General features: G+C 39.4%; 42 protein-coding genes and 1 pseudogene. 23 read left to right on the top strand and 20 right to left on the bottom strand.

Going from position 1 to position 51278, the window contains the following annotated elements; all coding sequences use genetic code 11:
* Positions 1–1289, bottom strand: a 1289-nt coding sequence (locus HP439_RS02580) for a thiamine pyrophosphate-dependent enzyme (RefSeq protein ID WP_246229187.1), incomplete at its 3' end; no start/stop codon positions are given.
* A 172-nt stretch (positions 1290–1461) separates the two neighbouring features.
* Positions 1462–2688, bottom strand: a complete 1227-nt coding sequence (locus HP439_RS02575) for a deoxyribodipyrimidine photo-lyase (RefSeq protein ID WP_172388785.1) — start codon at positions 2686–2688, stop codon at positions 1462–1464.
* A 233-nt stretch (positions 2689–2921) separates the two neighbouring features.
* Here HP439_RS02575 and HP439_RS02570 point away from each other — a divergent pair, with 233 nt between their 5' ends.
* The 3 genes from HP439_RS02570 to asnB all read left to right on the top strand — a co-directional run bounded on the left by HP439_RS02570 (position 2922) and on the right by asnB (position 7774).
* Positions 2922–3797 (top strand): Rossmann-fold NAD(P)-binding domain-containing protein, encoded by an 876-nt coding sequence (locus HP439_RS02570; RefSeq protein WP_172388784.1) that lies wholly within the window; start codon positions 2922–2924, stop codon positions 3795–3797.
* A gap of 99 nt (positions 3798–3896) precedes the next feature.
* Entirely contained in the window at positions 3897–5735 is a 1839-nt protein-coding gene (locus HP439_RS02565) for a UbiD family decarboxylase (protein WP_172388783.1), read from the top strand.
* A 350-nt stretch (positions 5736–6085) separates the two neighbouring features.
* Positions 6086–7774, top strand: coding sequence for an asparagine synthase B (gene asnB / locus HP439_RS02560; protein ID WP_172388782.1), 1689 nt, complete (start codon positions 6086–6088; stop codon positions 7772–7774).
* A 72-nt stretch (positions 7775–7846) separates the two neighbouring features.
* Here the strand turns inward: asnB and HP439_RS02555 are convergent, their stop codons facing one another.
* The gene (locus HP439_RS02555) at positions 7847–8581 is read right to left on the bottom strand and encodes a 3-keto-disaccharide hydrolase (RefSeq protein ID WP_172388781.1); all 735 of its coding nucleotides are present in this window, start codon (positions 8579–8581) and stop codon (positions 7847–7849) included.
* Positions 8582–8656: 75 nt separating this feature from the next.
* Here HP439_RS02555 and HP439_RS02550 point away from each other — a divergent pair, with 75 nt between their 5' ends.
* From HP439_RS02550 to HP439_RS02540, 3 genes are all read left to right on the top strand, one after another.
* Positions 8657–9022 (top strand): dihydroneopterin aldolase, encoded by a 366-nt coding sequence (locus HP439_RS02550; protein ID WP_172388780.1) that lies wholly within the window; start codon positions 8657–8659, stop codon positions 9020–9022.
* Between the two features lie 198 nt (positions 9023–9220).
* Positions 9221–9664: an Hsp20/alpha crystallin family protein gene (locus HP439_RS02545; RefSeq protein WP_172388779.1), complete on the top strand. Its 444-nt coding sequence runs from the start codon at positions 9221–9223 to the stop codon at positions 9662–9664.
* A 292-nt stretch (positions 9665–9956) separates the two neighbouring features.
* Positions 9957–11207, top strand: a complete 1251-nt coding sequence (locus HP439_RS02540) for an MFS transporter (RefSeq protein ID WP_172388778.1) — start codon at positions 9957–9959, stop codon at positions 11205–11207.
* A gap of 23 nt (positions 11208–11230) precedes the next feature.
* On the opposite strand, the gene HP439_RS02535 is transcribed toward HP439_RS02540, so the two are convergent.
* The 5 genes from HP439_RS02535 to HP439_RS02515 all read right to left on the bottom strand — a co-directional run bounded on the left by HP439_RS02535 (position 11231) and on the right by HP439_RS02515 (position 18093).
* On the bottom strand, positions 11231–11734 hold the full coding sequence (locus tag HP439_RS02535; protein WP_172388777.1) for a DUF1905 domain-containing protein: 504 nt from the start codon (positions 11732–11734) through the stop codon (positions 11231–11233).
* A gap of 92 nt (positions 11735–11826) precedes the next feature.
* Positions 11827–15369 (bottom strand): chromosome segregation protein SMC, encoded by a 3543-nt coding sequence (smc, locus tag HP439_RS02530; RefSeq protein ID WP_172388776.1) that lies wholly within the window; start codon positions 15367–15369, stop codon positions 11827–11829.
* Positions 15370–15649: 280 nt separating this feature from the next.
* Entirely contained in the window at positions 15650–16348 is a 699-nt protein-coding gene (locus HP439_RS02525) for a DUF4397 domain-containing protein (RefSeq protein WP_172388775.1), read from the bottom strand.
* 151 nt (positions 16349–16499) lie between these two features.
* Positions 16500–17612 (bottom strand): EamA family transporter, encoded by a 1113-nt coding sequence (locus HP439_RS02520; protein WP_172388774.1) that lies wholly within the window; start codon positions 17610–17612, stop codon positions 16500–16502.
* Positions 17613–17616: 4 nt separating this feature from the next.
* The gene (locus HP439_RS02515; RefSeq protein WP_172388773.1) at positions 17617–18093 is read right to left on the bottom strand and encodes an Lrp/AsnC family transcriptional regulator; all 477 of its coding nucleotides are present in this window, start codon (positions 18091–18093) and stop codon (positions 17617–17619) included.
* Positions 18094–18326: 233 nt separating this feature from the next.
* On the opposite strand from HP439_RS02515, the gene HP439_RS02510 reads away from it, so the two are divergent.
* From HP439_RS02510 to HP439_RS02485, 6 genes are all read left to right on the top strand, one after another.
* Positions 18327–21245 (top strand): FAD-binding and (Fe-S)-binding domain-containing protein, encoded by a 2919-nt coding sequence (locus HP439_RS02510; protein WP_343043502.1) that lies wholly within the window; start codon positions 18327–18329, stop codon positions 21243–21245.
* A gap of 53 nt (positions 21246–21298) precedes the next feature.
* Positions 21299–21931 (top strand): hypothetical protein, encoded by a 633-nt coding sequence (locus HP439_RS02505; RefSeq protein WP_172388772.1) that lies wholly within the window; start codon positions 21299–21301, stop codon positions 21929–21931.
* 122 nt (positions 21932–22053) lie between these two features.
* Entirely contained in the window at positions 22054–22941 is an 888-nt protein-coding gene (locus HP439_RS02500) for a hypothetical protein (protein ID WP_172388771.1), read from the top strand.
* A 15-nt stretch (positions 22942–22956) separates the two neighbouring features.
* A complete protein-coding gene (locus HP439_RS02495) occupies positions 22957–23769 on the top strand; it encodes an alpha/beta hydrolase (RefSeq protein WP_172388770.1) in 813 nt (270 codons plus the stop codon).
* Between the two features lie 6 nt (positions 23770–23775).
* The gene (locus tag HP439_RS02490) at positions 23776–26088 is read left to right on the top strand and encodes a TonB-dependent receptor (RefSeq protein WP_172388769.1); all 2313 of its coding nucleotides are present in this window, start codon (positions 23776–23778) and stop codon (positions 26086–26088) included.
* Between the two features lies 1 nt (position 26089).
* Positions 26090–26941: a DUF4249 domain-containing protein gene (locus HP439_RS02485; RefSeq protein ID WP_172388768.1), complete on the top strand. Its 852-nt coding sequence runs from the start codon at positions 26090–26092 to the stop codon at positions 26939–26941.
* On the opposite strand, the gene HP439_RS02480 is transcribed toward HP439_RS02485, so the two are convergent.
* Positions 26922–27530, bottom strand: a complete 609-nt coding sequence (locus HP439_RS02480) for a polysaccharide deacetylase family protein (RefSeq protein ID WP_172388767.1) — start codon at positions 27528–27530, stop codon at positions 26922–26924. The two genes, HP439_RS02485 and HP439_RS02480, sit on opposite strands and share 20 nt — an antisense overlap.
* Before the next feature lie 58 nt (positions 27531–27588).
* On the opposite strand from HP439_RS02480, the gene HP439_RS02475 reads away from it, so the two are divergent.
* Genes HP439_RS02475 through HP439_RS02465 form a run of 3 tightly spaced genes read left to right on the top strand, consistent with a single transcriptional unit; the run spans position 27589 to position 30806 of the window.
* Positions 27589–28941: a TolC family protein gene (locus tag HP439_RS02475; protein ID WP_172388766.1), complete on the top strand. Its 1353-nt coding sequence runs from the start codon at positions 27589–27591 to the stop codon at positions 28939–28941.
* A 12-nt stretch (positions 28942–28953) separates the two neighbouring features.
* Positions 28954–30270, top strand: coding sequence for an efflux RND transporter periplasmic adaptor subunit (locus tag HP439_RS02470; protein ID WP_172388765.1), 1317 nt, complete (start codon positions 28954–28956; stop codon positions 30268–30270).
* Positions 30271–30278: 8 nt separating this feature from the next.
* Positions 30279–30806, top strand: coding sequence for an adenine phosphoribosyltransferase (locus HP439_RS02465; protein ID WP_172388764.1), 528 nt, complete (start codon positions 30279–30281; stop codon positions 30804–30806).
* Positions 30807–30824: 18 nt separating this feature from the next.
* On the opposite strand, the gene HP439_RS02460 is transcribed toward HP439_RS02465, so the two are convergent.
* Positions 30825–31418: a hypothetical protein gene (locus tag HP439_RS02460; protein ID WP_172388763.1), complete on the bottom strand. Its 594-nt coding sequence runs from the start codon at positions 31416–31418 to the stop codon at positions 30825–30827.
* Entirely contained in the window at positions 31405–32940 is a 1536-nt protein-coding gene (gene gpmI / locus HP439_RS02455) for a 2,3-bisphosphoglycerate-independent phosphoglycerate mutase (protein ID WP_172388762.1), read from the bottom strand. The genes HP439_RS02460 and gpmI overlap by 14 nt, the downstream gene beginning before the upstream one ends.
* 164 nt (positions 32941–33104) lie before the next feature.
* Between gpmI and HP439_RS02450 the strand changes: the two genes are divergently transcribed.
* From HP439_RS02450 to HP439_RS02435, 4 genes are all read left to right on the top strand, one after another.
* Positions 33105–33494 (top strand): DUF4783 domain-containing protein, encoded by a 390-nt coding sequence (locus tag HP439_RS02450; protein WP_172388761.1) that lies wholly within the window; start codon positions 33105–33107, stop codon positions 33492–33494.
* Positions 33495–33579: 85 nt separating this feature from the next.
* Complete coding sequence (nadC, locus tag HP439_RS02445) at positions 33580–34434, top strand: carboxylating nicotinate-nucleotide diphosphorylase (protein WP_172388760.1); 855 nt, start codon at positions 33580–33582, stop codon at positions 34432–34434.
* Positions 34435–34461: 27 nt separating this feature from the next.
* Positions 34462–35103 (top strand): glycerol-3-phosphate 1-O-acyltransferase PlsY, encoded by a 642-nt coding sequence (plsY, locus tag HP439_RS02440; protein ID WP_172388759.1) that lies wholly within the window; start codon positions 34462–34464, stop codon positions 35101–35103.
* A 49-nt stretch (positions 35104–35152) separates the two neighbouring features.
* Positions 35153–35956: a M48 family metallopeptidase gene (locus tag HP439_RS02435; RefSeq protein ID WP_172388758.1), complete on the top strand. Its 804-nt coding sequence runs from the start codon at positions 35153–35155 to the stop codon at positions 35954–35956.
* A gap of 66 nt (positions 35957–36022) precedes the next feature.
* On the opposite strand, the gene HP439_RS02430 is transcribed toward HP439_RS02435, so the two are convergent.
* Positions 36023–37381, bottom strand: coding sequence for a Gfo/Idh/MocA family protein (locus HP439_RS02430; RefSeq protein ID WP_172388757.1), 1359 nt, complete (start codon positions 37379–37381; stop codon positions 36023–36025).
* A 180-nt stretch (positions 37382–37561) separates the two neighbouring features.
* Between HP439_RS02430 and HP439_RS02425 the strand changes: the two genes are divergently transcribed.
* A complete protein-coding gene (locus HP439_RS02425) occupies positions 37562–40219 on the top strand; it encodes a DUF5916 domain-containing protein (RefSeq protein ID WP_172388756.1) in 2658 nt (885 codons plus the stop codon).
* A gap of 16 nt (positions 40220–40235) precedes the next feature.
* Here HP439_RS02425 and HP439_RS02420 read toward each other — a convergent pair whose 3' ends face one another.
* The 6 genes from HP439_RS02420 to HP439_RS02395 all read right to left on the bottom strand — a co-directional run bounded on the left by HP439_RS02420 (position 40236) and on the right by HP439_RS02395 (position 46320).
* A complete protein-coding gene (locus tag HP439_RS02420; protein WP_172388755.1) occupies positions 40236–41918 on the bottom strand; it encodes a DNA polymerase/3'-5' exonuclease PolX in 1683 nt (560 codons plus the stop codon).
* A gap of 36 nt (positions 41919–41954) precedes the next feature.
* Positions 41955–43256 carry an NAD(P)/FAD-dependent oxidoreductase gene (locus tag HP439_RS02415; protein ID WP_172388754.1) on the bottom strand — a complete coding sequence of 434 codons (1302 nt, stop codon included), beginning with the start codon at positions 43254–43256 and terminating at the stop codon, positions 41955–41957.
* A gap of 155 nt (positions 43257–43411) precedes the next feature.
* Positions 43412–43753, bottom strand: a complete 342-nt coding sequence (locus tag HP439_RS02410; RefSeq protein ID WP_172388753.1) for a 2Fe-2S iron-sulfur cluster-binding protein — start codon at positions 43751–43753, stop codon at positions 43412–43414.
* Positions 43754–44758, bottom strand: a complete 1005-nt coding sequence (locus HP439_RS02405; protein ID WP_172388752.1) for an NAD(P)/FAD-dependent oxidoreductase — start codon at positions 44756–44758, stop codon at positions 43754–43756. It abuts the gene before it with no gap.
* Positions 44755–45198, bottom strand: a complete 444-nt coding sequence (locus HP439_RS02400; RefSeq protein ID WP_172388751.1) for a MarR family winged helix-turn-helix transcriptional regulator — start codon at positions 45196–45198, stop codon at positions 44755–44757. The genes HP439_RS02405 and HP439_RS02400 overlap by 4 nt, the downstream gene beginning before the upstream one ends.
* 123 nt (positions 45199–45321) lie before the next feature.
* Positions 45322–46320 carry an acyl-ACP desaturase gene (locus tag HP439_RS02395; protein ID WP_172388750.1) on the bottom strand — a complete coding sequence of 333 codons (999 nt, stop codon included), beginning with the start codon at positions 46318–46320 and terminating at the stop codon, positions 45322–45324.
* Between the two features lie 180 nt (positions 46321–46500).
* On the opposite strand from HP439_RS02395, the gene HP439_RS02390 reads away from it, so the two are divergent.
* Together HP439_RS02390 and HP439_RS02385 are read left to right on the top strand one after the other, a co-directional pair.
* Complete coding sequence (locus HP439_RS02390) at positions 46501–47724, top strand: cysteine desulfurase (RefSeq protein WP_172388749.1); 1224 nt, start codon at positions 46501–46503, stop codon at positions 47722–47724.
* Between the two features lie 36 nt (positions 47725–47760).
* On the top strand, positions 47761–48183 hold the full coding sequence (locus HP439_RS02385) for a SufE family protein (protein ID WP_172388748.1): 423 nt from the start codon (positions 47761–47763) through the stop codon (positions 48181–48183).
* A 15-nt stretch (positions 48184–48198) separates the two neighbouring features.
* Here the strand turns inward: HP439_RS02385 and murI are convergent, their stop codons facing one another.
* Both murI and HP439_RS02375 read right to left on the bottom strand, forming a co-directional pair.
* Entirely contained in the window at positions 48199–49011 is an 813-nt protein-coding gene (murI, locus tag HP439_RS02380; RefSeq protein ID WP_172388747.1) for a glutamate racemase, read from the bottom strand.
* Positions 49012–49273: 262 nt separating this feature from the next.
* Positions 49274–50695, bottom strand: a complete 1422-nt coding sequence (locus HP439_RS02375) for a glycoside hydrolase family 125 protein (protein ID WP_172388746.1) — start codon at positions 50693–50695, stop codon at positions 49274–49276.
* Positions 50696–50896: 201 nt separating this feature from the next.
* Here HP439_RS02375 and HP439_RS02370 point away from each other — a divergent pair.
* Positions 50897–51278 (top strand): annotated as a pseudogene (locus tag HP439_RS02370) (gliding motility protein RemB); the annotation flags it as partial.

The following is a 51278-nucleotide window of genomic DNA, read 5'->3' as shown; positions in this document are numbered from 1 at the left end:
CCTAAAAGATCTATAAAGACATCTGTTTTATATTTTTGACGATATTCGACAGCAATGTTGATTGCGTAAACCAGGGCTTCTACGTCATCTCCATTAACATGAAATACAGGAGACAAAGTTACTTTCGCAATGTCAGTACAGTACGTTGACGATCTCGCGTCTTTATAATTCGTAGTAAAACCCACTTGATTGTTAATGACAATATGAATTGTACCGCCCGTTTTATAACCATCAAGCTTCGACATTTGGATGGTTTCATATACAATCCCTTGCGCAGCTATAGCTGCATCACCATGAATTAATATAGGTGCGATCTTAGATGAGTCTCCGCTATATTTTAGATCAATTTTTGAACGAACCATACCTTCAGCTACACCATCGACTGTTTCTAGGTGTGATGGATTGGGAGCAAGACTAAGGTGGATGTTTTTTCCGTCTTGACTTGTTATGTCTGAAGAGAAGCCTAAGTGATACTTCACGTCACCGCCGAATTGAATTTCTGGATCTGTTTCGTACATTTTGCCTTCGAACTCGGAAAAGATCGTTTTGTACGATTTTCCCATGATATTGGTAAGTACGTTTAAACGTCCACGGTGAGCCATCCCCACAACAAATTCTTCAATACCTAATGAGGATCCTTTCTGAATAACAGAATCTAAAGCAGGAATTAAAGATTCTGCACCTTCTAATGAGAAGCGCTTTTGCCCCAAAAACTTAGTTCCAAGGAAACTTTCAAAGATTACAGCCTCGTTAAGTTTTTTTAGGATGCGTTTTTTGTCGTCTAAGTTAAAGTTAGGGGTATTGCGATCAGCCTCAATTTTATCCTGAAGGAATTTTATTTTCTCTGGATTGCGGATGTAACGAAACTCAGCGCCAATCGACCTACAGTAGGTGTCTTCAATAAACTGACGAATATCTCTTAATTTCGCAGGGCCTAAGCCAATTTCGACTCCAGCATTGAATACTGTGTCAAGGTCTGCCTCCGATAGTCCAAATGTTTCTAACTCTTTACCTGGAAAATATTTACGACGTTCGCGAACGGGGTTGGTTTCTGTGAATAGGTGACCTCGGTCACGGTAGCCATGGATCATATTGAGAACGTTGATCTCTTTGATCGCTTGTTCTGAGGTCTCAGGAACAGTAGTACCCTCACTAGTTTGTCCAAATTCAAAACCTTCAAAAAACTTCTGCCAGCTTGCATCTATGGCGTTTGGGTCTTCCTTGTATGCTTGATATAACGAGTCGATGTATCCTGAATCCGCGTTACTCAAATATGTTAATTTATCCATAAGGAAATTTTACTTATAAAAATTTTGGTCAAAGTTAGTAATTATAAAATATTTTGTCACCTTAAAAATCAACAAAATGTGTGTTTTTTGGGGTATAATTTATGTCTTGATCGATTTTTCGAAAGATCCCATAAGCGGAGTTATTGAGTTAAGACCTAAAATATAAAATCATCTATTTGACCGAAGTATTTACGGTGTAATTTTTTTTGATTAATTCCTCCCAACTGGTTTTTAAATTATCCTTCAAACTTGGTCCTTTTTGTGTAAAATGTAGCCAATATCCATATACCGTAGCGGGCGCATAGTCTAGAAAGAACTCTTCAAAGACCTTCGCCCCAGCGATGTGATTTATTTTAAGTTCTTGGAGCATGTATGCGGCAAGAATCTCTCTATGGGCATAAGGAAGATTTCCTGTTTGCTGCATGTTAGATTTTAATTCCTTAATCACAGGGTGCTCGATTTCATCTTGCAACCACTTATGTAACACCAGTGCACTATTATCTATATCGGATGAGAGATCATGGTTTTTGAAAAAAATATTTGGATATTTTTTTAACATGAAACGGAAATAGTCGCGCCATAACAGACGTAAGATTAATCTATCGTATTTTTTCTTTTTGTTTGGTGTGTATGCTTCTTTTATCTTATGGTAATAATAAGCAGGTGACACTGCACCGATCGCGATGTATGGTGAAACGAGGTTGTAATCGTCTATTTTATTGTACTCTGGAGATAACGTGTGTGCAATGGTTTGTAAGGCATTGTCTTCTCCGCCGATGAGTGTGATCTCTGTTGAGATGTTTTTTTCGTAGCCGAGGTCCTCGAGTGTTGGTATCTGCGTTTGTTCTATATGTGGGTGCGTAACTATTTTCTCAATCGGATTTATTGCTGGTCTGACGAAGCTTTCCTTTTCAACCTTTTTCTTAAACGCAGCGAAGTTATCCGGTATATCCTTAATAGGGATAGGGAGGTCTTCCTTGTGATATAGTGTATGGCCGATAAAATGTTTGAGATTTATTTTTTGCTCCCATAAGGCAGCTTCTACTAGTTCGGAAATTTTTGTTTCGCGATATGCAACTTCCCTGTGGTGGTATACCTCGGTAACATCATATTTAGCGCAAAGCGTACCGATATGGTCTTCAGGTTTTCCTTGAAAAGCTAGTAAATCAGCGCCTAATTCTTGCAGACTATGTTTAAATGCTTGAACAGTTTCGATTAAAAATTGTGCTCGTGATACCCCAGTGTTTTGAAATCCGAGGCGATTGGTTTTAAAATACCGGGGGTCAAAAAAATATACAGGAATTACAATATCAGCTTTGTTTACCGCTTCGGCCAAAATTTCATTATCTTGAACGCGTAGATCATTTCTAAACCATACTAATATTACCTTTTTTGTCATGCCCGAAAATTCTTAGCTGAGTTATTATCGATTATCGCAAATATAGCTCAAAGAAACGACTTTGTTATATGTTTAAAGGGTAACTGATGGGGTTTTGACATAGGGTAGACATTAAGGTTACGCTTCTGTCGTCGGAGAAGTTGAATTTTATTTATTTTTTCTCTCGAACATTACTGGGTAGCTTTTGTTAATTCTCATATTGCGAATTTACCAAAAACTGAGAACAGATAAATATGGATGTATTAATTAGTGGACTGAATAACTATGTGGGGAGAAGAAGTCTAAGTTTGTTTGCTGATGAGAATTTTCGAGTATTTGCTATTACTCGTAACCTTAAGCTTTTCGAAAAAAGAATGTTTGAGCCATTACATGCAACTGTGTATGAAGGCGACTTGATTAAAGGCGAAGGGAGCTTTCCTCTGAGTGGTCTTGAATTAAAGACTGGTATATATTTTACCCAGGTGCCGACACTGAATGATGTTGTAAATTTGAAACTGGAGATAATTAGTCTTCGTAATTTTATTCATATTCTTAAAAAGAACTCTTGCCAAAGGATAGTTTATATAGCGCGTTTAATGGATAAAATGTGTATAGATCCAGTTTTAGCTCTGTTACGTGAGCTTCGTGTTGAGTACACTATTGTCTTAAAAAACTGCGTGATTGGGCATGATTCTCTTGTCGATCGAGTTATCAAAAACATAGCAAACCGAAAAATTATATTTTATTCTAAATTTTATGCGACCCATGCGTTGCAACCTCTTGGTGCGCGTGATTTCTTTAGATGGTTGAAATCTATGCTGAAAGTGCCTGCGTTTAGAAATAGAGTTGTCGAACTAGGAGGACCTAAGCCAATGTCGCTCGCAGATATCTTTAATACGTATAAAGCGTTGAAACTAGTGCAAAAAGGACAGATAATTATCGATCTGCCGAAATGGTTTGTTAGACTTGTTTATCGAAAGCGACTCGACATAAGTAGTACCGATCAGGCAGAATTCAGTCGTATTATGCGTGTCAATAGTATCGTGGATAACGATTGGCGTAAGCAGATGCCATTTCGCTTTTCTTCGATTGAAGATGTCTTGCTGGAAGACAGGTTATTCCTGCAATAAGAAATATTGCTATATCCGATATTTACATTTCACAGATTGAAAAACTAACCCCCTTTTTAGTTTATTCTACTATTTTTGCTTATATTATAATTTAGCAATATGGGATATAAGAGTCTAGCGGAATGCGTGGCCGATCTGGAGAGGAATGGTCATTTGATACGTATAAAGGAGGAGGTCGATCCTTATTTGGAGATGGCTGCGATTCATATGCGTGTTTTCGATGCACAGGGGCCCGCGTTGTATTTTGAAAATATTAAAGGTTCGCGCTTTCCCGCGGTGTCGAATCTTTTCGGAACTCTTGAAAGGTCTAAATTCATGTTTCGCGACACCCTCCATCATGTTAAAAAGCTTGTTGACGTGAAAATGGATCCGATGTCCGTGTTTAAAAAACCAATGCATTATATGAGTTCGTCACTTGTCGCGGCAAGTGCCTTACCGCTGAAGAAAAAAAGTGGAGCTCCAATATTATATGGTCAAACTAAAATTTCTGAATTACCTCAAATCGTAAATTGGCCAAAGGACGGGGGGGCGTTTGTGACCATGCCACAGGTATACACGGAAGATATCGATTCTCCAGGCATAATGCAGGCAAACTTGGGTATGTATCGGATACAACTTTCGGGCAACGATTACATCCTAGGTGCAGAAGTCGGATTACATTATCAACTGCATCGAGGAATTGGGATTCATCAAACGAAGGCGAATGAGTTAGGCAAGCCTTTGAAAGTAAGTATATTTGTTGGTGGGCCTCCATCACACCCGCTCTCAGCTGTGATGCCGTTGCCGGAGGGGCTCTCTGAGGCTATTTTTGCGGGCGCTTTAGGGAACAGAAGGTTTCGTTATTTTTACGATGACGAAGGATTTTGTTTGTCGGCAGATGCTGATTTTGTGATTACTGGGATGGTATATCCGCAAGATACTAAACCTGAGGGGCCATTTGGGGATCATATTGGATATTATAGCTTGACTCATGAATTTCCGCTTATGAAGGTACATCGAGTATATCATAGAAAAAATCCGATCTGGTCATTCACTGTGGTTGGTCGTCCCCCACAAGAGGATACAAGTTTTGGAGCATTGATTCATGAAATAACGGGAAGCGCAATGCCAAAACAGATTAGTGGGTTACATGCGGTGAATGCTGTTGATCCCGCAGGTGTACATCCACTGCTATTTGCTATAGGTAGTGAGCGATATACTCCTTACCAAGACCTTGACCGACCGCAGGAGTTATTAACGATATCTAATCAAATTTTGGGCACGAACCAATTAAGTTTGGCAAAGTACCTGTTTATTTCTGCCTTTGAGGATAATCCTCAGCTTGATATTTATGATATCCCTGCTTTTTTTACACATATATTGGAACGAATTGACTTGACTCGTGATCTACACTTTTTAACCAATACAACTATCGACACATTAGACTATTCTGGTGATGGGTTGAATGCAGGTTCAAAGGTTACTTTCGCCGCTGTGGGAACGAAAAAAAGAAATTTGGCAACGGAAGTACCAAAAGAACTGGTTTTGCCTAGGCCATTTGACAAAGTGAAATTAGCGATCCCGGGAGTCCTTGTTGTCGATGGTCGAGATTTTGTGTCTTATGAGCAAGACGCTGATGTAATCTCGCAATGGAGTCGTAGTGTTAAAATGGTTGATTTTACGGGCATCCAGATGATTGTCCTTGTTGATGATGCCGGGTTCGCTGCTGATAGTGTTAATAATTTCGTGTGGGTTACCTTTACAAGGAGTAATCCATCGCACGATATATACGGTGTAGATAGTTTTACCACATTTAAACATTGGGGATGTAATGGTCCGGTGATAATCGATGCACGGAGTAAGCCTCATCATGCGCCAGCTTTGGTTATGGATCCAATAATTGAAAGTAAAGTGAACCGATTAGGTGAAAAAGGGCGGTCGCTATATGGTATCATATAGTTCTAGCACAAATACAAGAACGTTATGACTTAAGTTTGTTTCAAACAGCAGGTCGTGAGGAAGATCAAGTTCGTAAGACGCTTGGTCTTTTTTTTGTCTTGAAGGTTTATGAACAACATCAATTGTAAACAAGCATTTTGTGCGCCGCATTGTGTGAATTCATTTTTTATTGAAATGGATGTGTTTGTTAATGTAATACCTTTTATCGTGACGAATTTGTAATTATTTGATTGATTTGTTATTGTTTTTTCAATAAAATTTAAAAATAATTATGATTTTAATTTTATTATAGTTTACTTTGTTCTATTAATTGAAATAAATCGTAACGAACATTATTAAAATATAGATATATGTGTGGAATTGTTGGTGCTTTTGATTTGAAAACATCGTCTTTAGATGGGTTAAGGACGCAGGTGTTAGAAATGTCTAAAAGAATTAGACACCGTGGACCAGACTGGTCTGGTATTTATACGAATGACAAAGCAATATTGGCGCATGAGCGTTTGGCAATAGTAGATCCAAAGTCTGGGAGCCAGCCATTATTCAGCCCCGATGGCCAAGTCGTCTTAGCTGTTAATGGTGAGATATATAACCACCAACAGTTACGTGATCTTTTGCCAGACTATAATTTTACTACACAGTCGGATTCGGAAATTATTTTAGCGTTATATTTGGATAAAGGTCCTTCATTTATTGAGGAATTAAACGGGATATTTGGTTTTGCTCTTTATGATGGTCGTAATGGTACGTTTTTAATTGCTCGGGATCATATGGGGATCATTCCCTTGTATTATGGGAAAGATGAAGCCGGCCAATTTTTTGTGGCCTCCGAGTTGAAATCTCTGGAGGGTTTTTGTCTCGAGATCGACCAGTTTCCTCCGGGACATTACCTTTATAGTGGTGAGGGGAAAGAACCCAAACGATGGTATATCCGTGACTGGGCACACTACCAGACGGTAAAAGAAGCAAAAACCGATATTGAGAAACTCCGTCAGGCACTTGAAGAAGCGGTGCAGCGACAGTTAATGTCAGATGTGCCATATGGGGTGTTATTATCTGGCGGATTGGATTCTTCGGTTATCGCGGCGATAACTAAAAAGTTTGCCTCCAAACGTATTGAGTCTGGCGGTCAAGAGGACGCGTGGTATCCACAACTGCACTCTTTTGCAGTGGGTCTAAAGGATGCTCCTGATTTGATTGCTGCAAAAAAAGCTGCGGATCATATTGGTACTATTCATCATGAGATTAATTTTACCATCCAGGAAGGGTTAGATGCCGTTCGCGATGTGATTTACCATTTAGAGACCTATGATGTGACCACGATTCGGGCTTCGACCCCTATGTATCTTTTGGCGCGCGTAATAAAGTCGATGGGCATCAAGATGGTTCTTTCAGGAGAAGGTTCTGATGAGTTGTTTGGCGGATATCTGTATTTTCATAAAGCTCCCAATGCACAGGAGTTTCATGAGGAGACAGTGCGTAAATTGAATAAATTGTATTTATACGATTGTCTGAGAGCAAATAAATCATTGGCCGCATGGGGAGTGGAGGGACGTGTACCTTTTCTGGATAAAGAATTTATTGATGTGGCGATGACCATAAATCCGAGTGATAAAATGATTAGAGATGGACGTATGGAGAAGTGGGTTGTCCGTAAGGCTTTTGAAGATTATCTTCCTGAGAGCATTGCGTGGAGACAAAAAGAACAGTTTTCGGATGGTGTGGGGTATAGTTGGATTGACGTCCTCAAGGAACAGGCTGAACAAAAGGTGACAGATACAGAGTTTGAAGTTGCTGCGACGCGATATCCTATTAATACGCCAAAAAACAAAGAGGAATATTTCTATAGAACAATTTTCGAATCTTATTTTCCATCCGATGCGGCGGCGAAAACGGTACCTTCTGTGAAATCTGTTGCTTGCAGTACACCGGAAGCCTTGGCTTGGGATGTATCGTTTCAAAACTTAAACGACCCTTCTGGCCGTGCGGTGGCAAACATCCATAATGATAGTTATACTAAGTCACCAGAAGCGGTATAGGGTTTGCCGAACGGCTTTTTAAATTATTAGAAGCTACCTGGGAACATCTTTCCTAGGTAGCTTTTTATTTTGTTAAAGAGGACGTATCCAAATATTTTTAAAACTTACAGGATTACCGTGATCTTGTAGAGAAATTGGTCCTGCACCATGGGCGTTAAGTTTTGGTAAACCAATGTATTCCGTAGTTCCTTCTATCTGGGTATTGTTTTGAACGAGGACACCATTGTGTAATAGCGTTACGTTACCTTTACTTATTAGCATCCCATCTTTATTAAAGCGCGGCGCTTTATAAATGATATCGTAGCTATGCCAAGTGTTTTGTTCAGGGTGAACTTCAACGAGGGGTGGTCTTTGTTTGTATAGGCTGCCCGCTTGTCCGTTGACATAGGTTGGATTGTTGTTATTGTCTAAAACTTGTATTTCGTATAATCCCTGGAGGAATATCCCACTATTTCCTCTACCTTGTCCCTCACCTTTAATTACCTCAGGACTTTTCCATTCCACATGGAGTTGGAAATCTTCAAATTTTTGTTTTGTTTGTATACCTCCAGCACCAGCTTTTACTATTAATACATCGTTTTCAATCGTCCAGCTAGCGGGGCCTCCTTTTTCATCGCTGCTTTCCCATTGATCCAAATTCGATCCATTAAAAAGCGCGATCGCATCGCTAGGTACACCAGAAGATATAGATACGATCGGAGGTTTTGGACTGTAAAATTCGGTGTCTTCTGGTTTGAAGTCAGTTTGTGCAATTGCATACGAGCTCATGAATATAGCTGCAAGGGTATAAGTTATTTTTGCTTTCATATAGCAGGGTTTGTTGATTATTAACAATAATAGTTATTAATTTTAACATTTTCTATTTTTTCCTATGTTTGCAGTATGGGGGTAATCAGACAACATGTGTCACTTAAACAGGTGCGTTTTTTCTCACCGATTGGATTCTATAAAGAGGAACGGGTCTTAGGGAATGAATTTTTTGTGGACATTGTTGTTGGTTTAGATTATAATAACCCGAGTCCGGATGAGCTTACAAATACTGTAAATTACGAAGGATTATATCAAGTTCTTTCGCTTGTAATGGCGAAAGAGCGAAAGTTATTAGAGTCTGCTGCTTATGAAGTTATTGATCTTATTCGTGAAAAGTATACTTTTTTAGACGAGATTTCTGTTTCGATTCGTAAAACGACCCCCCCATTTGGAGTTGACTCTGCGCACTCTGAAGTTTCGTTGTGCTACAATAAATAGGCTGATTCAGCGTTTTCATTTTGCCTCACAGGGGGTTATGAAGTTTTATTTTTTTTGTTTGACGACAAAAAGTCATAAACTCGTAGGGATTTACGGACAAAAAGTCATCTTTTTATTTTAAATTATTTTAGGTATGTGTTTTGATTACTTACTAGCACAGATAAAAAATTGTTTAAACAAAATTAGGAGGACATAAAAATGGCATTAATTAAATTTCCAACAAAAACAGTAAATTCGGATGTAGTTAACCCTTATGTTAATAGTATATTCGATAATTTTTTCAATGATTCATTTATCACCGATCGATTAGTTACTCGTGTCCCGGCGGTAAACATATCAGAAGATGAATCTTCATACAAAGTCGAGCTGGCTGCTCCGGGTTTAAAAAAATCAGATTTTAAAATCAATGTTGATAAGAACTTGATTACGATATCTGTTGAGAAACGAGACGAAAAAGAGAGCGAAGATAAGGTATACAGTAAGAAAGAATTTAGCTATTTATCGTTTACTCGCTCATTCTCCTTGCCTGATTCCGTAGATTACACTCGTATCGATGCTGCTTATGAAGATGGAGTATTGATCGTTTCTGTCGGTAAAAAAGAAGATGCGATTGTTGCAAAAAGATTAATTGAGGTAAAATAACATTTTGAATTTTTAAGGTTGAAAAGGAGCTTTCGTTACGACGAAGGCTCTTTTTTTTGTGTTTTGTTGATTTATCAATGACGACAAACTCTCGCGTTCTCTCTTTTTGAAATAGGTTTTTCTTTTTGAAAAAAATCTTTTTTCGTATGTTTGTGCCACTATGGATATCAATTAACAACTTCGTTTCTAAAACGTGTAGTCATCTATTGACTAAAGGCTTCTGATTTTCTTTCGGAAGGTTATTATCATTATTTTTTGTTTTGCCAATTCTTGGCGTTTTATTTTTGATTCTATGCAGAGTTCTTGGAAAAAGAAGTTTATGTTTATTTGGGTCGGGCAATTTTTGTCTCTTATAACGAGCTCCGCGGTAAATTTCGCGATTATCATATGGCTTAGTATGCACTACGGGTCTGCCCAGGTATTAGCGTATGGCGCGATCGCGGGAATGTTGCCCGCAGCCATTATCGGACCTTTCGCCGGGGTTTATATTGACCGATGGGATCGTAAGAAAACAATGATTTTCTCCGACGCTTTTGTTGCGTTGTGTACTTTAGCGATGTCTATTAGTTTTTATGTAGGATTCGAAAGTTTATTGCTAATTTATCTGATGCTGGGGCTGCGTTCGGTGGGTTCTGCTTTTCATATGCCTGCAATGCAAGCATCGATACCTATGATCGCACCGCAAGAAGAGTTGTTGCGTATTTCGGGGATTAACCAAGTTATCCAATCGGTTTCTTCGATTGCGGGCCCAGCTTTAGGCGCGTTAGCTATTACATTGATGCCTATTGGCCACGTTCTATTACTTGATATTATGGGAGCAATTTTTGGAATCGTTTCATTGCTGTTGGTACGGATTCCAAATCCGGTGATTACCGATAAAATGAAAAGTAGTTTTCGACAAGTATGGATTGATCTTGGCGCTGGTTTTTCGGAGATTTTTAGAACAAGAGGTCTCGCTTCCGTATTTGCTTTCTCGACTTTGGTAACATTTTTTATTATGCCCATTGCTGTTTTGTTTCCACTTTTAACATTAAATCATTTTGGTGGTGGGAAGTTTGAAATAAGCGTGGTGGAGATTGTCTGGGGGGTTGGTATGCTAATCGGGGGAAGTTTGCTTGGGATATTTAAGCCGTCTATGTCGAAGGTCGTAATTATGAACGTAATGTACATCATTTTGGGGTTGTCGTTGTCCTTATCGGGTTATATTCCTTCAACCACATTTTATTTTTTTGTGATCTTAACCGCACTAGGGGGTATCGCAGCGGCGGTGTATAACGCATGCTTCATGACCGTTATTCAAGAACAAGTACGGCCTGATGCTATGGGACGGGTGTTTTCAATGTATTTCAGTATCGTGGTCATTCCGACAGTAGTCGGACTCTTGGGTACTGGATGGGCGGCCGACCGGTTTGGTGTTGGGAATATATTTGTTGTTTTAGGGGCATTAATTGCTCTGGTGGGGATAATCTGTTTTTTCAACGCGCCGTTGATGAGTTTAGGTATGTCTAAAAGGAGCGATGTGACCAAAGCAGATGAAAAATAATTAAATGTGACCAAAATAGGGCGTTAAGGCTTTTCTCGACCAATAAATTTTCCCTTGCCCATTAGAAACTTTATGGCTCGATCGATATTTAAGTCGAGACTAGCTTGCGATTTTAGATTTGACAAATAACGATTGATTTCCTTTTGGAGATACGGGGGCATTTTGTGAAAAACCTCTTTCGCTTTTGGATTTGCATCTAAGGCATCCGAAAAAACTTCTGGCGAAATGAATTTCGGAGGAACTGAATTAAAGCATATACTTAGCTGAATTTGCTCACCAATATGTTTTGGTGAATTTTTAATCATAAGCGTGTTAATGTATAATCGCCATTCTCCTTTGTACTTAACCAAGCTTTGTGTGTACGGTCGTCCATTTACGGTTCCTTTAATGGGAATGGGGCTTTTGTTACGCTTAGCTTGATCAAAAAGGTCTTGAAGAATGTGTTCGGGAACCGGAACATAGGGGTTGATCCCAATTAGTTGTATCGTTGCCTCGAAATAATATACTTGAACATGTGATTCGCTCATAGTTGTTGGTCCGCTAATAAAAAGCGATTAAAAATATAACATATCAATTATAATCTTGTTGGATACTCGTTTCTGATTGATATCTTTTTCTCTTAAGCGACGTCTCGTAGATCTACAGGGACAACGCGGGAAACGCCTTGCTCCACCATTGTTACCCCATAAATAATCTCGGTGCTAGCGATCGTTCGCTTGTTGTGCGACACGATAATAAATTGCGAGTTTTTTGAGAAGTCTTTTATGATATTGTTGAATTTGTCAATATTGGTATCATCAAGTGGTGCATCGACCTCGTCGAAGATACAGAATGGTGCCGGTTTAAGTAAGTAAAGCGAAAACAGGAGCGCTGTAGCCGTTAAGGTTTTTTCGCCGCCAGAAAGCTGATTAATGGATAAAGGTCTCTTCCCTTTTGGCTGCGCGATAATGTCGATGTCGGATTCGAGCGGGTTTCCTGGGTCGGTAAGAATCATGTCACAGGAATCTTCATTATTGAACAGTGAACGAAATACTTGGACAAAGTTTTCACGGACCGTGTTGAATGCATTCATAAACTTGTCATTTGCAGACTGATCAATTTCATTAATAGTTGCCAATAATGACGCTTTAGCTTCTAGTAGATCATTCTTTTCTTTATTGATAAAGTCGTGCCTTTCTTGAATTTCATCGTAAGCCTCTTTGGCCATTGGGTTGATTGATCCGTAGCCGTCAAGCTGTTTTTTTAGTTTATTACATTTCAAGGAAAGCTCCTCTTTAGATTCGGCAATTTCTGGAGGATCTTGTTGCAAAAGTGTATTAATGTCGATGTCAAACTCTACTGAGAGTCGTTCTTTTAGGGCAGTCAATTCCAGCTGTAGTGAAGTTTTCTTGTCTTTTAACTCGGTTTGAAGATAGTCGTGCTGATCTTTGTTCCTGCGTAGTTGTGTTGTCTCTTCTTCAAGATCGTTGATTAATTTTCTAGAAGAGAAGAAATCCTCTTCAAATTCTTGAAGTGCTTTTTCCAGCATTTCCTTTTGTGCGTACATTTCCATTAGTTCGGAGTCGTCAAGTCCTTCGGTTGGTACGGCAATTAGCATCGACGCTTTTATTTGTTCGTATTCTGCGCTATTTTTTTGAATTCTAGTTTCGAGTGCTTGTTGTTGACTTTCTCGATATTCTAGGTCTTTAAGCAGGCCGGCAACTTTATTTTGTTGTTGATGGTACCGAATGTTTTCCTGATTGAATGCCGCTGAACGTTCATTATACCGTTCAGATATTTCAAGATAGGTTTCTTGCAGCTCAACAAGTTGTGACTGAACGGACTGGTTTTCTTTTTTTAGTTCACTTAGTTTCGGCTCCGCTTTTTGGAGATCGTAGTTTATTACCGTTAAATTACTCTCAATATCTGTTTTCCGATTTTGACTATTTTTTAAAAATGCAAGATATTGCTCTTGTTTGGTCTTAACAGAGATATACTCGTTGTTAAGCCTATTTAAGATAGTACTTAATTCATCAATAAAATCCTTTTGTGAAGATAATCTCAGCGATGAAATCTGTTTTACTAGGCTCTCTTCCTGCAGATGTAAATCTTCAACAAGTTTATTCAGGTTTTTGATCTCTTTGGTTAAATTATCTAAATTTTTCGCCCGGCCGATACGTTTGCCTTCAAATAACCCTAACGATCCGCCACTAAGACCTAACCGAGTTTTTGAAAATTTTCCTTCCGGATGTAGAATAACAATGTTTTCAGTTGGAAATTCCCTATCAATCGAATCGGACGACTCAGGTTTTAAGATAAACACATGGCTAAGAAGCTGTTCGCAGAGTTCTTGGTATTTTTTATCTACGGTTACGATGTCTAAGGCGGAGACCACATCATTTGATGGTAAGGTTATTTGTTGTTTTTGTGCGCTTTGTACGGCTTCAAGCACAAAGAAATTCGCCCGCCCTCGAGCCGCATCGCTCAAGAGTTGGATAGACTGAACCGCCTCTAGTTTGCTCTCGACGACATAATGGTTCATGATCGGTTCAAGATAGTTTTCGATAGCTATACGATACTCTTCTTTACAGAAGAGAATATCCGAGAAAAGGGGGTAGGATTTTTTCCAACCTGCATTTTTACGCAAAAATTTGATCGATTCAGGAAATCCCTCTAAGTTATCTACAAGCGATTTAGTAAGATTGTATTCATTCTGTTTCGCATCGGCCAGTCGAGATTCTCGATTTATTTGGCTGCGTAATTCGTTAAGCGCCTGTTCTTGGCTTGCTATTTCCTCGCGCAAATCCTGTTCCACCTTCACAGCGCGATCGTACTGATCCTGCTGCGTGGCCACCTGCTCCTTAAGCGTTTCGACAGCGGTGTTGAACTGTCCGAGTTCCTCCTCTTTTGAACTGCTGTCAGTAATGGTACGAGCGGACTCTTGTTCTAGAGCATCCTTTTGTATATTAAGTACAGCGATGTCTTTTTCGATTCTATATATTCTGTTCTGAAGGTCTCCCGTGGTTTTCTGATAGCCGTCAAGTTTTAGTTTTGCAGCTTGCTGCTGTGTTCGCAATTCGTCAACCTCTCCGCTATTTCGTTGAGTGTCTTCGGTATAAGAATCAAGTGTTGTTTGTGCTTCGAAAAGATCTTCGTTTAAGCGTTTAAGCGTGTTGGTAATGTGGTCAAATTGCGCCTTATCATTGCTTAATTCTGCGTTTAGACGTGTTTCGTTATCTTGTAGGTGTCGTAGCTTTTCGTTTTTAATTTTTTTATCAGATTCGTAACTGCGAATTTTGTTGTTAATTTCACTCGTACTCTTTTGTTGCGTGGCAAGATTTTTCTCTTTGGCAAGAACATCATTGCGTAAAGTATGGAGCTGCTGTTCATTATTCTGAATTTTTTTTCCTATTTCATCAAGGTACGCATGTTGTATTTTTTCTTGCTCGTTGATACGCTCTAAGTCGGAACTAAACCCTTCCAATTTGTAGTAGGTTAACCCAATGCTGGCTTCTCGGTACTCATCTTTAAGCTGAAAGTATTTATCTGCTTTTTTTGCTTGATTTTCAAGCTGTTTGAGGTTCTTATTAATTTCAAATAGTAGATCATCAACGCGCGATAGATCTCCTTCTGTGTCTTTTAATTTACTGAGCGTCTGTTTTTTTCTTACTTTGTATTTTGAGATTCCAGATGCTTCTTCAAAAAGGTTTCTCCGTGAATTATCTTTATTATTTATAATTTCGTCGATCATTTTTAATTCAATGATCGAGTAGGTGTCTGCACCTAGGCCGGTGTCAAGGAAAAGGTCAGTGATATCTTTTAAACGACACTTCACATCGTTCAATCTGTATTCACTATCTCCGTTGCGGTATAGTTTCCGCGTTATCGTCACTGTTGAAAATTCGGTCGGTAACAACTGATTATTGTTCTCGAAGGTAAGAGAGACTTCAGCGAGGTTTGCCGGTTTACGGTTTGCGGTACCGTTGAAAATGATGTTTTCCATTTTTTCAGAGCGTAGGGTACGCGTACTTTGTTCTCCTAGTACCCACCTTATAGCATCCACAACATTGGATTTTCCACACCCGTTCGGACCTACGATTGCGGTCACGCCCTCGTTAAAATTGATTGTAATTTTATCACCGAAACTTTTAAAGCCTTTTATTTCTAGTTTTGTCAACTGCATATTCGAGAGACTATTTTTCAAAAAAAATGAAGCACGAAAATACAGATTTTTAGGCAGAACTGAAACTTTCTGAATTGAGAGTGGTTTAACTAACTTTGTATATCAAAAAAGGCTATATAGATATTTAGTTCGCGCGAGGTAGTCTACTCGAAAAATTTTGGTATCTAACTTACTATTGTGTTTTTAATTTGCTTTAATAGATGCAATCTTAAAAAAATAGTCTCCATTATGTGGAGACTATCAGATTGTTTTAAATAGGTAGTTAAAATTAGACAAATGACTAGTATGCGACCACACCTATGTACGGTGGTGTTTTGGTGTCGCCTTTAGTGCCTATAAGTATAAATGTATAGTACTGGCCTTTTTTGAATTCGTAATTATCTCTTGTTGCCAGTTCGGCCCCGGAGGCATCGGTAACTTTTATACTAAATGAACCACTCTCTTTAGCGATAAATGCTTGATGTTCAACTGCTGTTGCCCCGGTTTCCATTGCTCTTTCAGCAAATATTGGAGTGGTCTGATCACCCAGAAATAAGTTTACAGCGCCAGTTTCATTGGCAAGGTTTAGAAATCGGTAACCACTTTGGTCTGCGAGATTTTCTAACGATTTATCTTTGATCAGGGCAAATTGAGGATCATCAAGTGTTCCATAGGCAAAAGTAGAGTATGCTGCGCTATCTTGGACCGTTATTACCGTATCTACTAATGTGGTGCGCTGATCGTGAGTGTATATCTGTAAATTTCGCTTTCCTACTTGTACGCCGTAGGTGGGACGTAAGTACGCCTGATACTGAACTGCAAACGGACTATTCGGGCCATTAAGATCATAAATAATTTGGCTACTTTCCGAAAAACCATTGATAAAAGTCATGTACCCGGTCGGGATAGGGGTGTAATCGTCATCGTCCTTGAGACAGCTGCTGAATGTGAATATGCTTAGCATTAAGCAAGCGAATAACTGTAAAGATAACTTTTTCATAGTTAATTGTTTTTTACCTGATAATACGGACATGAGGTGCCTCATGCTACAATAACTGAAAAAAAAAATAATTTTTTCCCGGAGATGCTTTCTCACACAAAGGAGGGGTTGGCTTCTTTCGGCCCCACTAAAGAACAACGGATAAGATTTTTTATAGTTCTTTTGTATCCGGCGTATTCTTTGTCTTTTTCTTTTCGTGTTTCTCATTATATTGAGAAATTTCGACAATACGTGGAATACTGCTTTTAGGCGCCATTTCGCGAAGTTTTTTTATTCGTTTTGCTCGTTTTATCAACTTGAACTTCTTGTTGTTCTTGTACAGATCCCAGTTCATCAACATCACACTGCATAGTATAACCACGAGCCCGAGGATTTGTAATGAAGTTACTTTGTGGTTGGTAAAATAATGTGCGAGTACCAAAGCGACTATGGGGTTGATATAAGCGTAGCTGCTTACTTCTGTTGCGGGCCTATGCTGTAAAAGCCAAATGTAGCTACCAAAAGCCAGTATAGAACCCATTGTGGCCAGGTAGGCAATTGCACCCCAATCGACCATTCGGACGGCGTGCGGATCGAAACGAGAATACTCGCCGGTCAACAACGCGACGATTGTGAACGATACACCGGCGGATACCATTTGCCATGCAGTTTTAACCATAACGTGCATATCGGGTTGCTGATCTGTTTTATCTTTACCTACCTTGGTGTATTTTGAGATAAGTGAGCCGATTGTCCATGCGATCGTGCCAATAGTCAATACAATTAGCGCAATGGTTCGCATGTTCTTGTCGTCCCCATGGTGACTCGATGTGGAAAGTTGTTCGGCAAAAAGCATGATAACCCCGGCAAATCCAGCTAACAAACCTAGAACGATTGGCACACTTGTAAAGTTCTGTCGCCACTTTGGTTTATCGAAAACTATAAACCAAATTGCCGTGGCTGAGGATATAATAGAGACGATGGCGCTGGAAATATACTGTTCGGACCATATAATAGCCGCCATATCCACAAATAGTAAAAGAAAACCAATAAATATAGCATCTTTTACAGCAGATTTTATATATATATTATATCCCTTGAGCCAGCAATAGCTCATCAATATCGATCCAGCGATGATAAAGCGAATCGATCCCAGTACAAACGGGGGGAAGCTTTCTAATGCTTTTTCGATAAAGAAAAATGTTGATCCCCATACAAAATATACGACCAGATAAGCAAAAATAATACTTGCAGCGGCTGGCCCGCCTTGGTTTGACTTTGTCATTATGTTATTTGCTCGGAATAACGAGCTTTTGTTCTTCTTTTACCGTTTCTAACACAATCGTTGTTCTAGTAGAGATAATTCCTTCAATTGTCCCAAGGGAGTTACGCATTAAGTCGACTAGTCCTGCGGCATCGTTTGTACGAACCTTAACAAGGTAACCATCATCTCCTGCTATGTCATGGACTTCTTGAACTTCGGGGATTTCTGCAAGTAAAAAACCCACATTTTGGACCCCAATGATATCCTGCGTTTTTATAAAAATAAACGACAACAATTTTTGATCTATCGCATTTGGATTAATCTTGGCATTATACTGAAGGATAACGTCTTTTTGCTCCAACTTCTTCACACGTTCTAAAATAGCGGACGGCGCCATCCCCAATTCGCGCGCGATATCGGCGTTATTTGTACGTGCATTATCTTGCATGATGCGCAAGATTTGATAGTCAATATGATCTAGATTGTATTCGAATTTTGCCATAACGGTGCAAATGTAGTTAATTTAGAATAATATTCAAAATTTTAATAAAAAATTAGAATATTATTCATTGTTTATATGTTTGTGTAAAATATCGTTTTGTTTGTGTCGATTCGATTTTCGAAGTAAGTGGTGCCTATTTATGCTTGTTTTAACTAAAATTCGAATCATATTGCTGAATATTGGCGAATTATGGCCGAAATAACTAGCTTTGTTTATATAAAACTAGTAAAAACGTGCAAATAAATGATAATTTGGGTAAACTTTCTTCGCGATTGACCGGAGAGTTATATTTTATACCCGAGGATGCCAAACACCAAGCAATGCGCCTTGCTTACGCAACAGATGCCTCTGTTTATCAGGAACTTCCGCTAGCTGTGGCAATTCCCCATCACGAACAAGATTTATGTACACTGATTTCTTTCGCACAGAACGAAAAGATAACATTGATTCCTCGTACCGCGGGAACTTCACTAGCTGGACAGGTTGTGGGTAAAGGGATTGTGGTTGACGTTTCGCGATTTTTCACAAAGATTTTAGAACTTAATGTTAAGGAACGCTGGGTACGGGTACAACCCGGTGTAATACGTGATGATTTAAATGCCTATCTACGCACCTTTGGATTGATGTTTGGTCCAGAAACTTCAACCGCTAATCGGGCGATGATTGGCGGCATGATCGGTAATAACTCCTCGGGTTTGCATTCAATAGTTTGGGGAGACACGCGTAAAAATCTGATCGACGCAACTGTGCTGTTAGATGATGGATCCAAAGTTGTTTTCCAAGAACTGGACGATAAAGGTTTATTCGAAAAACTTTCGACCTCAACTCGAGAAGGGGACATATATCGTGCTCTGAATAGCCTGTTAACTAACAAGAATAATATTTCGGCGATCGAAAGAGGGTATCCAAAAAAGTCGATTACGCGCAGGAATACAGGCTATGCATTAGATTTTATGCTTGCCGACCGCCCCTTTAATTTATGTAACTTGTTAGCGGGCTCTGAAGGGACAATTGGAATAATAACTGAGGCAAAGTTAAAACTTATGCCGCTACCCAAGAAAGAAGTTGGGGTGCTTTGTGTACATTTTTCGGATATGATAGAATGTATGGAGGGTAATATAGTTGCCCTTTCCCATCATCCCGAAGCTTCTGAGTTAGTTGATAAATATATTTTAGATTTTACTGTCGGTCATCCAACCTATCAGCACAACCGCTTTTTTATCCAGGGGGATCCAGCAGCATTGCTGATTGTAGAATTTCGTTCCGATGACATCCATATTCTGCAAGACAAGGCGAATGCCCTGAGAGCTGATTTAGAACAAAGGGGACTTGGTTATGCTTACCCGTTTGTATTAGGAGCGAAGGATTCCAATTTGGTATGGGATGTTCGAAAAGCAGGACTTGGTTTGATTCGTAATTTACCAGGTGACGAACAGCCGGTAAACTTAATCGAGGACTGCGCTGTATCACCTGAAGATCTTCCAGCTTATGTAGCTGATATACAGAGATTACTTGTAGATGAAGGTGTGCATGCTTCGTATTATGCGCATGCCGGGGCAGGTGAATTGCATATTGAGCCGTTTATTAATCTCAAGACCGTCGAGGGTAAGCGACAGTTTCGGTCAATCTTATCGCAAACAACAGATTTGGTCCTGAAATACAATGGTTCACTGAGTGGGGAGCATGGTGATGGACGTCTTCGTGGAGAGTTTATAGGTAAAGTTCTCGGAGAAGAGGTGTATACGTTGCTTCAAGAGACCAAAAGAATATTTGACCCTTCTGGTATTTTTAATGCGAATAAAATTGTCAATACGCCGCCTATGGATTCGTCGCTTCGATATGACGAATTCGTTGAGGGAGACAAAATAGATACCTATTTTGATTTCACCAAGGACGAAAGCATTTTACGTCTTAGCGAAAAATGTTCTGGGTCTGGCGATTGTCGAAAGACTGAAATTTCTGGAGGCACAATGTGCCCTTCTTTCATGGCTACGCGCAATGAGAAAGATACAACAAGGGCACGGGCAAATATGCTACGCCAGTTCCTAACAAACTCACCCAAAAAGAATCGCTTCGATCATCAAGAGATTAAAGAAGTAATGGACCTTTGTTTGAGCTGCAAAGCGTGTAAAAATGAATGTCCGTCGAGCGTGGATGTAGCCAAGATGAAAGCAGAGTTCCTACAACATTATTATGATGAAAATGGTGCCAGTTTTCGCTCAAAGATAATTGCAAATTTTACAAAAAGTCAAAAATTAGGTTCGTTTGTAGCCCCGGTTTATAATTTTATTATTGATTTTCCTTTGTTTTCTCGAGCAGTGAAAGCAGTGTTGGGTTTTGCACCTGAACGTTCACTACCGAGTGTGAATTTCACGACGTTATCCACTTGGGTTAAACAACAATCTAACAAAAAAACAGGGCATAAGGTTTACCTTTTTTGCGATGAGTTTACAGAATATAACGATACCGCTGTTGGGATAACAGCCTATAAATTACTCACTGCTTTAGGTTATGAGGTTGTCGTCCCTAAGCACATGGAAAGTGGTAGAACCTACCTGTCGAAGGGTTTCGTTAAAGAAGCAAAGAAAATAGCGAACCAGAATGTAAAGATGTTAAAGGAAATTATTAACTCAAAAACGCCGCTTCTTGGCGTGGAACCGTCTGCCATAATTACTTTCAGAGATGAATATCCGGAACTGGTTGATGCGGAGATGAAAGAATCTGCAATTGCTCTTGGAAAGAACGCATTGATGATCGATGAGTTTTTGATGGCCGAGATTGACGCAGGACGTATTAAGCGAGATCAATTTTCCAAGGAAAGTAAACAAATAAAATTGCACGGACATTGTTATCAGAAAGCCTTTCATTTGGTCGAATTTACCGAAAGAGTTTTGTCATTTCCTGAAAATTACGCTGTAGAGGTAATTCCGTCAGGTTGTTGTGGAATGGCGGGGTCTTTTGGGTACGAAAAGGAGCATTATGATGTTTCCATGAAAGTTGCCGAATTGGTGTTGTTACCTGCGGTGCGTTCAGCGGATAAAGACAATATAATTGCGGCTGCAGGCACTTCCTGTAGGCACCAAATTAAAGACGGGGTGGGACGTAAATCGTATCATCCTGTGGAAATATTGTATAATGCGCTTGTGGAATAAAACAATTGGTAGCATCTTATTGTTGTGGAATAAATAACTTAAGAGAAAAAATTATGAAAAGAAATCTTATACCGGCTTTAGCCATGATACTTACAATCACCGCGTTTGCGAGTTGTGGGAATAGCGGTAAAAATAAGGATGGGTCTAGTAAACATGATGTTGTTATAAGTCAATATCATATCCCATCTGCATCGGAGAACCCCTCGTTCTTTTTGTCGCTGGTGAAGCGTACGCAAACAGATTCATCCGTTGTTTTTATAGCAAAATCTCTTCGGGAAGCAGACACAATTGGAATGCAAATTGAAGTGTTGAAACACGTTCCTGCCGGTATAACCGTTGATGGTTTACCGGACGAAGAAAAAGGATTTAGGCAAGGCGCAATTAAATTTACTTCTTTGGGTCCTATATCCGATAAATTAGTCGCTGCTATGGCACATATATATAAGTTGCCTGAAGAAAGTGGTATGACGAAGGCAACATTAGATCCGCTTGTGTTTTCTTCCAATAAGAAAGATGCAGATTTAACTAAAAATGGTACATATTCATTTAAGATATTTTTAGAAAACCAGATTGGCCCAGAAGCGGAGGCTTTTGTAGTTATTGATACTTATAAACGTTCATTTGAGTTCAGAGCGAAAGATTCTACACAATATAGACCGATCGTTTCCGCATTTCAAGGAGAATAGTTTTTCGAAGTCGATATCTATGGACTTGGGATGTCCTAGGTAAAAGAGTAACTTGCTGTAATTGGTATATACCTTTACAGCATTTTTGTTGTATGTTTATGGAAAGAAGTTGAAATTTGTTTTTGAATTTATATAGGTGCATTCATTATGCCATTGTCTTTATCGTTTTAAATTTTAGTGTTCCTGAAGCCAATGGTCAAAAATACACTGTAGAGCGTCAGGCACTTGGGAAAATCAAGGACAGTAGACTTCAGGAGTTGTCCGGGCTAATTTCTTCATTTTTATACCCAAATATGTTTTGGGTTCATAACGACAGTGGTGATATGAGCAGAATATTTCTGCTTGATGATAAAGCACAGTTGAAAGCTGTGTATACTTTAGCTGGGGTTCATACAAAAGACACTGAGGATATTGCGAGATTTCAACGTGATGGGAAATCATTTTTGGTTTTGGCTGATATTGGTGATAATCGAGCCTTAAGAGAAGACATAAAGATATATATATTTAAGGAGCCAGAGTGGAATAGAGGACAATCTGAGTACATTATATCCGAGGAAGCTATTCATACGATACGTTTAAAATACGCAGATAAACCTCGCGACGCCGAAGCAATGTTTGTTGATCCAGTAGATGGAAATGGTTATATAATTGCAAAAAGAGACTTAAATGTTGGGGTCTATCCTGTCGTTTTCAATGACCGAGACAGTACGCAAATACTCAAACCGGTTGTAAACCTACCATTGACATTCATCACCTCCGCTGATATTTCTGATGATGGACACGAGGTACTTTTAAAAAATCTGACCCATGTCTTCCTTTGGAAAAGAAAAAATCATGAACCGATTAAATCCTTATTTGCTCGTTCCTTTGAACAATTGTCATACGATCCTGAGCCCCAAGGAGAAGCCATTTGTTTTGGTATGGAGAATTCTGTTTTTTATACAATAAGTGAACGCCCATTAGGATTAGATTCTTATCTTTATCGATATAAAATCAGGCCTATTAAATAGATGGAACGAATATTTATGAAAAAATTTTTAGCGTTATTTTTTTCTTGCTTTATTTTGCACGTCCATGCAGCGAAAGTGGATACTATTTCTTTGCAGAGCGCGAGTATGGGTAAAGCTATTAAAGCGGTAGTTATTTCCCCGGAAGGGAAAATACCCTCCTCGACGTTATATCTATTGCATGGTTATTCAGGAAGCTATAGTGATTGGGTAAACAAAGCGCCTAACCTAAAAAAGCTTGTTGATTTTTATGGATATTTGATAGTATGTCCTGACGGTGGGTTTGATAGCTGGTATTGGGACACTGAAGACCCAAATTTCCAGTATGAGTCGTTTATAATAAAAGAACTAATTCCCGAAGTTGAAAAAGAATATAAAGTGAGTTCGACACGCGAAAATCGCGCAATTACAGGTTTGAGTATGGGAGGGCATGGCGCATTATATCTAGCTTTTCGTCACCAAGATATCTTCGCCTATGCAGGGAGCACTTCCGGGGGGGTTGATATACGTCCGTTCCCTCATAATTGGAATATTAAAGACCGTATAGGACCGTATAGTCAAAACCCAGATAACTGGGATAAACACACTGTAATGGAATTAACACACCTAGTTGAACCCGGTAAATTACAACTATTTATAGATTGCGGTACAGAAGACTTTTTTTTAGGTGTTAATAATAAACTTCACGAGAAGTTAAATTATTTAAATATTCCTCATGCCTATTTGACGATGCCTGGTAAACATGATTGGAATTATTGGAATCAATCAATTAGCCATCAGATGGCATTTTTTGATACTTGCTTTGAGAAGCAAGATAGACCCAAAAAATAACTATATATGAGGAAATTAATAGTTGGGATTATTGGGCTGTTTTGTTCTATTCAGCTTTATAGCCAACAATTTACTGTCAGCGGCCTTATAAGAAATGGAAAGACTGGGGAAACGCTTATTGGTGCGGTCGTCACAACGGATTATGGCCAGGCAACGAGTTCGAATAGTTACGGCTTTTATTCTTTAAGCCTACCCGAAGGTAAATATAAATTAACATTTAGTTATATCGGGTACGAAAGTATCGTCCAAGAAATAGAACTCTCGAAAGGCATACGTCTAGATCAAGATATTGATCCTCGCGATAACCTACTTGAAGAGGTAGAAGTTTCTGCTAAAAAGCAAAATGATAATGTGCGTAGCGCGCAGATGGGTATGATCGACTTTACGATGGAAGAGGTTAAAAATGTACCCGTTATTTTTGGCGAAAAAGATCTTTTAAAAACCATCCAATTGTTGCCCGGTGTACAGAGTGGTGGGGAGGGTAGTTCCAATTTTTATGTGCGCGGAGGCGGATCTGATCAAAATTTGATTCTTCTCGATGAAGCTACAGTGTATAATGCATCACACCTTTTAGGGTTCTTTTCAACTTTTAATTCTGATGCTATCAAAGATGTACAACTTTATAAAGGAGGAATACCATCACAATATGGGGGCCGTATATCTTCGGTGTTGGATATCTCTATGATCGACGGAAACCAGAGAGAATTTTCAGCAGAAGGAGGCATCGGATTGATAGCTTCACGCCTGAAATTAGAAGCTCCGATTGTGAAGGATCGGGGGTCATTTATGGTGAGTGGTAGGCGGACCTATGCTGATATGTTTCTAAAGTTGTCGGACGATGAGAATGTTAACAAAAGTAAGCTTTATTTTTACGATTTGAACGCCAAGGTAAATTATAAGATCAACGAAAAAAACAGGATTTATTTGTCTGGTTATTTCGGTAAGGACGATTTGGGCTATTCTGATCTTTTTAGTTTTGATTGGGGAAATGCAACGGCAACAGCAAGATGGAACAGTATTATTAATGAACGCTTGTTCAGCAATACTACTTTCGTATATAGTGATTTCACGTACAATGTAGCAGTGAGTAATGATGAATCTGACTTTCGTATATCCTCGAAAATTTTGAATTGGAATTTCAAGCAAGATTTTTCTTTTTTTCAAGCACCAAACAGCACTTGGCGATTCGGTGTTAATGGGTTAAAACAAACAATCAAACCAGCTAGCTTAGCCGCAGGGGATAATGCAAATGTGAATTCGATCGATGTTGATACGCGGCAGGGTATTGATCTCTCTGCTTATGTCTCGCACGAATGGAAGCCCACGGAACGGCTGTCATTTATTTATGGGTTGCGTTTGGATGATTTCATGGTTCTAGGCCCGGGGACTTTTTATGATTTCGATGACGAAGGGCAGGTGACAGACGAACACAGCTATGGGAATACTGTCATAAAACATTATCTGAATTTGGAGCCGCGTTTTTCCGCAAACTATTTACTAAATGAAAATAGTAGTGTGAAGGCTTCATATAATAGAATTTCGCAAAATCTCCATCAACTTACCAATACAACTTCGAGTCTCCCGACTGATCAATATGTTGTTAGTAGTTTAAATATTAAACCGCAAATATCAAATCAGGTTGCTTTGGGATACTTCAGAAATTTTTCAAATAACAAGTATGAATTCTCTCTAGAGGCGTATTATAAAGCAATGGATAATCAAATCGATTTTAAAAATGGTGCTGATTTACAGGCAAATCGACAGCTTGAGGGTGAATTGTTGTTTGGAATTGGGCGAGCATATGGACTTGAATGGTACTTAAGAAAAAATGGAGGAAAGCTTAATGGGTGGGTAAGTTATACACTGTCTAAAAGTGAACGTCTTATAGATGGAATAAATGAAGGGGAGTGGTTTAATGCGCGCCAAGACAGAACACATGACCTTTCTGTTGTAGGGATTTATGAACTATCTAAGAAATGGACGCTAGGAGCGACTTTTGTTTTTAATACGGGTAATGCAGTGACCTTTCCAAGCGGTAAATATGAGCTGGACGGTAAATCAATGTTTTACTATACCGAACGAAATGGATATAGAATGCCAAATTACCACCGACTTGATTTATCAGCAAGTTACGACCCGAAGATTAAAAATAAACGATTTTTAGGCAGTTGGACATTTGGTTTATATAACGTCTATAATCGGAAAAATGCATATATTATTGATTTTAGAGATAAAGAAGGAAGTTCTAACGCAACCGAAGCGTATAAAGTTGCGTTGTTTGGGATAATTCCATCAGTTACTTGGAACTTTAAATTTTAAAATGATGAGACGAGTATTGTATGTCTGTTCAATAATTCTATTCTCCCTGCTGTTTTTTGCATGTGAAGAGGTAATCGATGTGGATTTGAATGAATCTGAACCGCGGTTAGTTATTGAAGCCCAATTATCGGACCTATCTAGTTCGCAGCGAATTAGAGTTTCGAAAACTGTAGCATTTACGGCTGAAATCGGATCAGAACCTGTCGAAAATGCCGTTGTTTTGGTGCAAGATGAAAAAGGCCAAATTTTTCCTTTTAATTATAGCCGTGACGGGAATTATGTTAATAACGACTTTCTACCGGTTAGTGGACGATCCTATACTTTAAACGTGAATTTTCAGGGAGAAAAATATCAAGCAAACTGTTTTATGCCTCACTATGTCGAAGTTGACTCGATTGGGGTTATTGAGGAGCGTTTATTTGGTGAACCATATTATTTTGCTACGTTCAAATTTTCAGATATCCAGGGACAGCGAGATTATTTTAAATACGACCTTTCCGTGAATCAAAGCGAGTTTCGATTTACATCTGTATTTAGCGATAAATTTAACGATGGTTTGTTTGTTACTCATCAGGTAGCAGATTCCGATCGCGATTTCGTACCCGGTGACACGATCACGGTACGTCGTTATTGTGTCGATCCTGCGGTGTTTAAATATTGGAACGAGTTTCAGTCGACAAATCCGGGTACCGCTGCACCCGGAAATCCTACGTCTAATATTTCGAATGATGCCCTCGGATGTTTTTCGGTTGCCTCATGTCGAGAATATGGATTAAGGGTGTCCGATTTCCAAGAAACGGTAGAACGAAATACTAACGGGAGCCAGTTGATGCTTACAACTTCGCGAAAGTAAAACCATTTGATTGTAGATACGCAATGGTCTTAGGTAGTGCATAGGTTACTTTTTCTATAGCCTTGATGTTATCGTGAAATACAATTATCGACCCATTTCGACTGTACCGCTTGACGTTCTGGAAGCATTTTTCGGGAGAAATGGTGAGGTCGAAATCTCCCGAAAGTACATCCCAGTAGATAATTTCATATTTTTTGTATAATTGTGCGAGTTGAGATTTTTTTGCTCGCGCGTAGGGTGGACGAAATAAATTGGACTTTGTCAGTAGTTGGCATTTTTCGATATTATGAAGATAGTCTTCATCGCTGTTTTCCCAACCTTTTAAATGATTATAAGTATGATTTCCGACTTGGTGGCCTTCCGCGAGTATTCGTTCGAAGATTGATTTGTTTTTTTCGATATTTTCACCCACACAAAAGAAAGTAGCCTTTATCTGGTGTTCGGCTAAAGTGTCTAAAATTAAAGGCGTGATTTCAGGGATAGGACCATCGTCGAACGTTAAATACACTTTTTTTTCTTTTCGAGTTCTGTTAAAAGTGATTTTTGGATAGAACCAACGTAAAAAAAAAGGAGCGTTTACGAAATACATGTTGATAATATCAAATTTTTGTCCCAAATTTAGGAATCATTTACCCTTAAATCACCAAATGATACGAAAATTATTTTCCTTGTTCTGTAAAACACTTGTAGTAAGTATTGTAGGCATGTCTTCTGCATCTGCTCAAATTAGCATAGAGGATGCTGTGAAAATTACTTTAGAACGCAATTTGCAAATCCGACAAGCCCAATTTGGTTACCAATTGACAGAGCAAGATTTATATCAATCGAAGTCCGAATTATATCCAAACCTTTCATTTGGGGCGAATAATTCTTATAACTATGGTTTAACTTTTGACCAGACCTCAGGACAGCTGATCAGGGGGAATGATTGGACAAGTTCTGCGGGTGCGCAGTTATCGTCAAGTGTTACGGTTTTTCAAGGTTTCCAAAAGGTTAATCAGATACGAGCGAATAAAATCCAATTATCGGTCGATGCGACGGAGGTGGAAAAAGTCAAAAATGACTTGACGCTTTCAGTGGTAACAAACTATCTCGAAGCGATAACAAACGGTGAATTGTTTGCTGCCGCCAAGCAACAAGTGACCCTTTCTAAAGAACAACTTAGACAGGATAGTATTCAATTTGCGGTGGGTAATAAGACCATTGCGGATATTGCACAAGCTGAGAACCAAGTGGCGACAGATGAACTGAATATTATGACCTCAGAAAATGCATATCAGCTTTCTATGTTAAATTTGAAACAGTTGATGGAAATGTCTCCGGATACTACCATTATACTTGTTAAACCTGATGTTGCGGAGGTAATGTCCGCTTATGCTGTCCTCTCATTTGAAGAAGTATTTTCACAGGCACTTGGCACACAGCCCATAATTGAACAGGCAACTTACAATAAAGAACTTGCGCTGAAGAATATTGACATTGCAAAGGGTGGGTATTATCCGTCATTGAGCCTTTCCGCAGGATATGGTACAAATTATTCATCTCAAACAATGGATCCGGTGACCTTGGAAAAGATGAAATTTGCAGATCAGTTTGACGAAAATAAATCGTTCCGTGGTACAGTTAGTTTGGAAGTACCAATATTTAATAACAATAGGACTAAGGTCGCTGTAAATAAAGCAAAAATTAATTATCAGCAAGCTGAAAACCAGGAGGCGATAGCTAGACGTGATCTAGAAAAGACAATATCACAAGCGATTCTTGATTTAAAATCGGCGAACAAACAATACCAAGCATCACAGGTTGCATTTCAAACTTCAAAAGTAGCGTTCGATGCAATTAAAGAACGTTATGATGTGGGTATGGCAAATTCTATAGAGATGTTTACCGCACAGACCAATATGAACACGGCAGAATTTGATATGATTCGTAGACGATACGAAATGGTATTTCGTGGCAAGGTGATCGATTATTACATAGGCAATCCAATTACATTTTAATAACATAATTTAATGGCAAAGAAAAAAAGCAACCTCCCTAAGATTCTGGTTATAGCTGCAGTCCTAATTCTCATTTTGGTAGTGGTGGGAGCTAAGCTTGGTTGGTTTGGGGATGGCGGTGTTCAACAAGTCTCCGTAGATGCTGTGCAGGAAAAAACTATTTCCGAACTTGTTTCGGCAAGTGGGAAAGTGCAGCCTGAATTTGAAGTAAAACTTAGTTCAGAGGTGTCTGGGGAGATAATTGAGTTGAATGTCCGAGAGGGGGATGTAGTAAAAAAGGGGCAATTATTATGTCGTATAAAACCTGATTTGCTTCAGTCGAGTTACGATCAGGTTGCCGCTATGGTCAGTCAGCAACAAGCTAACCTTGGTGCAACCCAGCAAGTCTTGAAGCAGCAAGAAGCTAATTTGGTTAATATTCAAGCAACGTATAATCGGAGCTTAGAACTGTTTAATAAAAGGGTCATTTCGGCATCCGAGATGGATAAAGCTCGTGCAGATTACGAAAGTGCATTAGCTACGTTGGAATCGCAGCGTCAACAGGTTATCGCTGCACGTTTTGGTGTTAATCAATCGAAAGCTCAACTCCAGGAGGCAGGAAACAGTTTGGCGCGGACAACGATATTTGCTCCTTCGGATGGCGTTATTTCTTTGCTTTCAATTGAGTTAGGTGAACGAGTTGTCGGTACTGCGCAGATGGCCGGTACTGAGATTATGCGTATCGCGAATATGACTACCATGGAAGTAAACGTGGAAGTTAATGAAAATGATATCAACAGAGTACGAGTTGGTAATGCAGCAACAATTGAAATAGATGCGTTCCAAGGACGTAAGTTTAAAGGTACGGTGACGGAAATTTCGAGTTCTTCTACCTCTACGGGTTCAGAAACGACAATTGCTACGACCGCCGAGCAGGTTACTAATTTCAATGTTAAAGTACGTATTGAACCTGAATCTTACGCTGATCTTCTTAAAGATGATTCGGAGAATACATCGCCATTTCGACCAGGTTTATCAGCTACCGTACAAATACATACAAAAAGCGAGAAGGGACTTATCGTTCCTATCCAATCGGTGACTGTACGTGCTCCAGAAGGAAAGACGGATTCTTTAAGTAGCGACGAGATGAAGGAATATGTCTTTGTTGTACAGGGCGAGGTGGTTAAGATGACCGAAGTAACAACGGGTATACAAGATGATAGTGACATAATTATAAAATCGGGTTTGAAAAAAGGTGATGAGGTTGTTTCACGTCCTTTTAATGCAATATCTAAATTGTTGCAAAACGATACCAAAATTAAAAAGGTTGACGCAGGAGAATTAAAATAGTGCACAATATGTTAGAAGAAAGTCTGAAAGAAATAATTAGAGACGTTCCGGATTTTCCTGAGCCGGGAATTATTTTTAAAGACATCACCCCAATTTTAAAGGATCATATTTTATGCACAGCGGTGATCGAAGGATTTGTAGAGCGTTTACAAGGGATGGAGCTGGACGCGGTTGCCGGGGTGGAAAGCAGGGGTTTCTTGTTTGGGTTGCTCCTTGCGAACAGGCTTGGCGTCCCATTTATTCCAATCCGTAAACAAGGAAAACTCCCCTTTCGGACAGTTTCTGAATCCTATAAGTTAGAGTATGGTCAGGCTACGATAGAAATTCATGAAGACGCATTCCCTCTAGGAACTAAAGTGCTTGTTCACGATGATTTGTTAGCAACAGGCGGAACCGTTGTTGCTGCTTCTAAGTTAATTGAAAAGCTTGGTGGGTCAATTGCCGGCTATGCATTTGTTATTAGTTTAGATTTTTTAAACGGTCGAGGACGGCTAACGCGTTTCAGCGACAGTATTATTTCGTTAGTTAGCTATTAATTGTAGCTGGACCTCTCATTATTTTTTTTGAGTACTCGGTGATATTTCCTTCCCGAATATGCCTTTTATTAGATAAAATTTATTTCCCAATAGTAGAATGTGCTGTTCTTTCTCGATACTATACCCGTCGGTATTGTCGTAAGATAGGGTTTCACTCGTCTTATAAAGCGTATTTTCGATTTTACGTTTAATTAAAAACGAAAAAGGAGTGCCGTCTTTTTGATATTGTATATCGACTTGTTGTATATCAATTTTTGGATCAACAGATCTGTAGGTAACTTTATTACCAGTGCTGTCTTTTTTAAAAAGTCCTTTGTGGGCAGGTTTATTTAAATCTATACTAGCGAAACTCGATAATTCGATTTTCCAATCATCAATCGACGTTTTCTTTGATTCGGAAACGCTGTCTTTGACTACCGTTTTTAATATCGTAGGATTTAGTTTTGTCAGTCGTTTTATCTCTTTCTCAAAAAATTCAGGAAGATCGGCATAGTGTTGATTTGCGACGGTCGACTTTTGGTTTTGAGGCTTGCATGAATGAAAGAAAGCAGCACCGACTATGGTCAATGCTGCAATACAAATGCTAAAATTATTTTTTTTAAACCAATACATTTCCAGTCATTTCAGCAGGAATTTCTGCTCCCAGTAGTGTCAATATTGTTGGGGCGACATCACCGAGTTTTCCATCTTTAATGTGTTTGTAGTCTTTGTCAATTAAAATACAGGGTACGAGATTGGTTGTATGTGCTGTATTTACACTTCCATCTTCATTTATCATGAATTCAGAGTTTCCGTGGTCAGCCAAAATGATAAAGGAATATCCGTTTTCTAGACCCGTTTCCACTACTTGTTTAGTACATCCGTCTACCGTCTCGACGGCCTTAATTACAGCCTCGAAGACACCGGTATGCCCTACCATATCTGGATTAGCGAAATTTAGGCAGATAAAATCTGGTTTGTTTGTTCGCATATCTTCACAGATTGTATCGGCGATCGTATAAGCACTCATTTCGGGCTGTAAATCGTAGGTTGCAACCTTAGGCGAGGGGATTAATAGTCGACGTTCGCCTTCAAACTGTTCCTCCTGTCCTCCCGAGAAAAAGAAAGTCACGTGTGGATACTTTTCTGTTTCTGCGATACGCACCTGTGTTTTCTTTTGTTTAGTCAACGCTTCACCAAGCGTATTCGTTAAATTTTCTTTGGTAAACACAACGTTTACATTTTTGAACGTCTCATCGTACGAGGTCATCGTCACATAATGTAGCGCTAGAGGCTTCATGTTTTGTTCAGGGAATGCTTGTTGAGTTAAGGCAACCGTTATCTCACGACCGCGATCGGTTCTAAAGTTATAACAAAATACGACGTCTCCTTCTTGAATTTGCGCTAGAGGTGTTCCTTGCGTATTCGTTACGACGATCGGTTTTATAAATTCGTCGGTTACTCCTTCGTCGTAAGACGCTTTAACAGCCTCAGAAACATTGGTGGTTGGTGCACCGATACCGTGGGTAAGTAAATCATAGGCTTGTTTAACACGTTCCCAGCGATTATCACGGTCCATAGCGTAATAACGGCCAATTACCGATGCTACTTTGCCGGTTGAGTGCGCTAAGTGATCTTCTAAGTCTTTTAGGTACCCAAGACCTCCATTAGGATCCGTGTCACGTCCATCAAGAAATGCGTGGATAAACACTTGATTTTCATTTAAACCAGCTGTTCCGGCAGCATCGCATAATGCCTTAAGATGTTTGATGTGCGCGTGTACCCCTCCGTCGGAAAGTAATCCAATGAAATGTACTTTTTTATTTTCCTTTTTAGCATAAGCAAATGCTTGCTGAATGATTGGATTCGTGTTGAACTCTCCGTCCGTCGCAGCCTTGTTTATTCTTCCTAGTTCTTGATAAACAGTACGTCCTGCTCCCAAATTCATGTGTCCTACTTCCGAGTTGCCCATTTGACCTTCGGGAAGTCCGACGGCTTCTCCAGAGGCTTCCAACTTGGAGTTTGGGTAAGTTGCTAATAAATGATCTAAAAATGGAATTTCAGCTGCACGCACAGCATTCGAACTATCGTCTTTGCCGTATCCTAAACCGTCCAGGATTAATAAGGCAACTCTTTTGTTTTCTGTATTGCTCACATACAAATATATCGATTTTAGCGAAAATTTAAGTCATAAAGCCGGCTCTATTTTTTTGTTTATCTATATCCTTATTAGTTGGCATAATTTTAGCACAATGTGTCAATAGTTTAGAGATGACTTTGGAGAGGTATGATGAAATGATAAAAAGGGAAAAAAAAATAATGTTAAACATATACGGAATTGTGCTTGCAGTCGTACTTCCTTTTTTTTATGCGTTTTCAGCAAATACGTTTGATGAAGTGGTAAGTTTAGCTTATTCTTCTATAAAGTCCGGCAATGCAAAGCAACTTAGTGATACATTTTCGAATTCGATCAGTTTATCCGTAAAGGGGGATGAAGGTGTGTATACCAAATTTCAGGTCGAACTATTATTGGATGAGTTTTTTAGAAATAATAAAATAGATAAAATCAAAGAAGTTCAGCGATCTAACAATTCCTCCAACTCGTTTGCCGTATTCTCAATTACGTCGAGCGATACAACTTACCGTATTTTTATGAAGTTTCTTGTAAAAGATAAGACATTCAAGATTTCGGAATTTAGAATCGAATAACGATACTTTCTTAATTAAAAATGCCGTTAGATTTTATAATAAAATTTATTTTCTTCATCTTCGCTTAATTATTTAATTCTTAGAAATGGCAGTTGAGTTGAGTAAACTGAAGAAATTTGTAGAATTGGCTCTTGAAGAAGATGTTCAAGAGGGCGATCATACAACGTTATCTACAATAGCGGAGGAGGCCCAGGGAGAAGCAAAGCTAATTGTTAAAGACGCCGGGATTTTGGCTGGGGTCGATGTAGCGGTCCATATTTTTAATTTATTAGATTCAAACTTGCTTGTCGAGGTTTTATTGGAAGATGGAACGTCGGTAAGGGCTGGGGATATTGCGTTCTTTGCGCGGGGAAATGTTCATCAGATTCTTAAGGCGGAGCGTTTAGTGCTAAATGTCATGCAACGAATGTCGGGAATTGCAACCCTTACTAATCAGTATGTAAAGCAACTCGAAGGGACCAACGCTAAAGTTTTAGATACGAGAAAGACCACTCCATTAATACGTTTCCTAGAAAAGGAAGCTGTTTTGATTGGTGGGGGAACAAATCACCGATTTGGACTCTACGACATGATCTTAATTAAAGACAACCATGTCGATTATGCAGGAGGTATTTCGAATGCCTTGCAAAAAGCGCAAGAATATCGAACTGCAAAAAAAATCGATATTGACATCGAAATAGAGGTACGCAATTTTGAAGAACTTGAAGAAGTATTGGCTTATCAATACGTCGATCGAGTTATGTTTGATAATTTTACGCCGGAGGATGTGCACAAAGCTGTGGAAATAGTGTCAGGCAGGCTAGTTACTGAGGCCTCAGGCGGCATCACTTTAGAGACTATTCGTGATTATGCCCTCACAGGCGTTGATTTTATTTCCGTCGGAGCGCTGACCCATTCCGTTAGAAGTTTGGACTTAAGTTTAAAGGCTAAAATTATATAGTTATATTTAAGTGGCTTAAATTAATATATGATTTCAATTTATTTAGTAGGGATAGTCATATTAGCGTATCTTTTTGGTTCTATTCCGTCTGCCGTATGGTTTGGCGGCGCTTTTTATGGGGTCGATGTACGCGAATATGGTAGTGGAAATGCGGGGGCGACGAACACTTTTAGGGTGTTAGGTAAAAAAGCAGGCATCATCGTCATGTTTGTGGACATATTAAAAGGCTGGACGGCAACGAACTTACCCTATCTATTGGGTTCAACTTTAGTTGGTGTCCCTCATTCTGTTCAATTTGTGAATTTTCAACTTGCGCTTGGAGTAATTGCTGTTCTCGGGCATTTATTTCCGGTTTTTGCAGGTTTTAGAGGAGGAAAAGGAGTAGCAACACTTTTTGGGATGGTGGTTGCAATCCATCCTGAGGCAGCGTTATGTTGTGTAACAGTTTTTCTATTGACCCTCATCATCACCCATTTCGTGTCTTTAAGTTCAATATTAGCGGGATTTACGTTTCCATTTAGTATTGCTTTTATTTTTCATACATCGGTTCCAGCTGTTCTCCTTTACGGTGTAGCGATATGCGCATTAATTTTGGTAACACATCAAAAAAATATCGAACGATTACTAAAAGGACATGAATCTAAAATTTATTTGTTTAAGAAAAAATAGACCACGAATTTAGGCATAGGTTTTGCGTAGTAATTAAAAAAGACTTATTATGAAAAAGATATTTAGATATACGTGTATGGCTACTTTGGCTATTGCACTAGCGTCCTGTTCGACTGTTCCGTTATCTGGTCGTAAACAGTTATCGTTGGTTAGCGACGATCAAATTCAAGAGCAAGCGGCGGCAGCTTATAAAGAGTTTTTAACCTCTTCCGATACGAAAGTGGTGACAGGAACATCGAATGCTACCTTGGTTAAAAATGTTGGAAGTAAAATTGCAAAGGCAGTAAACACATACTTGGCATCAGAGGGATTAGCTGAACAATATAATTTCAATTGGGAGTTTAACTTGGTTCAAAGTTCGGATGTAAATGCGTGGTGTATGCCTGGAGGGAAAGTGGCAGTGTATACAGGTATATTGCCGTTCACGGCTAATGAGGCGGGCTTAGCGACCGTTATGGGGCATGAGATTGCACACGCTATTGCACGCCACTCCATGGAGCAGATGTCAAACCAATACGCAATGCAAGTTGGCGCGCAAGTACTCGGCGTAGCAACTTCTGGGAAGAGTTCTGTAATGCAAACTTTAGTTAATAATGCATACGGCATTGGCGGACAGTTGGCTTTATTAAAATATTCACGAAGTAATGAATCTGAAGCCGATCAATTAGGTTTAATTTTTATGGCAATGGCAGGATACAACCCGGAAACAGCTGTGTCATTTTGGGAACGGATGGCGTCAGCAAAAGCAGCAAGTTCAACTCCTGAGTTTTTAAGTACTCACCCAAGCGATGCTAGACGGATTAGTAATATTCAAAAACTGATTCCTAAGGCAAAGGAGTATTACAAAAAATAACAGTATTTTAAAGGGACCATCAATTGTTGAAAAGTCAGCATTTCGAAACGAAGTGCTGACTTTTTTTTAACTGGCTTGCCAAGGATGTTTCCACGGACCTCTGTATTCTCGTTTCAATTTCGAAGTAGCTTCTTTGTCATCTATGCATATCTTGTTAACGGGGTCATATTTTATAGGCCGGTTCAGCTCCATGGAAATATTTGCTAAGATGCAACACGCGGTCGATATATGGCCCTCTAATACGTCGGCGACCGGTAGTTGATCCTTTTCAATGGCACTTAAGAGATCTAGCATATGTTTACGGGTTGCCGGCGCAGCATTTAGTTCGATTCGCGGTTCTGTTAAATCCTCGGGAAATTGCTCCTTTTCGTACACCACATTTTTGATGATGGGTTCCCCCTTGGTTGGGGTGAATTCATATTTCATCGTACTGCCTTTTAATGTTCCCTTGTCACCGTATATTATAAACGCCCATGGGAATTCGGGGTCGCTGGGTGTGCCCCAAGTACGGTGCGTCCAGATGCAGTTTAGTTCTTCATATTCGAACACGGCAGTTTGCGTGTCGGCAATATTTGATTTCGCTTCTTTTTGTACATATGTCCCTCCAGTGGCAGAAATCTTTTTGGGCCATTGTAAGTTTAACATCCATCGTACTGTGTCGAACATATGTACACACATATCCCCCGGTATTCCGTTGCCATATTCCATAAAAGCTCGCCACCAACTCCCATGAGGTATTCCGTCGTAAGGGCGGAGGGGCGCCGGCCCGGTCCACATATCGTAATCTAAAAAATCTGGTATCGGTTGTTCGGGGGGATTGGCATTACTTTTCATATGAAAGTAGCAACACATCTCCACGTGTGAAATCTTTCCAAGTAACCCCTTTTTAACTATATTTTCGTTGGCGTCAATCATATGGGGTGTGCTACGGCGTTGGGTGCCAACCTGCACTTTTTTGTTGTGTTTTCTTGCTGTCGCAACGATCGCTTCACCCTCAAGTACGTCGACACTGATGGGTTTTTGTAAATACACGTTTGCCCCCGCTTCTATGGCTGCTATCGCCTGTAAAGCATGCCAATGATCTGGTGTGCCAATCAGAACAAGATCAAGTTTGTGGTTTGCTAATAGCTCTCGATAGTCGCCATACTTTTTTGGAACCTTTTTAGAAACTTGTCGCCGAGAAATCAAAATAGCAGCCTCGTCAAGGCGTTTTTTGTCAACATCGCATACCGCGACAACTTCAACATTACTGACTTGGAGCAAGCGAAACAGGTCACTTTTCCCGTACCAGCCTGTACCAATTAATGCGACTTTTTTATGGGTTATAGCGTGCATCGATAGACCACTACTTTGCAAAACCGATAATGATAAAAGGGCACCCGTCCCAATTAAAAAATGTCGTCGATTTAGGGATGTATCTTCCATACTTATGTGGACAGTTAGCGTTTATAATTTTGATAATTCAATATAAGAAAAATCTTTCAAACTTGAGAACGTATACTTGGTACATCGAATTTTAAGTAAGCAAATGTTGAACAAACCACATTTATTCGATACATTTGAGCTTCACTAAACTCATTCACAACTTTTTCTCACCCTAAGCCGATGAAGTTTTTTAAGATTTTTTTATTACTGCTGTGTTCTATTTCGGTTTATGGACAAGATGAACGAAGTCCTGTCGTCTCTTTTGATCAAGCTTATAAGCGCGCTTACAGCGCAACTAAAATAGTCGATAATCCGCCGAGGATTGATGGGCGACTTGATGATTCTGTCTGGATAAATCAAGGAGTGTGGTCAGAAAAATTTTCACAAGTTATTCCTTTTGAAAGGGCACATACGGACTCTTGGACAAGAGGTAAAATATTCTACGATGATAAGTATATTTACATAGGGATTTATTGTAAAGACATTCATCCAGAAAAAATGAACGCTTTTATAGGAAATCGAGATGACAACAGTAATGGAGACCTTATTAGTATAGCCTTCGATCCGTATCACGACTACCGAGCTGCAGTAGAATTTAATTTAAATTTAGGAGGTAATAAAACGGATCTTACTGTAACCGACAAGCTATCTGTAAATTTGAGTTGGAATGCGGTTTGGGAAGGGAAAACCTTCAAAAATATGGAGGATTCAAGCTGGACGGCAGAACTTCGGATTCCTTTTAACCAGATACGATATAATCAGATTAATGAGGATGGCATTTGGGGGTTACATATTCGCCGAATTATACGTAGAAACAATGAGGTTCAAAACTGGAGTTTGATCCCTATAAAGAATAATGGTCATGTATTTTCTTTCGGTGAGATGCACGGAATGCATGATCTTCCTAAACCAAAAGGAATTGAAGTATTGCCTTACGTTATGAGTAAATTAATCCGTGAACCGAGTATTCCTAACAGCCCTTACCAGAATGGGAGTCGCTGGAAGTTGAACGGAGGAGTAGATGCAAAAGTAGCAGTAAACGATTATACGTTAGATCTTTCGATAAATCCCGATTACGGACAGGTTGAATTAGATCCCTCAGTCATGAATTTGACGGCTTATGAAGTTTTCTATGATGAAAAGAGACCTTTTTTTCTAGAGGGTAAGCACATTCTGGAGTTCGATAATAATGAGGGTGGTATGATGTTCTATTCTCGCCGGATTGGAGCGAGGCCTAAATACCAGGTTTCTCAAATTGATAATCAAAATAGTTTTGTGAGTACGCCAGATTTTGTGCCGATAATTGGTGCGATGAAATTGACGGGAACCAATAAAAAGGGGCTGACAATAGGTTTGCTTGAAAGTATTACTGCCCGCTCTTCCGCATACGTGACTAGAAGCGGCGAGGAAGATAGGATAGTCAATGAACCGTTAACCAATTACACGGTGGCGCGTGTTCAAAAGAATTGGGAGGGAAATACTTTATTAGGTGGGATGTTTACTTCGGTGAATCGACGATTGGATGATAAGCATCTTGAAGAATACCTAGTTAAAGACGCGTTTGCGGCGGGAGTAGATTTTACGCAATATTTTTCTAAGCGTCTCTATTATATCGAAACTAAGGCAATGTATAGTTCGCTTGCGGGTTCAACGGATGCTATAATGAACACCAAACGAAATGCGACGCATTTTTACCAACGTAAATCTGGACGTGATTATCTGGAGATGGATCCTGATGGGAGAGCGTTATCTGGAACCGGAGGCTATTTTAAGGCGGGTAAAAAGGGAAACGCGCAGTGGAACTATTCAGAAACGTTTAGTTGGTCTTCACCTGGGTTTGACGTTAATGACGTTGGATACTTGAAGCAAACGGATTATAAACTTAACGAATCTGAGCTTGCGTTTCGAAAGACTGATCCATGGGGTCCTTTTCGTTTTGCAGGGATAAATCTTACGCAGCGGAATGTCTGGAGTTATGGAGGAAAGATGATGGACAACAACGTTGCTGTACGTTGGCGCAGTCTAAGTATTCGAAAACGTGTAGAGATGGACGTGAAAGAAACTTTCAGCTGGAATACCGTTGATAGTAGAATGCTCCGAGGAGGACCAGATCTTCGTTATAATTCTAATTTTACTACGAATATTTCAATTGGCTCTGATCGAGCGCAACGTGTTATCTTTAAGGTCGAATACGATGGAAAGCATTTTGTGGATGGAAAAACGAGATACAATGAAATTAGACCGTCCATGACCTTCCGTATAGGAAATCATATCCATCTAGTTAGTCAATTTAATTATGCGTGGAATAAGGATAATCTACAATATGTAGGGGCGATGGAAATTCCTTTAATTAACCCGGAGGAAGAGTCCTATGTGATGGGTAGGATGAAACAAGAAACTTATGGCTTAACATTTCGTTTACAAGGGAATATAACACCTGATTTTTCAATTCAATATTATGGCTCTCCCTTTACCTCAACAGCTAGCTATGATCAATTTAAGTGGGCCGATAACACACTTTCGAAAAATTATAACGATCGTTTTAAATTGTTTTCTGCGGAACAAATTAGTTATTCCGACGGCCAATATACTATTGGTGAGGGCGGACAGAAGGTACAATTTAAAGACCCTAATTTTAGTTTTAACGAATTTCGATCCAATTTGGTTGCTCGTTGGGAATATAAGCCTGGATCAACGATTTATTTAGTGTGGGAACATAATCGATCAGGTCAATTGCCAATATATCAACCTGGTTGGACGAATAACTTTGATGACCTATGGCGCGTCGCTCCCACTAATACATTTATGGTGAAATTAAATTACTGGCTGGGCTGGTAATTTACTGATATCGACGTTAAACTTGTTTTTCAGTTTTTCTTTTGTTAAAGAATAACTCTATTTGTTGCAGAGAGAATGCGTTTAAGCATTTTTCTACCGACAGTCCACCTTTACGCGCTACGTGAATGCCGTGTTCCATGTCTAAGAGTCCTTCCGTGCGATGGGCGTCTGGATTAACGGATAATAATACGCCTTTTTCAAGGGCATATTGATGCCAACGCCAATCTAAATCTAAACGAAGTGGATTGGCGTTAATCTCAATTACCACTTTATTTATCGCACAGGCCTCGATTACCTTTTTATAATCAATAGGGTAACCCGCACGCGAGAGTAGTAGGCGTCCCGTTGGATGTCCTAGAATTGTGGTATAAGGGTTCTCGATAGCGGTGATTAATCGTTGAGTAGCTTTTTGTTCATCCATTCGAAAATTACTATGTATGGAAGCTACCACGAAGTCAAACTGAGATAGGATGGCATCGTCATAATCCAATGACCCATCCGCCAAAATATCGGACTCTATCCCTTTGAATATTTTAAAAGGGGTTAGCTTTTGATTGAGCTTCTCGATTTCTTCCCATTGCTCTCGTACGCGATCGACAGAGAGCCCCTGAGCATATACCGCTGTTCTCGAGTGGTCACAGATTCCAAAATATTCCAGCCCCAAATTTTCCTTGCAATAAAGAGCCATTTGTTCTAAAGTGTGGACACCATCACTATAGCTCGAGTGATTGTGTAGCGTGCCCTTTAAGTCTGCAAAGGTGATAAGTTTTGGAAGCCTCTTTTCCGACGCCCATTTTATTTCTTGGAGTCCCTCTCTGAGTTCGGGTTCAATATATTCTAATCCTAAGGCGTGGTAAATATCCACTTCTGTACTTAAGGGTAAAATTTCTTTATCAAGTAATTTAATTTTCTCAAGATGTGCAGTGCTTCCGGTAGTCTCGAATAGGTTAATCCCAAATCGCTCAATTGGGCTGTATTTAATCGCATATTTTAGGCCTTGCTGGTCACTTAAAATAATAACTTCGTTACTCGTTTGCAATACAGTATAGTTTGTGACGTTGCTTTTTAATACGTTAATTAGTTGTTCCGGCGGAGCGGAAGTTAAAAGCTCGATCACAGAAATTATCTCGCATTTGCGGCGAAATTCACCTGTAAAGTCTACTCGTGCCTCCGGAAAATTTGTTAAGAGATAGTCTCGCATTGTCATCGCTTGCTTTTCAACTTTTGCATACAGGAATAATCCCTGATTTGCATTTGAAAATTCAATTGCTTTGCGGATTTCCTCCTGTGTTTTTAGGCCGAACCCTTTCGCTTGAACAAGTCTATTTTCGTTACAAGCATAAAGTAGTTCTCCGACGGTCTCTATTTCAAGGTCCTTCCAGATTACTTGTACCTTTTTGGGCCCCAGCCCTTTTATGGAGAGCATATCTAAGATGCCTTTTGGAGTTTTAGATATGTATTTATCTAAATCATCAAAAGAACCTGTTTGGATCAGCTTTATGATTTTTTCTGCTGTGCTTTTTCCTATACCAGGATACTCACTTAGCTGCTCCGCGGTAGATTCAGCAGCTGAAAATGGTAGTTTATCGATTCTATAAGATGCCGTTGCCATATTTTTTGATCTGAACGTATTTTCGTTATACAATTCCATTAATTGACCACAAAATTTAAATACTTTCGCTATTGCTTTATTATCCATCTTACAGTTTTACGATTAACTTGTTAATTCTTCTTTTTATACGTCTTTAGCAGTTTCAACGGCGGGTCTGTTATATTTATTTATTATTAAACGGATGCCGCTATTTTTGGTAAAGAATTTAAGGGTCCAATTGATAAACGTCACCAATTTGTTCCTGAAACCAAAGATAGAAACTAAATGCACAAACATCCACGTTAACCAAGCTAAAAATCCCTTCATATGGAAATTACCCATATCCACCACTGCGCGATTACGGCCTACGGTCGCCATAGATCCTTTATCAAAATATTTGAACTCTGTTGAAGTTTCTCCATTTATTGATTTTAGGATATGCTCGGCTACGAACGATCCCTGCTGCTGTGCAACAGGAGCAACCCCTGGAAGTCCTCTAGGGGTTTGTTCGGTAATCATAGCCGATACGTCACCGATCGCATAAACGTTTTGCATACCGATGACACGGCATTGTCCATCGGTCGCAATTCGGTTTCCCCGCTCGATGATCTCGGAAGGGATTCCTTCGGGAAATTGCCCCATTACACCAGCGCCCCAAATAACGGTTTTTGTGTCAATACTTTCTCCATTGGAGAACGTTATAGTATTTCCATCGTATCCGGTTACTTGGGTATTTAATTTTACTTTTACACCAAGTTCTTGTAAATAGCGCGTTGCATCTTGAGAGGATTTTTCCGATAACGCACCCAGAATTTTCCCTGTTCCTTCAACAAGGTATACATTCATCTCATGAGTAGAAAGTTCGGGGTAATCTTTTTTGAGCATGTGCAACTGTATTTCTGCAATTGCGCCGGAGAGCTCGACACCTGTCGGTCCGCCGCCAACTACGACAAAATTTAGAAAACGTTGCCTATCCATGGTATTTTTGCGTAGTACAGCCTCTTCTAGGTTTTGTAACACATAGCTACGGATATCAAGCGCTTCCTTTATACTTTTCATTGGCAGAGCATATTTTTCTACCTGTTTATTCCCGAAAAAATTTGAAGTTGCACCCGTTGCAATAATTAGATAATCGTAGTCATATTCGCCTACCGAAGTGAAAACTACTTTTGATTGTTCATTTATATTTAACACTTCTGCCATTCTAAAATGAAAATTCACTTGCGATTTAAACATTTTGCGAATAGGGAAGGAGATAGCATCGGCGGCAAGCGTCCCGGTCGCGACTTGGTACATTAACGGTTGGAATGTGTGGAAATTGTTGCGATCTATCAGCAATACTTCTACTTCTTTATCCTTTAATTTCCGAGCTGCTTCAACTCCTCCGAAACCACCGCCTATAATGATGACTCGTGGGAAACTTCTTTCTGATCTATCTAATAACATGATATACTAATTTTGTTCAATTTTTAAAATTTTACAAATATCCTAATCGTTTGTTTGTTCGCTTGTTATTTTTTTATAAAGAACTGCGGAGCACCGGTTTATCCGAAAATGATTTCCACATACAAAACTACGAAATCTAAGTGTATTTTATACACTTAGTATGATTTGTCTTCTAAGCCCCCTTTGATTTTTATAGAAAGATTGTTATTGATATTGGTTAAACGTAGCTGACAAGCTAATCGACTTTGTTCGGTTACATCCGGGAGCGTATCAAGCATATCGAGTTCCATGTCACTTGCACTGTGGAGATTTTCCGCTCCCTCGCGAATTTGAACGTGGCAGGTAGCACATAACGCAATCCCTCCGCAGGTAGCAAGTATTTTATAATTCCATGCCTTTAGCAGCTCCATAAGACTCATATTGACATCTGTAGGTATTTCAAGTTGTTGTATCGTGCCATCGCGATCTTCAACGGTTATGTTAATGATATTTTCCATTTAAAAACTATTGACGCCATTTACGGTCGTATATTTGAAGGTTAATTTTTGTTCGGGGTAGACGTATTTAAATGCACTTTGCGCCATTAGCGCTGCCTCATGATATCCACAAAGAATGAGTTTTAGTTTTCCGGGGTAAGTGTTGATATCTCCGATAGCATAAATTCGTTCGATATTAGTTGAGTAATCGAAAGTATTGACGGAAATAGCATTTTTATCGACATTTAATCCCCAAGAAGCGATAGGGCCAAGTTTCGGGCTTAAGCCATATAGGGGAATGAAATGATTCGCAGGTACCAGTATCTCTTCTTTTTGCTTATTAGATAATTTTATGTTTTCGAGTTTGCCATTTCCCTCTAATGAAACGAGTTGATGTGACAAAAGAAGATTAATCTTGCCCTCAGCAGCCAATTTGTACACTTTTTCAGCTGAATCTGGCGCACCCCGAAAAGCATCTGAACGATGGACGAGAGTTACTTTTTGTGCGATATCGGCTAAGTGTATCGTCCAGTCCAACGCGGAATCACCACCACCCGCTATGACTATTTCTTTGCTTCGGAAGCTTTCCGGTCTCCGCACCATGTAATGAACATATCCACTTTCATAAAGTTCAAGGTTCGCGAGTTCCGGTTTTCTCGGTTCAAAACAACCTAAGCCACCCGCAATAACGATGACTTTTGCACGGATTGTTGTTTGTTCTGACCCTGTTACTATAAAGCTTCCATCGGATTGTCGTTCAATGTTCTCAACTCTTTCACCTAAGGTAAATGTTGGACTGAATGGAGCGATTTGTTCCATTTGCTTGTCAATCAGTTCATGGGCTTTAATCGTAGGGTATCCAGGAATATCGTATATTGGTTTATGAGGGTATATTTCGGAGAGTTGTCCACCAATTTGTGGCAAGACATCAATTACGTGACATCGCATTTTTAGTAACCCTGCTTGAAAAACAGCGAAAAGCCCGACGGGCCCTGCGCCGATAATACATAGGTCTGTTGTTATCATATTTCTTTGTTTAAATTTCCGTATATCGTGTTTAAAATGCGTACAAAATGGCTGAAATCCTCATCGGTAAGATTTTCCCACGCTTTCATTCTAATTTGAGCAATTTCAGGAGCAAGGGATTCAACCTTTTGTTTACCAGCATCGGTTAATCCTATTTGAAGGCACCGACGATCTGTAGGATGTTCAACTCGTTCAACCAATTTTTTCTTGATGACGTTGTCAATGATACGTGTTAATGTCGGTTGGTCCTTGCCTGATTGCGCGGCGAGTTCTTTGTGAGTAAGGCTTTCTGATTGTTGAAAAAGAATCTTTAAAATAGCCCATTGATCGATAGTGATATCAAACTCTTTTCGTGCAAAAGAGGTTTGTGCAAATTGCTTTACTCGGCGTGCTGTGCGATCAAGTATAGACGAGTATTGATTATATTTTTCCTTTAGCATAACAATTTTTAGTACAACAACTAATTTACAACTAAAAAAATCAATAAAAAAAAAGAGAAGCGTTAACTTCTCTTTTTAATGTCATATTCTAAGCGAGATCTTTCAAGTAACGTTAAAATTCTTCTACTGATCTAAAATCCACTTGAATTTATATTGCGTTTCTGGGATCTTAGCCCGGTCGGCAAGCCGCAGTAGACGGTCGGGTAGTTTCATAAGATAGTCACGCGCTTTCTCTCCTTTATCATTTAAACCGGTTACCTTATCTATCGCCCAGTCTTCGTTTAGCGTTTTTAATATATCAACATAATCTACTGCTGTGTAGACATCGAGGCGCTGTGCTGCATCAGAAAAGTGTGCGAAGGCTTCGCTTTGTGGTTCTCCTGCTTCCCGTAAAAAATGGGCGGGCATGACAATTTTTTTGCGCATCATATCTTCAAATGCGAGCATGACTTCGCTAGGATCGACTTTGAAGGCGTGGCTGATAAATGACATGTAAGCTTTAGCATGTCGAGCTTCATCAGCAGCTATAACACCACACATTTTCGCGAGCAGTTTATCGCCTGATTTTTTTGAAATAGCCGCTACGCGTCTGTGAGATACGTTGGTCGCTAATTCTTGGAATGAGGTGTAAATAAAGTTTCTGTAAGGATCAGCTCCCGTTCCAATGTCGAAACCATCATGAATCAAATACTGTGTTGATATTTCAAACTGACGCATGTCTACTCTTCCGGAGAGGTAAAGATATTTGTTTAAAAGGTCACCATGCCGGTTTTCTTCCGCAGTCCATGCTCGAACCCATTTCATCCATCCTCCCTGTTCATTCTTTTCAACATCGTCCACCATGGTTAACCATGATTCATAAGTAGGCAGTGCTTCTTCCGTAATAGTATCACCGATAAGTACGGCCACTAAATCGTATGGAAGTTCCTTTGCGCTCTCTTGCAGATCTCTGACTTCTTCAAAAAAAGTATCACGAGATGAGTCGGGTAAAAAATCGGCAGGTTGCCACATTTGTTCGACAGGCTTTAAGTATTCGCTCATTTCGTTTAACATGAACGGTTCCATATAAGCCATGACCTCTTTCCGTGATCCTTCTGGGATATTTAATGGTAATTCTTGCATATCTAGTACAAAGGTAGCCAATTAGCATTATATTATTTATCAATTTTTCTATAAAATAATTTGGTGAATACAATGTCATATTCTTTACAAACTCATTTTATGTGTGAAGAAATGTCTTTCATTGAGTCGTTTTTACCCCTTAATATACTAACTTTGTAGGGAATAAAAGCAACATATAAATTGAAGAATTTTGATATAAATAAAATAAGAGCAGACTTTCCAATTCTGAAGCGTGAAGTGAATGGTAAACCTCTGGTATACTTTGATAATGGAGCTACGACGCAAAAGCCAAAGCAGGTTATCGATGCCATCATAAACTATTATGCTGACATGAATAGTAATGTTCATCGTGGTGTTCATTATTTAAGTCAAATTTCTACTGATGCATTCGAAGTTACTCGGCGAAAAACACAGGCGTTTATTAATGCTGCTCATGAACATGAAGTCATTATTACCAAAGGTACCACTGAGTCTATCAATATTATAGCTACTTGTTATGGACGAACGTTTATTGGCGAGGATGATGAAATTATAATCTCAGCAATGGAACATCACTCGAATATCGTGCCTTGGCAAATGCTGTGTGATGAGAAAGGATGTAAGTTACGTGTTATTCCCATGAATGAGCATGGAGAGTTGGATCAGCAAGCTTATAAAGCATTATTTTCTGAACGTACGAAGCTCGTTTCCTTTACATTTGTTTCAAACGCATTAGGTACAGTGAACCCCGTCAAGGAGATGATTGAAGTCGCCCATGAACATGGAGTGCCTGTACTTGTTGATGGAGCTCAAGCGATTCAGCATATACCGGTTGATGTTCAAGATCTTGACGTCGATTTTTTTGCTTTTTCCGGTCACAAAATGTATGGACCTACGGGAATTGGTGTACTTTATGGAAAAGAAGCTTTATTAAATGCTATGCCGCCTTATCAGGGAGGGGGGGATATGATTAAAGATGTGACTTTCGAAAAAACAACGTATAATGAATTGCCATTTAAATTTGAAGCAGGCACACCTAACATAGAAGCTGGTATATGTCTTGCAGATGCCTTTGATTATATCAATAATATTGGTCTTGCAGCGATTCAGGCTTACGAAGAGGAATTGTTAGAATATGCTACTGAACGGTTGTCTGAAGTCGAAGGAATTCGTTTTATCGGTACTGCACATCATAAATCCTCGGTAATTTCTTTTGTCGTGGATGGAATTCACCCTTACGACATCGGGGTTATCTTGGATAAACTAGGGATTGCCGTGCGGACGGGACACCATTGTGCCCAACCGGTAATGGAACAGTTTGGGATTCCCGGCACTGTTCGTGTATCTTTGGCGATGTACAACACAAAAGAGGAAGTTGATGTATTGACGACTGGACTGCAACGTGCTGTTAACATGTTAAGATAATCAAATTTCAGGCTTCTAATTAAATAACAATTAATAATGACAATAAACGAGATACAAGACGAACTTATTGAAGATTTTTCCTTTTATCAAGATTGGATGGAGAAATACGAATACATTATTCAATTAGGTAAGGAAGTTCCGTTAATAGATGAAAAATACAAGACTGAAAATTACTTAATAAAGGGTTGTCAGTCTAGAGTATGGTTGTTTGCTGACCTGGTGGATGGTAAGATCGAATATACTGCCGATAGCGATGCAATAATTACAAAGGGTCTTGTTAGTTTAATGGTGAAGGTGCTTTCGGGACATACACCGAGTGAGGTCGCAAATACAGATCTTTATTTTATCGACCAGATAGGGTTAAAAGAGCATCTTTCGCCGACACGTGCTAATGGACTTTTGTCTATGGTTAAACAAATGAAATTATACGCGCTTGCCCTACAGGCAAAACAAGCATAAAAAATTGCCGAAGTATTATACTTTTAAGTATGATGCTTCGATTTCTTCTCCGAAATACAGTGTTGCCTTTTCTTGGAAATCCTGTGGATTATCAGTAGTAAAGAATATCATAGCACTTTCTTTAGAACAGGATAATTCAATATCCTTATGCCTGTGTAAATAGCTGGTTAAGCTATCGGCTATCAGGGGTCCTTGCGCCACGATATTTACTCCTGGTGGTATATATCGCTCAATAACGGGTAATAACAGTGGGTAATGGGTGCAAGCAAGTACAATGGCATCGATTTTCTCACTTTTTGATAGCATTTTCTCTAGATCTTTTGCCACTATATATTCTGCTGCAGGCGTGTTAATTTCGTTGTTTTCGACTAACGGAACCCAAAGAGGGCAGGCGTGTTGATATACTTGTATGCCCGGATGGAATTTGTTGATTTCAATTTTATAAGAATTTGAACGAATCGTTCCCAAAGTAGCGAGGATACCAACTTCACCGGTCTTGGTGTAATTGTTAATAGATTCTGTGGTCGGACGGATTACGCCGAGAACTTTTTTTCCTGCAGGTAAATCATTTTGTTGTATTGTGCGAAGCGCTTTAGCGGATGCGGTGTTACAGGCTAATATAACGAGATTGCAACCTAGGTCAAAAAGTTTGAACACACATTCCTTTGTATATTGATAAACTGTTTCAAATGAACGGGAGCCATAGGGAACACGTGCGTTATCGCCTAGATATATATAATCGTATTGCGGAAGTGCTTTTTTAATTTCCCTAAATATGGTTAATCCTCCATAACCGGAATCGAATATGCCAATTGGACCTTGCTGCATGTTATTTTTTTACCTGTTTAACATCGCAAAGATGAGGTTTCTTCGCTGTTTTTCAAAACAACTAAATGGGGATTGCCTGAATAATATCTTCCATTTACCTGTTGTTGCCTGCAGGCTTTTTGGGAGCACTCGTCGGCCTAATATACGACTGTGCCAAAACGAACACAGTAAAACATAACGCCTTTATGTTTTACTGTGTGATTTCTTCGATGTCTCCGTGTAGAATTGGTTTGAGACTATCGAAACTGATTTCCTTTCAATACTAAGATTTAAGGAGGCTGGGATTTTCCTTATAAGTTTGCCAAAGAAGTTCTCCGAAAAGGGTGTTGGTCCATGCAAACCAATGACGGGTAAAGTTTTTGGGGTCGTCTTTATGGAAAGATTCATGCATAAAACCGGTGTCACCATGCGTTTTCCGTAACGTTTCGATACACGTTTTAATTTCCTGGTTATCGTTCGACGTGAAAGCACGCATAATAATGGACATTGGCCAAATCATATCGCGTCCAATGTGCGGCCCCCCAACACCTTCAGCAGCTGATCCCTTGAAGAAGAAAGGATTTTTTTCAGAAAGGATGAACTTTCTTGTTCTTTGGTATACCTCATCATTCACATTGACCGCTCCTAAATAAGGAAGAGCGAGTAATGAAGGTACATTTGCATCGTCCATTAACAGTTGGCTGCCAAACCCGTCAATCTCGAAAGCATAAATTTTTCCATATTCGGGGTGTTCGACGATTCCATAACGATTTACGGCATTCTCTACCTCCGTCGCTAATGCCTCCATACGCGAGGCCAAATCTGTGTTGTTTTTTACTTTCCGTAGTATTTCTGCAGATTGACGTAAACTTACAACAGCAAAGAGATTGGAGGGAATTAGAAAGAGAAATATTGACGCATCATCTGAGGGACGAAATGCAGAGCATATTAATCCAACAGGATTTACTGGATAGCCTAAGCCATCAACCTGTAGTGTGTCAGATCCTCGATCGGTGGTTCTTGCGAATTTATAAGGGCCAAGATCGTTTTTGCGTTGCTGTTCAGTAAATGTCTTGTATATGTTTTCTTGCGCTTTTACCCACTCATCATCAAATGGCGTCGAGTCGTTGGTATGTTGCCAGTAATGGTATGCAAGACGGATAGGGTAACACAACGAATCAATCTCCCATTTACGTTCGTGAATACCAGGCGTCATATCTGTGTGATCTGAAAACCATTCTCCTTTTTTGTTCGGATCGTTATAAAAAGCATTGGCGTAGGGATCAATATTGATACATTGTGATTGTTTGTTGATTAATCCCAATATTAGGTCTTGTAGCTTTTTGTCTTTTTTCATAAAAGGAAGATACGGCCATACTTGAGCACTACTATCACGTAACCACATGGCATCAATATCACCTGTTATGACATATGTAAGCTTTCTATTCGCAGTTGACTCGTCATAAATTGTTGTATCGAGAGTGTTGGGGAAACAATTGTTGAAAAGCCATCCCAGTTCTTTATTGGGAACTTTTTTTTGAAATTCGGCGATAGCATCTTCAATAACCTTACTTGAAAAATGCCTCTTATCGGACGAAACTCGCACCGTTGGAAATTCAGCAAAAGATTCGGCAAAAGAGAACTTGCTTACGGCAAGCCCCATGCTTAACGCTGCCGTATTTTTAAGGAAATTTCTTCGTTTCATTGATTTTATTCAGTCTATATTCAACTTTAGTTTGTGTTTACAGCACCTAAGATAGTTATTAAATTGGGAATTAATGATAGATAAACGATTTAGCATCATATCCGAAGTTATGACGTTTTCATATATTATGGTTACATTTGTTATGAATTATTATTTCGGAATAATAATTGCGATGGTCAACGGCAAATTATTTGTTAACTTATGAAGCGTAACAGCGTTATTCTATATTTTTCTCTATTCCTAGCTTTGTCGTCTATACAGTCGGCGGATGCGCAGGTAACGAATCTACCTTATTCTTATCAGCATTTTCAAAAATACAATGAACTACTTTACTCTCCTGATACTCGGTACCATACGGCATCGAAGCCTTATCTCTTAAAAGGGGAGATGTTGAGTAAATATGATTCGTTAACTACATTAAATCATGTTGATTCGCAGAATGGTTTCCTTCGTAAAATTTTTAATGAACATCTTATCGAAATCAATCACGACAATCATTCGTTCTATGCGGACTTCCTACCCGAATTGGTGATCGGTAAAGAAATGATCGATTCGGATAAAAGAACGACATGGCTTGGCACGA

It is taken from the genome of Sphingobacterium shayense (genome assembly GCF_013179575.1).
Classification (GTDB): Bacteria; Bacteroidota; Bacteroidia; order Sphingobacteriales; family Sphingobacteriaceae; genus Sphingobacterium; species Sphingobacterium shayense.
Note: the sequence above shows the minus strand (reverse complement) of the source record. Positions and strands in the feature narration are given on the sequence as shown.

What these genes read in the sequence shown, in the direction of transcription:
- asnB (WP_172388782.1), top strand. Translation starts at nt 6,086, where the DNA reads ATGTGTGGAATTGTTGGTGCTTTTGATTTGAAAACATCGTCTTTAGAT.
- HP439_RS02435 (WP_172388758.1), top strand. Translation starts at nt 35,153, where the DNA reads ATGAAAAAGATATTTAGATATACGTGTATGGCTACTTTGGCTATTGCA.
- HP439_RS02385 (WP_172388748.1), top strand. Translation starts at nt 47,761, where the DNA reads ATGACAATAAACGAGATACAAGACGAACTTATTGAAGATTTTTCCTTT.
- HP439_RS02375 (WP_172388746.1), bottom strand. Translation starts at nt 50,695, where the DNA reads ATGAAACGAAGAAATTTCCTTAAAAATACGGCAGCGTTAAGCATGGGG.
- HP439_RS02430 (WP_172388757.1), bottom strand. Translation starts at nt 37,381, where the DNA reads ATGGAAGATACATCCCTAAATCGACGACATTTTTTAATTGGGACGGGT.
- HP439_RS02505 (WP_172388772.1), top strand. Translation starts at nt 21,299, where the DNA reads ATGAAAAGAAATCTTATACCGGCTTTAGCCATGATACTTACAATCACC.
- HP439_RS02565 (WP_172388783.1), top strand. Translation starts at nt 3,897, where the DNA reads ATGGGATATAAGAGTCTAGCGGAATGCGTGGCCGATCTGGAGAGGAAT.
- HP439_RS02465 (WP_172388764.1), top strand. Translation starts at nt 30,279, where the DNA reads ATGTTAGAAGAAAGTCTGAAAGAAATAATTAGAGACGTTCCGGATTTT.
- HP439_RS02425 (WP_172388756.1), top strand. Translation starts at nt 37,562, where the DNA reads ATGAAGTTTTTTAAGATTTTTTTATTACTGCTGTGTTCTATTTCGGTT.
- HP439_RS02515 (WP_172388773.1), bottom strand. Translation starts at nt 18,093, where the DNA reads ATGGCAAAATTCGAATACAATCTAGATCATATTGACTATCAAATCTTG.
- HP439_RS02415 (WP_172388754.1), bottom strand. Translation starts at nt 43,256, where the DNA reads ATGTTATTAGATAGATCAGAAAGAAGTTTCCCACGAGTCATCATTATA.
- HP439_RS02545 (WP_172388779.1), top strand. Translation starts at nt 9,221, where the DNA reads ATGGCATTAATTAAATTTCCAACAAAAACAGTAAATTCGGATGTAGTT.
- murI (WP_172388747.1), bottom strand. Translation starts at nt 49,011, where the DNA reads ATGCAGCAAGGTCCAATTGGCATATTCGATTCCGGTTATGGAGGATTA.
- HP439_RS02490 (WP_172388769.1), top strand. Translation starts at nt 23,776, where the DNA reads ATGAGGAAATTAATAGTTGGGATTATTGGGCTGTTTTGTTCTATTCAG.
- HP439_RS02460 (WP_172388763.1), bottom strand. Translation starts at nt 31,418, where the DNA reads ATGTATTGGTTTAAAAAAAATAATTTTAGCATTTGTATTGCAGCATTG.
- smc (WP_172388776.1), bottom strand. Translation starts at nt 15,369, where the DNA reads ATGCAGTTGACAAAACTAGAAATAAAAGGCTTTAAAAGTTTCGGTGAT.
- HP439_RS02570 (WP_172388784.1), top strand. Translation starts at nt 2,922, where the DNA reads ATGGATGTATTAATTAGTGGACTGAATAACTATGTGGGGAGAAGAAGT.
- HP439_RS02480 (WP_172388767.1), bottom strand. Translation starts at nt 27,530, where the DNA reads ATGTATTTCGTAAACGCTCCTTTTTTTTTACGTTGGTTCTATCCAAAA.
- HP439_RS02520 (WP_172388774.1), bottom strand. Translation starts at nt 17,612, where the DNA reads ATGACAAAGTCAAACCAAGGCGGGCCAGCCGCTGCAAGTATTATTTTT.
- HP439_RS02540 (WP_172388778.1), top strand. Translation starts at nt 9,957, where the DNA reads ATGCAGAGTTCTTGGAAAAAGAAGTTTATGTTTATTTGGGTCGGGCAA.
- HP439_RS02535 (WP_172388777.1), bottom strand. Translation starts at nt 11,734, where the DNA reads ATGAGCGAATCACATGTTCAAGTATATTATTTCGAGGCAACGATACAA.
- HP439_RS02470 (WP_172388765.1), top strand. Translation starts at nt 28,954, where the DNA reads ATGGCAAAGAAAAAAAGCAACCTCCCTAAGATTCTGGTTATAGCTGCA.
- HP439_RS02410 (WP_172388753.1), bottom strand. Translation starts at nt 43,753, where the DNA reads ATGGAAAATATCATTAACATAACCGTTGAAGATCGCGATGGCACGATA.
- HP439_RS02550 (WP_172388780.1), top strand. Translation starts at nt 8,657, where the DNA reads ATGGGGGTAATCAGACAACATGTGTCACTTAAACAGGTGCGTTTTTTC.
- HP439_RS02395 (WP_172388750.1), bottom strand. Translation starts at nt 46,320, where the DNA reads ATGCAAGAATTACCATTAAATATCCCAGAAGGATCACGGAAAGAGGTC.
- HP439_RS02420 (WP_172388755.1), bottom strand. Translation starts at nt 41,918, where the DNA reads ATGGATAATAAAGCAATAGCGAAAGTATTTAAATTTTGTGGTCAATTA.
- HP439_RS02555 (WP_172388781.1), bottom strand. Translation starts at nt 8,581, where the DNA reads ATGAAAGCAAAAATAACTTATACCCTTGCAGCTATATTCATGAGCTCG.
- nadC (WP_172388760.1), top strand. Translation starts at nt 33,580, where the DNA reads ATGGCAGTTGAGTTGAGTAAACTGAAGAAATTTGTAGAATTGGCTCTT.
- HP439_RS02495 (WP_172388770.1), top strand. Translation starts at nt 22,957, where the DNA reads ATGAAAAAATTTTTAGCGTTATTTTTTTCTTGCTTTATTTTGCACGTC.
- HP439_RS02475 (WP_172388766.1), top strand. Translation starts at nt 27,589, where the DNA reads ATGATACGAAAATTATTTTCCTTGTTCTGTAAAACACTTGTAGTAAGT.
- HP439_RS02525 (WP_172388775.1), bottom strand. Translation starts at nt 16,348, where the DNA reads ATGAAAAAGTTATCTTTACAGTTATTCGCTTGCTTAATGCTAAGCATA.
- HP439_RS02450 (WP_172388761.1), top strand. Translation starts at nt 33,105, where the DNA reads ATGTTAAACATATACGGAATTGTGCTTGCAGTCGTACTTCCTTTTTTT.
- HP439_RS02575 (WP_172388785.1), bottom strand. Translation starts at nt 2,688, where the DNA reads ATGACAAAAAAGGTAATATTAGTATGGTTTAGAAATGATCTACGCGTT.
- HP439_RS02405 (WP_172388752.1), bottom strand. Translation starts at nt 44,758, where the DNA reads ATGATAACAACAGACCTATGTATTATCGGCGCAGGGCCCGTCGGGCTT.
- HP439_RS02485 (WP_172388768.1), top strand. Translation starts at nt 26,090, where the DNA reads ATGATGAGACGAGTATTGTATGTCTGTTCAATAATTCTATTCTCCCTG.
- HP439_RS02400 (WP_172388751.1), bottom strand. Translation starts at nt 45,198, where the DNA reads ATGCTAAAGGAAAAATATAATCAATACTCGTCTATACTTGATCGCACA.
- plsY (WP_172388759.1), top strand. Translation starts at nt 34,462, where the DNA reads ATGATTTCAATTTATTTAGTAGGGATAGTCATATTAGCGTATCTTTTT.